The sequence below is a fragment of the Peribacillus sp. NPDC096622 genome, assembly GCF_044762665.1.
Taxonomy (GTDB): Bacteria; Bacillota; Bacilli; order Bacillales; family DSM-1321; genus Peribacillus; species Peribacillus frigoritolerans_B.
This window is the reverse complement of the sequence record NZ_JBIWES010000003.1, coordinates 402,370-460,040: the sequence shown is the minus strand read 5'-3', so window position 1 is coordinate 460,040 and position 57,671 is coordinate 402,370. Positions and strand designations below refer to the sequence as shown.

General features: G+C 41.5%; 49 protein-coding genes, 1 tRNA gene and 1 riboswitch (2 of these 51 only partly in view). Of the genes, 43 read left to right on the top strand and 7 right to left on the bottom strand.

Going from position 1 to position 57,671, the window contains the following annotated elements:
• Positions 1 to 405, top strand: partial view of an anti-sigma factor domain-containing protein gene (locus tag ACIQYG_RS08605; protein ID WP_402837067.1) — the 3' portion only. 318 nt of this gene lie to the left of the window's left edge; 405 of the gene's 723 nt are visible here — the last part of the coding sequence; its start codon lies beyond the left edge, outside the window; the stop codon is at positions 403 to 405.
• Between the two features lie 526 nt (positions 406 to 931).
• Here ACIQYG_RS08605 and ACIQYG_RS08600 read toward each other — a convergent pair.
• Positions 932 to 2,305: a sigma-54 interaction domain-containing protein gene (locus ACIQYG_RS08600; RefSeq protein WP_402837065.1), complete on the bottom strand. Its 1,374-nt coding sequence runs from the start codon at positions 2,303 to 2,305 to the stop codon at positions 932 to 934.
• A gap of 291 nt (positions 2,306 to 2,596) precedes the next feature.
• Here ACIQYG_RS08600 and ACIQYG_RS08595 point away from each other — a divergent pair, with 291 nt between their 5' ends.
• From ACIQYG_RS08595 to ACIQYG_RS08555, 9 genes are all read left to right on the top strand, one after another.
• The gene (locus ACIQYG_RS08595) at positions 2,597 to 3,616 is read left to right on the top strand and encodes an NAD(P)/FAD-dependent oxidoreductase (RefSeq protein WP_402837063.1); all 1,020 of its coding nucleotides are present in this window, start codon (positions 2,597 to 2,599) and stop codon (positions 3,614 to 3,616) included.
• 23 nt (positions 3,617 to 3,639) lie between these two features.
• A complete protein-coding gene (locus ACIQYG_RS08590; RefSeq protein ID WP_402837061.1) occupies positions 3,640 to 3,888 on the top strand; it encodes a ferredoxin in 249 nt (82 codons plus the stop codon).
• A gap of 88 nt (positions 3,889 to 3,976) precedes the next feature.
• Entirely contained in the window at positions 3,977 to 5,059 is a 1,083-nt protein-coding gene (locus ACIQYG_RS08585) for an aromatic ring-hydroxylating oxygenase subunit alpha (protein WP_063235396.1), read from the top strand.
• The gene (locus ACIQYG_RS08580) at positions 5,052 to 6,503 is read left to right on the top strand and encodes an aldehyde dehydrogenase family protein (RefSeq protein ID WP_402837059.1); all 1,452 of its coding nucleotides are present in this window, start codon (positions 5,052 to 5,054) and stop codon (positions 6,501 to 6,503) included. Before ACIQYG_RS08585 ends, ACIQYG_RS08580 begins: the two co-directional genes overlap by 8 nt.
• A 17-nt stretch (positions 6,504 to 6,520) precedes the next feature.
• Positions 6,521 to 7,603 carry a tartrate dehydrogenase gene (locus tag ACIQYG_RS08575; RefSeq protein WP_402837057.1) on the top strand — a complete coding sequence of 361 codons (1,083 nt, stop codon included), beginning with the start codon at positions 6,521 to 6,523 and terminating at the stop codon, positions 7,601 to 7,603.
• Positions 7,604 to 7,825: 222 nt separating this feature from the next.
• Positions 7,826 to 9,574 carry a CocE/NonD family hydrolase gene (locus ACIQYG_RS08570; protein WP_402837055.1) on the top strand — a complete coding sequence of 583 codons (1,749 nt, stop codon included), beginning with the start codon at positions 7,826 to 7,828 and terminating at the stop codon, positions 9,572 to 9,574.
• Positions 9,575 to 10,136: 562 nt separating this feature from the next.
• Entirely contained in the window at positions 10,137 to 10,325 is a 189-nt protein-coding gene (locus ACIQYG_RS08565) for a DUF3311 domain-containing protein (RefSeq protein ID WP_264896419.1), read from the top strand.
• Positions 10,322 to 11,806, top strand: a complete 1,485-nt coding sequence (locus tag ACIQYG_RS08560; RefSeq protein ID WP_402837051.1) for a sodium:solute symporter family protein — start codon at positions 10,322 to 10,324, stop codon at positions 11,804 to 11,806. The genes ACIQYG_RS08565 and ACIQYG_RS08560 overlap by 4 nt, the downstream gene beginning before the upstream one ends.
• Before the next feature lie 215 nt (positions 11,807 to 12,021).
• The gene (locus ACIQYG_RS08555; protein WP_402837049.1) at positions 12,022 to 12,717 is read left to right on the top strand and encodes a YjjG family noncanonical pyrimidine nucleotidase; all 696 of its coding nucleotides are present in this window, start codon (positions 12,022 to 12,024) and stop codon (positions 12,715 to 12,717) included.
• Positions 12,718 to 12,809: 92 nt separating this feature from the next.
• Here ACIQYG_RS08555 and ACIQYG_RS08550 read toward each other — a convergent pair whose 3' ends face one another.
• Complete coding sequence (locus ACIQYG_RS08550; RefSeq protein ID WP_402837047.1) at positions 12,810 to 14,108, bottom strand: MFS transporter; 1,299 nt, start codon at positions 14,106 to 14,108, stop codon at positions 12,810 to 12,812.
• A gap of 456 nt (positions 14,109 to 14,564) precedes the next feature.
• Between ACIQYG_RS08550 and ACIQYG_RS08545 the strand changes: the two genes are divergently transcribed.
• From ACIQYG_RS08545 to ACIQYG_RS08475, 15 genes are all read left to right on the top strand, one after another.
• On the top strand, positions 14,565 to 14,744 hold the full coding sequence (locus ACIQYG_RS08545) for an IDEAL domain-containing protein (protein WP_402837045.1): 180 nt from the start codon (positions 14,565 to 14,567) through the stop codon (positions 14,742 to 14,744).
• Between the two features lie 579 nt (positions 14,745 to 15,323).
• A complete protein-coding gene (locus tag ACIQYG_RS08540; RefSeq protein ID WP_402837043.1) occupies positions 15,324 to 15,644 on the top strand; it encodes an antibiotic biosynthesis monooxygenase in 321 nt (106 codons plus the stop codon).
• 865 nt (positions 15,645 to 16,509) lie between these two features.
• A complete protein-coding gene (locus ACIQYG_RS08535) occupies positions 16,510 to 17,979 on the top strand; it encodes a CoA-acylating methylmalonate-semialdehyde dehydrogenase (RefSeq protein ID WP_402837041.1) in 1,470 nt (489 codons plus the stop codon).
• Positions 17,980 to 18,054: 75 nt separating this feature from the next.
• Positions 18,055 to 18,870: a 5-deoxy-glucuronate isomerase gene (iolB, locus tag ACIQYG_RS08530; RefSeq protein ID WP_402837039.1), complete on the top strand. Its 816-nt coding sequence runs from the start codon at positions 18,055 to 18,057 to the stop codon at positions 18,868 to 18,870.
• A 22-nt stretch (positions 18,871 to 18,892) separates the two neighbouring features.
• Positions 18,893 to 19,870 (top strand): 5-dehydro-2-deoxygluconokinase, encoded by a 978-nt coding sequence (gene iolC / locus ACIQYG_RS08525; RefSeq protein ID WP_402837037.1) that lies wholly within the window; start codon positions 18,893 to 18,895, stop codon positions 19,868 to 19,870.
• Between the two features lie 32 nt (positions 19,871 to 19,902).
• The gene (iolD, locus tag ACIQYG_RS08520; protein ID WP_402837035.1) at positions 19,903 to 21,813 is read left to right on the top strand and encodes a 3D-(3,5/4)-trihydroxycyclohexane-1,2-dione acylhydrolase (decyclizing); all 1,911 of its coding nucleotides are present in this window, start codon (positions 19,903 to 19,905) and stop codon (positions 21,811 to 21,813) included.
• A gap of 17 nt (positions 21,814 to 21,830) precedes the next feature.
• Positions 21,831 to 22,718, top strand: coding sequence for a myo-inosose-2 dehydratase (iolE, locus tag ACIQYG_RS08515; RefSeq protein ID WP_402837033.1), 888 nt, complete (start codon positions 21,831 to 21,833; stop codon positions 22,716 to 22,718).
• 22 nt (positions 22,719 to 22,740) lie between these two features.
• Positions 22,741 to 24,153: a sugar porter family MFS transporter gene (locus ACIQYG_RS08510; RefSeq protein WP_402837031.1), complete on the top strand. Its 1,413-nt coding sequence runs from the start codon at positions 22,741 to 22,743 to the stop codon at positions 24,151 to 24,153.
• A gap of 49 nt (positions 24,154 to 24,202) precedes the next feature.
• On the top strand, positions 24,203 to 25,234 hold the full coding sequence (gene iolG / locus ACIQYG_RS08505) for a bifunctional inositol 2-dehydrogenase/D-chiro-inositol 1-dehydrogenase (protein WP_402837029.1): 1,032 nt from the start codon (positions 24,203 to 24,205) through the stop codon (positions 25,232 to 25,234).
• Between the two features lie 48 nt (positions 25,235 to 25,282).
• Positions 25,283 to 26,161: a sugar phosphate isomerase/epimerase family protein gene (locus ACIQYG_RS08500; RefSeq protein WP_053533868.1), complete on the top strand. Its 879-nt coding sequence runs from the start codon at positions 25,283 to 25,285 to the stop codon at positions 26,159 to 26,161.
• A gap of 4 nt (positions 26,162 to 26,165) precedes the next feature.
• Positions 26,166 to 27,011, top strand: a complete 846-nt coding sequence (gene iolI, locus ACIQYG_RS08495) for a 2-keto-myo-inositol isomerase (RefSeq protein ID WP_402837026.1) — start codon at positions 26,166 to 26,168, stop codon at positions 27,009 to 27,011.
• 39 nt (positions 27,012 to 27,050) lie between these two features.
• Positions 27,051 to 27,905, top strand: coding sequence for a class II fructose-1,6-bisphosphate aldolase (gene fba / locus ACIQYG_RS08490; protein ID WP_402837024.1), 855 nt, complete (start codon positions 27,051 to 27,053; stop codon positions 27,903 to 27,905).
• Positions 27,906 to 28,009: 104 nt separating this feature from the next.
• Entirely contained in the window at positions 28,010 to 29,203 is a 1,194-nt protein-coding gene (locus tag ACIQYG_RS08485) for an MFS transporter (RefSeq protein WP_402837022.1), read from the top strand.
• 42 nt (positions 29,204 to 29,245) lie between these two features.
• A complete protein-coding gene (locus ACIQYG_RS08480) occupies positions 29,246 to 30,199 on the top strand; it encodes a sugar phosphate isomerase/epimerase family protein (RefSeq protein ID WP_402837020.1) in 954 nt (317 codons plus the stop codon).
• Between the two features lie 67 nt (positions 30,200 to 30,266).
• On the top strand, positions 30,267 to 31,280 hold the full coding sequence (locus tag ACIQYG_RS08475; protein ID WP_402837018.1) for a LacI family DNA-binding transcriptional regulator: 1,014 nt from the start codon (positions 30,267 to 30,269) through the stop codon (positions 31,278 to 31,280).
• A gap of 429 nt (positions 31,281 to 31,709) precedes the next feature.
• Here ACIQYG_RS08475 and ACIQYG_RS08470 read toward each other — a convergent pair whose 3' ends face one another.
• Positions 31,710 to 33,113: a sigma-54 interaction domain-containing protein gene (locus ACIQYG_RS08470; RefSeq protein WP_402837016.1), complete on the bottom strand. Its 1,404-nt coding sequence runs from the start codon at positions 33,111 to 33,113 to the stop codon at positions 31,710 to 31,712.
• Between the two features lie 312 nt (positions 33,114 to 33,425).
• Here ACIQYG_RS08470 and speB point away from each other — a divergent pair, with 312 nt between their 5' ends.
• From speB to ACIQYG_RS08430, 8 genes are all read left to right on the top strand, one after another.
• Entirely contained in the window at positions 33,426 to 34,424 is a 999-nt protein-coding gene (speB, locus tag ACIQYG_RS08465; protein WP_402837014.1) for an agmatinase, read from the top strand.
• Positions 34,425 to 34,524: 100 nt separating this feature from the next.
• On the top strand, positions 34,525 to 35,964 hold the full coding sequence (locus ACIQYG_RS08460; protein WP_402837012.1) for a sodium:solute symporter family protein: 1,440 nt from the start codon (positions 34,525 to 34,527) through the stop codon (positions 35,962 to 35,964).
• Between the two features lie 44 nt (positions 35,965 to 36,008).
• Positions 36,009 to 36,770 carry a class II aldolase/adducin family protein gene (locus tag ACIQYG_RS08455; RefSeq protein WP_402837010.1) on the top strand — a complete coding sequence of 254 codons (762 nt, stop codon included), beginning with the start codon at positions 36,009 to 36,011 and terminating at the stop codon, positions 36,768 to 36,770.
• A gap of 89 nt (positions 36,771 to 36,859) precedes the next feature.
• Positions 36,860 to 37,849, top strand: coding sequence for a D-2-hydroxyacid dehydrogenase (locus tag ACIQYG_RS08450; protein ID WP_402837008.1), 990 nt, complete (start codon positions 36,860 to 36,862; stop codon positions 37,847 to 37,849).
• Between the two features lie 171 nt (positions 37,850 to 38,020).
• Positions 38,021 to 38,113 carry a putative holin-like toxin gene (locus tag ACIQYG_RS08445; RefSeq protein ID WP_220126990.1) on the top strand — a complete coding sequence of 31 codons (93 nt, stop codon included), beginning with the start codon at positions 38,021 to 38,023 and terminating at the stop codon, positions 38,111 to 38,113.
• A gap of 436 nt (positions 38,114 to 38,549) precedes the next feature.
• Positions 38,550 to 39,122, top strand: coding sequence for a TetR/AcrR family transcriptional regulator (locus tag ACIQYG_RS08440; RefSeq protein WP_402837006.1), 573 nt, complete (start codon positions 38,550 to 38,552; stop codon positions 39,120 to 39,122).
• A gap of 61 nt (positions 39,123 to 39,183) precedes the next feature.
• Positions 39,184 to 40,611: an MDR family MFS transporter gene (locus ACIQYG_RS08435; RefSeq protein WP_402837004.1), complete on the top strand. Its 1,428-nt coding sequence runs from the start codon at positions 39,184 to 39,186 to the stop codon at positions 40,609 to 40,611.
• A gap of 236 nt (positions 40,612 to 40,847) precedes the next feature.
• On the top strand, positions 40,848 to 41,906 hold the full coding sequence (locus tag ACIQYG_RS08430) for an alkene reductase (RefSeq protein WP_402837002.1): 1,059 nt from the start codon (positions 40,848 to 40,850) through the stop codon (positions 41,904 to 41,906).
• Between the two features lie 394 nt (positions 41,907 to 42,300).
• Here ACIQYG_RS08430 and ACIQYG_RS08425 read toward each other — a convergent pair whose 3' ends face one another.
• The 3 genes from ACIQYG_RS08425 to ACIQYG_RS08415 form a co-directional block, all read right to left on the bottom strand.
• On the bottom strand, positions 42,301 to 42,582 hold the full coding sequence (locus ACIQYG_RS08425) for a hypothetical protein (protein ID WP_402837000.1): 282 nt from the start codon (positions 42,580 to 42,582) through the stop codon (positions 42,301 to 42,303).
• A 371-nt stretch (positions 42,583 to 42,953) separates the two neighbouring features.
• Positions 42,954 to 43,082 carry a hypothetical protein gene (locus ACIQYG_RS08420; RefSeq protein ID WP_258832991.1) on the bottom strand — a complete coding sequence of 43 codons (129 nt, stop codon included), beginning with the start codon at positions 43,080 to 43,082 and terminating at the stop codon, positions 42,954 to 42,956.
• 1,242 nt (positions 43,083 to 44,324) lie between these two features.
• Positions 44,325 to 45,656: an alpha/beta hydrolase family protein gene (locus ACIQYG_RS08415; RefSeq protein WP_402836997.1), complete on the bottom strand. Its 1,332-nt coding sequence runs from the start codon at positions 45,654 to 45,656 to the stop codon at positions 44,325 to 44,327.
• Between the two features lie 350 nt (positions 45,657 to 46,006).
• A riboswitch (M-box (ykoK) riboswitch) is annotated at positions 46,007 to 46,172 on the top strand.
• Between the two features lie 267 nt (positions 46,173 to 46,439).
• On the opposite strand from ACIQYG_RS08415, the gene mgtE reads away from it, so the two are divergent.
• The 5 genes from mgtE (at position 46,440) to ACIQYG_RS08390 (ending at position 52,131) form a co-directional block, all read left to right on the top strand.
• Positions 46,440 to 47,798, top strand: a complete 1,359-nt coding sequence (mgtE, locus tag ACIQYG_RS08410; RefSeq protein ID WP_402836995.1) for a magnesium transporter — start codon at positions 46,440 to 46,442, stop codon at positions 47,796 to 47,798.
• Positions 47,799 to 48,110: 312 nt separating this feature from the next.
• Complete coding sequence (locus ACIQYG_RS08405) at positions 48,111 to 49,139, top strand: NADP-dependent oxidoreductase (RefSeq protein WP_402837188.1); 1,029 nt, start codon at positions 48,111 to 48,113, stop codon at positions 49,137 to 49,139.
• A 224-nt stretch (positions 49,140 to 49,363) separates the two neighbouring features.
• Positions 49,364 to 51,322 (top strand): FUSC family protein, encoded by a 1,959-nt coding sequence (locus ACIQYG_RS08400; protein WP_402836993.1) that lies wholly within the window; start codon positions 49,364 to 49,366, stop codon positions 51,320 to 51,322.
• A gap of 131 nt (positions 51,323 to 51,453) precedes the next feature.
• The gene (locus ACIQYG_RS08395) at positions 51,454 to 51,867 is read left to right on the top strand and encodes a YbjN domain-containing protein (RefSeq protein ID WP_402836991.1); all 414 of its coding nucleotides are present in this window, start codon (positions 51,454 to 51,456) and stop codon (positions 51,865 to 51,867) included.
• 190 nt (positions 51,868 to 52,057) lie between these two features.
• Positions 52,058 to 52,131 (top strand) — tRNA-Gly (locus ACIQYG_RS08390).
• A 609-nt stretch (positions 52,132 to 52,740) separates the two neighbouring features.
• Here ACIQYG_RS08390 and ACIQYG_RS08385 read toward each other — a convergent pair.
• Positions 52,741 to 53,409: a B3/B4 domain-containing protein gene (locus tag ACIQYG_RS08385; protein ID WP_402836989.1), complete on the bottom strand. Its 669-nt coding sequence runs from the start codon at positions 53,407 to 53,409 to the stop codon at positions 52,741 to 52,743.
• A 105-nt stretch (positions 53,410 to 53,514) separates the two neighbouring features.
• Here ACIQYG_RS08385 and queG point away from each other — a divergent pair, with 105 nt between their 5' ends.
• The 5 genes from queG to ACIQYG_RS08360 form a co-directional block, all read left to right on the top strand.
• Complete coding sequence (gene queG / locus ACIQYG_RS08380; protein ID WP_402836987.1) at positions 53,515 to 54,654, top strand: tRNA epoxyqueuosine(34) reductase QueG; 1,140 nt, start codon at positions 53,515 to 53,517, stop codon at positions 54,652 to 54,654.
• Positions 54,655 to 54,851: 197 nt separating this feature from the next.
• Positions 54,852 to 55,709, top strand: a complete 858-nt coding sequence (locus tag ACIQYG_RS08375) for an amidase domain-containing protein (protein ID WP_402836985.1) — start codon at positions 54,852 to 54,854, stop codon at positions 55,707 to 55,709.
• A 67-nt stretch (positions 55,710 to 55,776) separates the two neighbouring features.
• Entirely contained in the window at positions 55,777 to 56,265 is a 489-nt protein-coding gene (gene trmL / locus ACIQYG_RS08370; protein ID WP_283901001.1) for a tRNA (uridine(34)/cytosine(34)/5-carboxymethylaminomethyluridine(34)-2'-O)-methyltransferase TrmL, read from the top strand.
• Between the two features lie 81 nt (positions 56,266 to 56,346).
• Positions 56,347 to 57,096 (top strand): oxygen-insensitive NADPH nitroreductase, encoded by a 750-nt coding sequence (gene nfsA, locus ACIQYG_RS08365; protein ID WP_402836982.1) that lies wholly within the window; start codon positions 56,347 to 56,349, stop codon positions 57,094 to 57,096.
• 280 nt (positions 57,097 to 57,376) lie between these two features.
• Positions 57,377 to 57,671, top strand: the start of a protein-coding gene (locus tag ACIQYG_RS08360) for an ABC transporter ATP-binding protein (RefSeq protein WP_402836980.1). It continues 554 nt past the right edge of the window; the window shows 295 of its 849 coding nt (coding positions 1–295); the start codon lies at positions 57,377 to 57,379; its stop codon lies off the right edge, out of view.

Sequence of the window (57,671 nt, the reverse complement as noted above, 5' to 3'; positions counted from 1 at the left end):
GTATTTGTGCTGTTATATTCCAATATTCAACTAAAAAAAGAACTTGCAGGTTTCAATCTGCCAATGGAGGTTAAAACGTCGCTATCTTTGCAGCCTGCCGATAAGACGGCTGTAAATATGAATACGGACGGTGCTGCATACATTTTGCAGCAAGGTGAAGAAAGACGGTTAATCGTTCAAATTAAGAATTTACCTAGCCTTCAAGAGTCCGAGGTGTATCAGGTGTGGTTGCTGAAAGATGGAAAACGGACAAATGCAGGAACTTTCAAGCCTGATGAAGCAGGTGCAGGATCATTGACATACAAACTGTCCATAGATGATAAATTCAATCAAATTGGCATCACAAGGGAACCGGATTCAAATAGTACAAAGCCGAGAGGTGAAAAAATAGTAGGATCTTCATAAAAATAAGAGACTTGCCCGCGAAGGGGAAGTCTCAGACTGTAGACAAACTCGATGAAAATCGAGTTTGTCTACAGTTTTTTTGGGCTTGTACAAATTTTGACGTTGATTTCCACTTCAGGCACTCGCTTTCCGCGGGCGGTCCGGGAGCCTCCTCGGCGCACTTGCGCCTGTGGGGTCTCCCTTGGACTCGCTATTCCCGCAGGAGTCTCGCACCTTCCGTTTCAATCAACTATGTTTAAAATTTCAGATAGAACTCCTTTTTGCCTACAGTCTTTTTTGTTTTAAAATAGAACTATTAAAACTTGAGGTGATGAGGATGCTTTCGAAACATAATCAGCGAGATCAACTGAAACTTGCCCGCAAAGGGGAAGTCTCTTATTTTTGTTCGTACCTGGACAACGGATAAGGAAGAAGAAGTCGGGATTTACAATGGAAGCCCATATGAAATGGATACTATCATCACTAGCAACAACCAGCATGTTTTGGTTGGATGCAAATGGACAAACATTGTCATTTTCATGGTACTTTATTTATTCATTAAGTCCTCACAGTATTCCCGGATCAATGCCGAGGCTTTCGTTTGGCTGATAGAGAGGTCCTTTGCGACTTTCCTTGATGATTTATATGTTTGGTAAGATTTCCTGATCAATATCCTTTTCGTTTCATCAAGTGCTTTATCGAGAGAAGTGGGGAGATCAATCTGTGTGACCTGTTCAACGTTCTCGGTAATCATTTCAGGCAAGTCGGACATTAGGATTACGGAGTCACTTATTAAGACCAACCTTTCAATCAAGTTTTCGAGCTGGCGTACATTGCCGGGCCATGAATAATGAATTAATAGGTTCAAGCATTCTTCCGAAATGACTTTATTTTCATGATACCTTTCATTGAACTTATTTAAGAAATTGTACGTAAGGGGAATGATGTCTTCTTTACGTTCCCGCAATGGAGGCAATTGAATATCAATCACATTCAAACGGTAAAATAAATCCTCCCGGAATCTTTTATCATTGACCATTTCTATCAAGTTCTGGTTTGTTGCAGCGACGATGCGGATGTCGACCTTTTTCATTTCGCTGCCGCCGACGGGAATGAATTGCTTGTCCTGGATTACTTGGAGAAGCTTTGCCTGCAGAGCGAGCGATATTTCCCCAATTTCATCAAGAAAGACAGTGCCGCCGTCAGCGGATTCAATCAATCCGCGTTTTCCAGTTTTATTTGCACCGGTAAATGCACCTTTTGAATAGCCGAATAGTTCGGATTCGAGCAGTTCTTCGGGAATGGCTGCACAGTTGATCGTCAGGAAAGGTTTGCTTTTCCGCTTACTGATCCGGTGGATGAAATGGGCAAGCACTCCTTTACCCGTTCCAGATTCCCCCTGGATTAAGATCGTGGAATCCGTAGGCGCCACCTTTTCACAAAAAGTGAGGATGCGGTTGATTTTACCGCTGTTAGTAATGAATCTCCCCGTTTCATCTTCATCATGAGTCATTTTTGACTCACTGCTTGCTTCATTCGCCTTTAACATTTTATACGTTTGTGTTTCTGTGGATGTAGTGACGACCAGTTCAATTTCCCCCGCATCATTTAAAATTGGAATCGCCGATGTCATCAATTCAGCCCCAATATATGTTTGTTGTTTCATGTAGCAAGGCTTTTTTCTTTTAAATACTTCAGGCACTATGGAGGGCGTCCAGTATCCTTTTTCAAATAAGTCCACATTATTTTTGCCGATGACATCAGTAGGTTTCAGCCCATAATGGCGCTCACATGCCTTGTTGACGTAAAGAATCCGCTTTTCACCGTCAAGGACGAAAATCTCATCTGAGGAATGATCAAGAATCTTTAATAGAGTTTGGAGTGTCATCTCGACACTTTCAGTTGAATCCGTACTTTTCATAAGGTAATCCTCTCTTTTCAAAAGGGAATGAGTGAATTCTGATTAACGTTTCATCAAATTTGAGTTAATTATAACTCAATATGACAGCGTTTTCAAAATGAATTCTTAATATTTAGTATATTAAAGGCGGTTTCCGTGGTTGGCACGCATATTGCAATATATAAAATTATCAATTGGTGAAATTGATTAGCTAGGTTTGCATGTCAGTAATTATTGCATGAATTTACATGTAAGCAAAGTGATTCTAGTAAATGGAATCTTATTAAGGAAGACATCAAGGGGGGAATGAGTTTGGAAGAAAAGTATGAAGTCTCTGACATCACTATTATCGGGGGAGGACCGGTTGGTTTGTTCACCGCTTTTTATGCGGGGATGCGCCAAGCTTCAGTGAAAATCATTGAAAGCCTCCCTCAATTGGGAGGGCAGCTGTCTGCTTTGTACCCTGAAAAATATATTTATGATATTGCGGGTTTCCCGAAAATTCAGGCTCAAGATCTCATCAATCGATTACTGGAACAAATGGGTCAATTCAAAACGGATATTTGTCTAAATCAATCTGTAGAGACCATTGTCCGTACTTCGGATGAGATATTTGCCATTACGACATCCGAAGAAACACATTATTCGAAAGCGATAATCATCACTGCTGGAAACGGGGCATTTCAGCCTCGGAAATTAAAAATCGAAGGCGAAGAAAGATTTGAAAATGCCAACCTTCATTATTTCGTCCAGAATATGAGTCAATTCGCTGATAAGAAAGTGGTTGTATTCGGTGGCGGTGATTCGGCAGTCGACTGGTCGCTAATGCTTGAACCGATAGCTGAAAAAGTGACACTTATTCACCGAAGGGATAAATTTCGTGCCCATGAACACAGTGTAGAGCGTTTGAAACAATCCAATGTGGAGGTCTTGACTCCTTATCTCCCTGCCGAACTGATTGGAGAAGAAAGTATAGAAAAAGTGATTGTGACGGATGCGAAGAGTGGAAAACCGCTTGAACTGGAAGTCGATGACGTACTTGTGAATTATGGATTCGTATCATCAATAGGGCCAATCAAGGATTGGGGACTTGAAATTGAAAACAATTCCATCGTTGTCAATTCTAAAATGGAAACGAATATCAAAGGCATATACGCCGCAGGGGATATTTGCACGTACGAAGGGAAGGTGAAGCTGATTGCTAGCGGGTTCGGTGAAGCGCCTACAGCAGTGAGTAATGCAAAAGTTCATATCGACCCGAGTGCGAAAGTTCAGCCGCTCCACAGCACGAGCACAATGGGAGGAAAAGAGAAAAGCACATCGTCCGTTTAATTATATGAAAGGAGGGGGACCACATGGCTACATACACAATAGTTGATCAGGAGACATGTATCGCTTGCGGGGCATGTGGAGCGACTGCACCGGAAATTTTCGATTATAACGATGAAGGAATAGCTTTTTCAATCCTGGATGCGAACACAGGAATAACTGAAGTATCCGAAGATCTGGAGGAGGACCTGGAAGATGCTTTTGATGGTTGTCCGACAGATTCAATTAAGTTGGCGGCAGAACCTTTTGCCAATATACCAGTGACAGCCGGTTGAAGCGGAAGGTCGGTTTAATTAAAAGATATCAATCTTTATATCCAGTAGGGCAGGAATGCTTGTAATCATTTTTTAGGGGGAAATAATGATGGCTTATAACAAGGTGGAAAATGTTACGAATCGTACATTTGAAAGAACATTGACATATGACAAATACACGGATCCGAAAGTTCTCGAAAAGGAAATCGATCTAGTATTCTCTAAATCTTGGCAGCTTGTGGGTCATGTCAGCCAATTGGAAAAAGTGGGATCATTCTTTACGACAGAGGTAGCCAATGAGCCGATCATAGTGAACCGCGGCCAGGATGAGGTGATCCGCGCTTTTTATAACGTTTGTCCGCATCGTGCTACTAAGCTTGAAAAAAGTGAATCAGGCAAGAAGAAAATCTTACAATGCAGTTATCATGGTTGGACGTTCAAATTGGATGGGAAATTGAACAAAGCGCCAAATTTCAAAGGAGAAGATGAAGCATGTGTTCAAGATGCCTGTTTACGCTCAGTACGCATGGAAATCTTGGAATCTCTAATTTTTGTAAACTTGGATGATAATGCGAAACCGCTTAGCGAATCTTACGGCGATTTCTTTGACCGTTTAAGTAAATACCCGTTTTTAAGTGAGTTAAAAAGAACAAGTCAAAAAACGAGGGTGATCAAGGCAAACTGGAAAGCGTTCATAGATAACTATTTAGAATGTGATCATTGCCATGTAGCACATCCAAGCTTTGTTGCAGCACTTGATATGGATGATTATCAAATCATTACTTGCGATAACTATTCACTGCAAGGTTCGATCGTTAAACCGGATAAAAATTACGGAACGGTCGATTTAAATCAGGCGGAAATGCAAGGTGGATCCTTTTTCTGGCTGTGGCCTAACTTGATGTTGACCATTTATCCAGGTCCTGGAAATATGGCGACCATTCAAATGGTTCCGATTGATCACGAAACGACTTTGGCTGTTTACACATATTATTTCCGCGATGAGAATTTGACTCAGGAAGAGAAAGATCTTGTTACGTTTGCCGAACAAGTCCGACAGGAAGATGTGGAACTAGTAGAGCTGGAACAAATAGGTTTCCGCTCCCGTGCTTTTAACAAAGGCAGATATTCCTCTTCGGAAAAAGCAATTGTTCAATTTCATGAAATGGTATTGGAGGCCCTAAATGAGTAAATTAGCGAATCAATTAAAATCAATGAAACAATATCTAATGATCAATGGTGAAAAAGTGGAAACGGAAAGTTATGCTCCGCTATATTCCCCTTACTCCGGGGAAGAAATCGCCAAAATTGCCATGGCGGATAAAGAGCTGACGGAAAAGGCGATTGCAGCCGCATACAATGCACGTGAAGTCATGGCAAAAATGCCAGCTTATCAAAGGGCGGAAATATTGGAGAAGGCTGTCGCGCTATTAATGGAGAATGCTGAAGAAGCGGCAGAAATCATATCCCGTGAATCAGCCAAACCGATCATGTTCGCAAAAGCGGAAGTTGGAAGGACCATCGAAACGTATAAGTTCTCGGCTGAAGAAGCTAAACGGATTCATGGTGAAACGATTCCTTTTGATGCAGCCATAGGCGGGGTTGGCCGAATCGGATACACGTTAAGAGAGCCGATCGGGGTCATTGGAGCCATCACCCCGTTTAACTTCCCGATGAACTTAGTGGCGCATAAAGTCGGACCGGCAATAGCTGCGGGGAACACCATTGTGTTGAAGCCAGCTTCGCAAACTCCGCTCTCGGCACTTTTCATCGCAGAAATTTTTGAAAAGGCGGGTCTGCCGGCTGGCGTATTAAATGTAGTGACGGGTCCGGGCAGCACGGTCGGGGAAGCGATTGTAGAAAACGATCGGGTAAGCATGATCACATTCACAGGCAGCCCAAGTGTTGGAATCGGGATCCGCAACAAAGCGGGGCTGAAAAAGACCACACTTGAACTTGGCTCGAACTCGGCTTTAATCATTGATAAAGATATAGATATCGATAAAATTATCGATCGTTGCATCATGGGTGCCTTCTCCAATCAAGGGCAAGTATGTATTTCATTGCAACGTGTATATGCACATGAAGAAGTGTATGAAGAGTTTGTCGAAAAATTCACTTCAGCGGCCAAAAAACTTATAATTGGCAATCCATTAGACCCGAATACGTATATTTCCTCCCTAATCTCCAAAGGGGAAGCGGCCCGTGTATTGGGCTGGATTGAGGAAACTAAAGGCAGTAAGGCAACGATTGCTGCAGGGGGGAAATTGCAGGGTGACATTCTTGAACCTACAATCATTACAGAAGCGGATCATACGCTAAAAGTTTCTTGCCAGGAAGCATTTGCTCCGGTTGTCATTGTCAATAAAGTGGGTTCAGTGAGGGAAGCGATCGATCAAGTGAATGATTCCCGCTTTGGTTTGCAGGCCGGTATATACACGAACAATGTGAAAAACGCATTGTATGCTTCACGGGAATTGCATGTAGGCGGTGTGATCATCAATGATGTGCCTACCTATCGTGTCGATCAAATGCCATATGGCGGAGTAAAAGAAAGCGGGACTGGCCGTGAAGGCATTAAATACGCTGTGGAAGAAATGACCGAAATGAAATTGATCGTTTGGAATCAAGACTGAAATCGAGGAGAGCATTTATGAAACAATTCAAAATTGCGGTCATCGCAGGAGATGGCATTGGCCCTGAAGTGATTAATGAAGGAATAAAGGTATTAAAAAAAGTGGCTGAACTGGATTCAGGTTTTCAATTGGATTTCACATACTTCCCATGGGGCTGCGAATTTTATGCCGAAAATGGTAGAATGATGGATGATGATGGAATCGATAAGCTAAAAGCTTTTGACGCAATTTATTTAGGTGCGGTCGGGTTTCCGGGCGTTCCAGACCATATTTCACTATGGGAGCTATTATTGAAAATCCGTAAAAGCTTTGATCAGTATGTCAATATCCGGCCCGTGACATTGTTAAAAGGGGCTCACTTGCCTCTCGTTGATGTGAAACGTGAAGATATTGATATGCTGTTCATCCGCGAAAACAGTGAAGGTGAATATTCAGGCGCAGGAGACTGGCTGTTTAAAGGGCAGGAACATGAAGTTGTTCTGCAAAACGGTGTGTTTTCCCGTAAAGGGACGGAAAGGATCATCCGTTTTGCTTTTGAAACCGCGAAAAAAGAAGGCAGATCGCTCACGAGCATTTCTAAAGCAAATGCCCTGAATTATTCGATGGTTTTCTGGGATCAAGTATTCGAAGAGGTCAGAAGGGAATATCCTGAAGTCGAAACTGCTTCATATCTAGTCGATGCAGCGGCAATGCTGATGATCAAAGACCCGAAGCGCTTTGAAGTCGTTGTCACTTCGAACCTGTTCGGTGATATTTTAACAGACTTGGGGGCTGCGCTTGCTGGAGGAATCGGCCTGGCTGCCGGTGCCAATATTAATCCTGAAAGGGAATTTCCATCGATGTTCGAACCAATTCACGGCTCAGCTCCTGACATTGCCGGCAAAGGCATTGGAAACCCGCTTGCCTCCATTTGGTCAGCAAGCCAGATGCTCGACTTTTTTGGCTATGAATCACATGGTAAGATTGTTCTTGATGCGATTGAGCAACTGTTGCTGGAAGCCCGGGTGCTCACGCCCGATATGCAGGGCACGGCATCCACTTCCGAAGTGGGGGACAGGGTAACGGAAATCATCGAGTCAATCATTTTATCCAAGGTCTGATTTGAATTGATGGGGATCGTTCAATATTTATTGAATGGTGATCCGAATATAATGATGCTGCCAAGTGTTAAGCCAATCGTTTATACAAAATTAAGAGGCCAAGGCTTGGAAAGAAAAGCCCTTGGTCTCTTAATATTTACGAACAAGGAACACGGAGTGGTAATCATTAATACACAGTCAAAAGTACTCAAATCAATGGTATAGCTAAGAGGAGCGGTCTTGATGAAAAAAGTTGAAATGATTGTCGAAAAAAATGTCCCATGCACCATGAGGGATGGCACCGTACTTTATGCGGATGTATACAGACCTAATTTGACTGGGCAGTTTCCGGTTTTATTGACCAGGCTTCCATACAGTAAGGACTTACCGTATTACTCCCATCGTTATTTGGACACCAATCGTCTTGTTGAAAATGGATTCGTTGTCATCATTCAGGATGTGAGAGGACGCTTTCAGTCCGAAGGGGAATTCAAGCCATTCAGCCAGGAAGCGGATGACGGATACGACACAGTGGAATGGGCGGCTTCACTCTCGTATTCCACAGGGAAAGTGGGCATGTTTGGCCTATCCTATTATGGATACACGCAGCTGCTTGCAGCGGAAAAAAAACCTCCACACTTAATCGCCATTTTTCCGGCAATGACGCTGAATGACCAAAGAAATGGAACGGTTTATCGTAATGGAGCTTTTGCTCTAGGACTTTTTGAAACGTGGACATTGGAATCGATTGTACCCGATTTGCTGAAGCGGAAGTATGAAGAAAATAAGGAAAGAACTTCGGCTTTTCGTAAGCTTGCTGACTCCCTCAACAATATTGAGGAATTATATGCATATGCACCTATTAATGATTGGCCGCCATTAAAGGTTCTGGACGAAGGTAATTTTTTCTTAGAACATTTGAATCACCCAATCGAAGACGAAATTTATTGGCAGAATTCAAGTATTACTGGGAAATTTGATAGGATACAGCTTCCTGCTTTTCATTTGGGCGGTTGGTATGATTGTTTTATCGGCCCTACCCTGGAAAATTACGTGGAAATGAACAAAGTGAATGGCCAACTAAGCAATATTCAAAAACTGATTGTTGGACCATGGAGCCATGGTCTTTTTTCCTCGATCCAGGGTGAACGCTTCTTTGGAGTGCACGCGTCTGGGGATTGGATTAACCTTGATGAAGATATTACCGCCCTTCATATTCGCTGGTTTAATCACTGGCTGAAAGGTATCGATAATGGTATTGAGAAGGAACCGCCGGTGAAAATATTTGTAATGGGGATTAATGTATGGCGTGATGAAAATGAATGGCCGCTTGAACGTACTGAATATACGAGTTATTATTTGCACAGTAAGGGAAAAGCGAATACGAAAACAGGTGATGGGCGCTTAAGCAGAGAGGAGCAGGAGGGAGAAAAGACGGATTCATATATATATGATCCCCTAAACCCTGTACCGACAAAAGGTGGAGCTACACTTTTTTCCGGCCCACTTACAATGGGTCCATATGATCAAAGCGAAATCGAAAAGCGGGACGACGTGCTCGTTTATACTTCAGAGCCATTGAAAGAAGCGCTTGAAGTAACAGGTCCGGTTAAAGTGAAGTTGTTTGCATCAACTGATGCAGCGGACACTGATTTTACTGCAAAGCTTGTGGATGAATCACCCGATGGTAAAGCGATTATTTTAACCGAGGGAATCGTCAATGCAAAATACCGGAATGGCCATCGAGCTGAAAAAGAATTGAATGGGGAAATCGTTGAATACGAAATTAACTTGTGGGCTACAAGCAATGTCTTTCTTCCGGGTCATCGGATCTTGCTTGAAATTTCATCAAGCAGTTTTCCACAGTATGCCCCCAATCCGAATACAGGGAAATCTATGATCGAAAGCAGTGAAACAAAAAGGGCCAGACAAACGATTTATCATAGCAAGGAATTTCCTTCTAGCATTCTATTGCCAATCATCCCCAAGTGAAAAATGCTTATAAAAGCAGGGAGGAGAGACTTCCTTATGTTTGGTTTTCAACATTGTCACCTGTTTTATGAGTTAAAAACAGTTCAGTTGAGGTGATTAAAACTCAAGAAACAGATGCTCAATAATAAAAAAACAAATTGTTAGGTTTAATAAAAGCCTTAGAATTCTAAAATCACTAGTATTAATAGGGTTAAAGGGTGAATCGTTATGAATAAAAGCAATTGGCATAACTCTTGCAAATAATAATATGAAGGGGGGGAAAGTTCATCCATTATAATAGATTCCAGGGTTAAGGGATGACCGAAAATGTTAGGCGGAATTTTGCCTCTTATGTTATTGTAAGCCAAAGAAAAGGTGATTACACTGGAATCTATCTGCAACCTTAATTAGAGAGAAATTGGTAATAGTAGTTTGAAAATTGGCATTATTATTTCTTTTTTGAGGTTAGTAGTGAAGCTACTGCCAGTGTGAAGGTGGTTAAGAACAAGATTTGCATGACCCATTTTTTAAGCGCTTTCACAGGCCGTTTCATTAACAGATTTATTAAGAGGGGGACTTCAATTTGAAGAAAATCATTGTGCTGCTCAGCGTCATACCCGCAATTGGCTCATTATCTGTGGTTAACCGTGTGGAGCCATATATATTCGGGTTGCCTTTCATCATCTTTTGGGCCACAGCATGGCTTATTTTGACATCCATCTGTCTTTATATTAGCAGTGTGATCTGTGATAGACAGGAGGAGAATAAATGAACAGTTCCATATTAATCATCACCATGACTCTTGCTTTGGCTTTTTACTTAGGTATCCGCGCAAAAAAGGGGCGCGAAATGAAGCTTGACCAGTGGGCGGTCGGGGGGAGGAACTTCGGTTCTTTAATCATGTTCGTTCTGATGGCAGGAGAGATGTTTTCGACTTTTGTGTTTCTAGGAGCCAGCGGAGCGGCATACCGTATGGGCGGTCCCACTATCTATATATTTTGCGCTCTTACTTACATCGTTCCTTTCTGGATTTTACCCCCAATTTGGCGCTATGCGAAAAAACATAATGTGCTGACGCAATCTGACTTTTTTACAAAAAAGTATAATAGTAAGTCATTGGGACTTCTGGTTGCTGTTATAGGAGTCCTATCAATGATTCCTTATATCGTATTACAATTAAAAGGCTTTCAGATCATTGTTTCCGAAGCATCATATGGATTGATTCCCCCAACGGTTGCTGTTTGGATCGGAATGCTCTGCGTAACTGTTTTTGTATATGTGTCAGGAATTCACGGTTCGGCGTGGACGGCAGTATTGAAAGATATCCTCATTCTTGTCGTAATCGTGTTTTTGGGCATATATTTGCCCATACATTACTTCGGCGGAGTACAACCGATGTTCGAAACCCTAGAAGCAACAAAACCGGGATTCTTATTGCTTCCTGATGAAGGGCTGAGCATCTCTTGGTATATTTCCCTTTGCCTGACCATCGCATTGGGCCAATATATGTGGCCGCATTGCTTTGGAGCGAGTTTATCTTCCCAAAATGAATCAGCTCTGAGGAAAAACTCTGCCATTTTACCTCTGTATCAAATCATTCTGGTTTTCATTCTTTTTATCGGTTTTACGGCGGTTTTACAGATACCGAATTTACAAGGCGGCGATACGGACCTTGCCTTATTTAAAATCGCGAAAGATGCTTTCCCTCCTTGGATTGTTGGCGTTGTAGGAGCAGCGGGAATGCTTGCAGCCCTCGTACCGTGTTCGATGTTAATTTTGACGGCAGCCACGATTTTATCAAAGAATATTTACAAAGCGGTTAAGCCTGACACATCGAATGAACAGCTTGCCAAACTGACCCGTATATTCGTTCCTATCGTGTCACTAGTCTCCTTGATCTTTACATTCTATGGTGGCAATACGATGATTGCGTTACTGACCATGGCTTACAGTTTTGTCCTGCAACTTTTCCCTCCATTAGTATTCAGCTTGCTTAAGAGAAATCCGGTAAGTAAAGCGGGGGCCTCTGCAGGGATGATTTTAGGGGTGGTGTTGGTAGCTTACTTTACGCTGGCGGAGGCAACAATGGCCACTTTATTACCAAAGGCACCACATTTCATTCAGGATATTGATATAGGAATCGTCGCCATTACCTTTAACCTTATCGTCATGCTGGCTGTCAGTGCTTTCACAAGAAAAGACCAACAAACGATTCAGGAAGAAGAACCGGTTAAGCGAATAATCACTTCTTGATAAAAGGAAGCATTTTATAGTGAAAAAGTCTTATTCGCCTTATCTTCCATGACTATCGATAAAGAACTGGGAGCATTATCTATAAAGAACCAAACAAAAAGGATAGCCTTTGAAGCTATCCTTTTTGTAGTTTTCCAAGCTTGCAGTATTATATTTTCCATACGTAATTAAAGGAAATGTGTTAATGTTGGACTAAAATGATTATGGGGGTAGCGATGAAATACGAGATTATCTTATTTGATGTGGATGATACATTGCTAGACTTTGGAATATCGGAAAAAAAAGCACTGCATGAAGCCTTTTTAGAGTTCGGTTTACCCACAGGGGTGGAGGATTATGCGGGAAGCTACCAAGAAATCAGTAAGGTATTATGGAGGGATTTGGAACTGGGGCTTATAGATTTAACAAATCTGGGTGTGGAAAGGTTCAAGCAGTTGTTCCTGAAGCACGGGCTTGATATCGATGCGGATGCGTTCAGCCGTGCGTACCTAGGACATTTGGGAAAGGAGATACATCTTCTGCCCGGGGCTTTAGAGGTTTGCGAGAAGCTTGGGGGATGCCGGCTTGCTATCATAACAAATGGCTTCTCGGCAGTGCAGAAAGCAAGAATCGGCGGGTCAGCCCTTTGCAATACCTTTGAGACTTTGATAATTTCCCAAGAGGCTGGGTTTCAGAAGCCTGATAGAGGGATTTTTGATTATGCATTTTCCAAGTTGAAGATCACAGATAGATCGAAAGCTTTAATAGTGGGTGACTCCTTGACATCAGATATACAGGGCGGCTTGAATTATGGTATGGATACATGTTGGTACAATCCACATCAAAAGGATAATTATCTTGGAATCAAGCCCACCTATGAAATCCGGTCGCTCACTGATCTTTTGGAGATTGTAGGAAGTAAACAAGTATAGAGAGGTATATGCATTCTAAAAAAACAGAGGCCGCTTGTCCGAGTGATAGGACGTGGCAGCCTCTGTTATTACTCATGCCAGAGATCTTAGACTCAGTTCAAATCTAGCTCATGTGGTTTGAGTGTTTGATCCTTTTCTTTCCTTTTGCTGAAATGCGGTGATAATATACAAAGCGCCAGGGAAATTGCGAGACCTGCCATCATGAATCCGCCAAATACCAAAGGGGATGGGCCATATGATTCAGCCATGGTGGTCCAGATGAGCGGACCGAAACCTGCAATGGCTGCCGCGACCTGATAACCGACAGATAATCCAGTATAACGGACCTTGGCTGGAAAGAGCTCCGAGAATAATGTCCCTTGTGTAGAAAAAATGGCTCCCCAGATGACACCGAGTACAACAGCCTGCATAATGTAGAACCAGCCGACCCCACGCCCAATCATTGTGAAATATGGGATGGCCAAGACGAAAAGGAGAGTCAGGCCCCCAAAATAGATGATTTTTCGGTCGATAAAATCTGAAATGTAACCAATTACAGGAATGGTAATCAGCATCGTAGCGCAGCCAATCGTTAAACCGGTAAGGGCTGAATCTTGGGAATAACCAAAATACAGTGTAGTAAAGACGAGAACATAGGACATGATGAATACATTGAAGAACCCGTCCCCAATTTTTAGTCCGATCACTTGCAGCACACTTCTCCAATCGTGTTTCAACGTTTCAATAATGGGAACTTTCGCAAGATCGCCGCTATCCTTCTGCTGCTGGAATTCCGGTGTTTCTTCAATGCCGCTCCTTACCCAGATTGCCAATCCGATCAGTACACCGCTTAAAAGGAATGGGATCCGCCAACCCCAAGATAAAAATTGGGCATCGGTTGTCAAGGAACTGATGAGGGTTAGGCTGAACGAACCGGCAACCAAGCCGATGGGGACCCCTAGTTGGGGAATGGATCCATATAACCCACGGACACCTTTAGGAGCAGATTCCGTTGCCAATAGGATGGCTCCTCCCCATTCACCTCCCAAGGAAATTCCTTGAATCAACCTCAGCACCACCAAGATGGCGGGGGCGGCCAACCCAACCTGGGCATAAGTGGGCAGAACGCCGATTAGCATTGAACTCCCTCCCATACCAATAAGGGTGAACATAAGCGCTGCCTTCCGTCCGATGCGATCACCCATATGACCGAACAGGATGCTTCCGATTGGACGGGCTGCGTAACCAGCCCCGAATGTGACAAAGGCGAGAAGAAGTGAAATCGCAGGATCATGATTGGGAAAGAATAGAGTTGTAAAAACCAGGCCCGTTGCTGTCCCGTATAAATAGAAATCGTACCACTCAATAACGGAACCAGCTAAACTAGCGAAAAGAACTCGACTTTTTTTCATGGTAAATGCTCCTTTAATGCTAAGTTTTTCATCAAAACTGTCTTCAACAATAAATAAAGCCGAAATGAACAAAAATGATGGTTAAGGAATATAAGTGAAAAACTGGATTATTTAGACTATTTTAGAGGGCTTATCCATACTGGTCAATATAATTCTGACTTTTCTGAAAAAATGAAGCGAATAACTTAGCTCTCATCACCTGTAATGGAATATAATTAATTCTAAAGTAATGGAAATGAACGATCCGATCTTCCCGGATAAAATGACTAAAGTGAAATAAAATGAATGAGGAGAAATTAAATCGGAATATTTAGAATTTTCATGTATAGAAGAGTGGCAAAGTGGAAATCATGTGGTTAAGGAAATGAAAAAGAGGAAAGGATAAGATTTTAATAAATAATAATAATCTCCAAGTTATTTAGTATAATAGAAAAAAGGTTAAGGAGTTGGTTTCGTATGGAGAAGCAATTGCCAGGAACATCGCTTGAACCTGAAGAGATGGCTGAAATGGTTTTAAAAAAGGCCCTTGCTGATTACCGGAAAGCACAAATCGAAAAAGAAATCGATGACTCATTAAGAAATCGTGATAAGGAAGAGTTCCTACGGTTAACTGAGATATTGAAGGGCATTTCCTGAAATTTCATTCTCTGTGAACAAGACAAGTAGTTATGATATGGAACGTACACTGAAAAGCCAGCACAGCTTGCTAACCATAAATATGAAGAGAAAACTTCATTTATCTGAAACATACTCAGTAAATAGCAATCTATAGTATTATAATAATTTACATTGTAAGCGCTTTCTTGTATAATCAAATAAAGAAAACGATGGAGAGAAGTATGTAAGTGCGCTAATGGCGGGATTCAAAGGTATTAGTGGCAGAAAAGTTTTGCACCGGGACAAAAACTAAAAGGGGGAAAAGATATGAAAAAGAATGGAGTGTCTTTAGTTGAATTTGTTCAGGAGGATCGATTCGAACTCAGCTCCTACATTACTTCTTTATTTAACAAACTGAATGACTATGTTCCCAAAAGTCTTAAAGATAAAAGGTGAGTGACATTAAAAAATGGATCTGGAAGATATGCAAAACTTCCTGATCCATTTTTTATTTTGTTTTTAAGTAGTGCACTTAAGTAGAAGTCTCATTAATTGACAATGAGAATCGTTATCGAATGAAATGATTCATTATAAGTATATCGATTGGAGTTGTTCGTATTGTTCGTTCAGATGAGAAAAATGGTGGTAAAAGAAGGTAATGCAGAACAAGTAGTAAAACGGTTCAATGGGGAAGGAATCATAGAAAAGCAGGAAGGGTTCATCGATTTAAGTGTAATGGTGAAAAAAGTGCGACGCGGGGATGAAGAGGTCATCATTATGATCAATTGGGAGTCGGAGGAGCATTGGAAGCAGTGGGAAAAGAGTGAAGCCCATATCGCAGGCCATAAAGCAAACCTAGGGAAACCAAAGCCTGAATATATCGTCAGTTCGGAAGGATCATTATATGAAGTGAAGGCAATCAAAAAGGCAGTGAAATAACTGGACTTAAGCTAGCCTGTTTTAAATTCCGTATAAATAAGTAAATGGGTGGAATATCCCATTTCTCCATCATCTTGTTAGCATAAGGATACGGAATGGTTAACATTCACATATAATAGCTTACCTTCACTAAAATTCAGGCTCCCATTATGGGTGCCTCTTTTTGTTGATGAAATTATCTCGGGAAAGGTTATGTAATCCCAAGTCTGTTGATATAGTAAAATATCTTTTATTTTCATTAAAAAGGAGACATTCATGGTAATGTAAAGAAAAGGGGAGCAGAAGGTAGTCTTTAAAATTTACATATATGAAATGAATAGGGATGTTATTCTTAGGTTAGCTGGAATTCCTATGATAAAGTCAATTGAGTTTAGAAATATTAATATACCAAAAATACCACTACCGATATCGATAAAGTATTGGTAAGATTTTCAAGAACCGCTGAAGATGTTTTTCATTAAATATTCAAGCACATTTCCATATTTATCAATGTTTTGAAACGTGAAGAAGAGTGAATATTATAAAAAATGCAAAAAAAGTGTTTACAGGGAAAATTTTTCATTGTAGTATTTCCTTATAAAGTAAATGAAATCGATTTCATCCCGAATCAAGGTTATGTACAAGCTATAACTGAAGGGGGAGTGGATTGGTCCTTATTTTTCTTAAGGTGGACCTCTTAAAGAAATGAAATCGATTTCATTAGTAAATTATAAGTTTTGGATTGAGCTAGAAAATTGATTGGTTGATTCTAAAAAGAAACATGGATGGATTTCTTCCATAGTCAAATGAAATCGATTTCATTGATGGCGATGGTTATACTGGCTCGATGATCTAACAAAATACTTTATTTTAAGGAGGAAAAAACATGTCTTCAGTAACACATGAGGTGAAAAAATTAAAAAATTATATAAATGGTGAGTGGATTGAATCCGCTTCCAAGGAAACGGAAATCGTGTTCAACCCTGCAACTGGTGAGGCAATTGCCGAGGTGCCACTTTCCTCTAGGGAAGATGTGGATAATGCGGTCCAAGTGGCGGATGAGGCATTTAAAAAATGGTCCCAGGTTGCTGTCCCGAAACGGGCTCGCATATTGTTCAAGTATCAGCAGCTGCTTGTGGAAAATTGGGAAGAACTTGCTAAACTGGTCACTATCGAAAATGGTAAAAGCTTATCGGAATCGATGGGTGAAGTACAGCGTGGCATTGAGTGCGTCGAGTTTGCGGCGGGTGCACCTACGCTGATGATGGGAAAACAGCTTCCGGATATCGCGACAAACATTGAATCGGGTATGTACCGTTACCCAATTGGTGTAATCGGCGGTATTACCCCTTTTAACTTTCCAATGATGGTTCCTTGCTGGATGTTCCCGCTTGCGATCGCATGTGGCAATACATTCGTGTTAAAGCCATCTGAACGTACACCTTTGCTTGCAGCACGCATTGTGGAACTGTTTGAGGAAGCAGGTCTTCCTAAAGGAGTACTGAACATTGTCAATGGAGCACATGACGTGGTTAATGGGCTTCTGGAGCATGAAGATGTGAAAGCTATCTCCTTCGTCGGTTCACAGCCAGTGGCAGAATATGTGTATAAAACAGGCACGGCTAACTTGAAGCGCGTCCAGGCTCTTGCGGGAGCGAAGAATCACTCGATTGTCTTGAAAGATGCCAATCTCGATATGACGGCCAAGGAAATTACAAGTGCGGCTTTTGGGTCGGCCGGTGAGCGTTGTATGGCCGCTGCGGTTGTTGTCGTAGAAGAAAGCGTAGCGGACGAGCTAGTTGAAAAATTGAAACGGGCAGCTGATGCCATTACGATCGGGAATGGTCTGGATGACGGCGTTTTTCTAGGACCTGTAATCCGGGAAGGAGCTAAAAGGAGGACTATTGATTACATCGAATCAGGTATAGCTCAAGGTGCGACCCTTGTACGCGATGGACGTAAAGACGAGGCAGCAAGCGGCAATGGATATTACCTCGGAGCTACGATTTTTGATCATGTGACACAGGAAATGAAAATCTGGCAAGATGAAATTTTTGCACCAGTGCTCTCCGTTGTCCGTGCTAAAGATTTAACGGAAGCCATTGAGATTGCCAATGCTTCAGCACTGGCAAACGGGGCTTGCTTATATACGGACAGTGCAGCTGATGTACGCCAATTCCGTGAAACGATCCATGCCGGGATGCTGGGCATAAACGTGGGTGTTCCTGCACCGATGGCATTCTTCCCATTCTCTGGATATAAAGATTCATTTTATGGTGATCTTCATGCAAATGGAACCGACGGTGTTGAGTTCTATACACGTAAAAAAATGGTGACTGCACGCTACGTGAAATAAGTGAACGAAAAAGACATTGCAAGATGGCCCGTTTGGATACGGGCCGGATTTTTTTGAAAAACCAAGGAGGTACATATGAGTAAACTGCTTCAAAAGCCGGAAAAACAAGAGGTCGCTGAAGGTGTTACAATCGTTCAATCAGTTACGAAAGGAAATTCTCCTTTAGAATATGTAGAATTCAAAATAGTGGAGTTGGCTCAGGGTACTGAATATTCGGAATTATTAATCAAAAAAGAATGCTGCATTGTCGCTCTTACTGGAAAAATCAATGTGACTGTAGGCGAAAATGTATACCATGATTTGGGCACAAGAGATAGTGTATTTGATAAAGTGCCGACTGATAGCATTTACGTGTCAAATAATAGGGGTTTTGGATTGGAAGCGATAACCGAGGCCAGAGTGGCGCTGTGTTATTCGCCTTCCGATAAGCAACTTCCGACTAAATGGATTAAAGCGGAAGATGTTGAGGTTGAACATAGGGGCATTTTGAGCAATAAGCGGATGGTCCATAATATATTACCGGATTCAGCTCCGTATGCGAATAGCCTTCTCGTTGTTGAAGTATATACAGAAAGCGGAAACTGGTCGAGCTATCCTCCGCATAAACATGATCAGGATAATTTACCAAATGAGTCATTATTGGAAGAGTCCTATTATCATGAAATGAATCCGTCTCAGGGCTTCGTCTTTCAGCGAGTATATACAGATGACCGTTCAATCGATGAGACCATGTCAGTCGAAAATGGAGATGTCGTACTTGTACCGGCCGGTTATCATCCGGTAGGGGTGCCAGACGGTTATGAATCCTATTACTTGAATGTCATGGCCGGTCCGGCAAGGACATGGAAATTCTACAATGATCCCGATCATGAGTGGATCCTGAGTCGTTAAAGGAAAAGGAGCTGTTAACCTGATGAACTATACTTTTAATATCGATAAGGAATTTGACTTGATTGCCATTGGCCGGGCCTGCATCGACTTGAATGCCAATGAATATAACCGTCCGATGGAAGAGACCATGACATTCACAAAATATGTGGGCGGTTCACCTGCCAATGTTGCAATCGGAAGTGCAAAATTAGGCTTGAAAGTCGGATTTATCGGTAAGCTTGCCGATGACCAGCACGGCCGTTTCATCGAATCTTATATGCGTGAGGCGGGTGTTGATACTTCGAATATGATAATCGATCAAGAAGGACATAAAACGGGTCTTGCCTTCACGGAAATTAAAAGCCCTGAAGAATGCAGTATCCTGATGTATCGGGATAATGTAGCCGACCTTCATTTAGCACCTTCGGAACTGGATGAAGAATATATCAAAAAATCAAAGATCCTATTGGTTTCAGGGACGGCTTTAGCAAAAAGCCCATCACGTGAGGCAGTTTTAAAAGCTGTCAGCCTTGCGAAGAGAAATGATGTAAAAGTGGTATTTGAATTGGATTACCGTCCTTATACATGGAATTCCATTGAAGAAACGTCCGTTTACTATTCGTTAGTCGCAGAGCAATCAGACATTTTGATTGGTACGCGTGATGAATATGATGTTATGGAAAATACCGGAAAAGGTACAAATGAAGAAACCATTCGTTACTTGTTTAAACATTCCGCAGACCTGGTGGTAATCAAACACGGTGTTGAGGGTTCATGTGCCTATGCAAAATCAGGGGCAGTTTTTACAGCGAAGTCCTATAAAACGAAAGTATTGAAAACATTCGGCGCAGGAGATTCATATGCTTCCGCTTTCTTATATGCGTTAGTGAGCGGCAAAGGGATTGAAAGCGCTTTGAAGTTTGGCAGTGCTTCCGCTTCCATAGTAGTAAGCAAGCACAGCTCATCAGAGGCAATGCCCCTAGCAGAAGAAATCGAGGGGTTGATTGCCGAACGCGTGTAAGGAATTTATCTACATAGAGGGGGGAAAAGAAGATGGGAACAGTTAGGTTGACGACAGCCCAGGCTTTAATCAAGTTTTTAAATCAGCAGTACATTCATGTTGATGGTGAGGAGTCTCCTTTTGTAGAAGGAGTATTTAATGTATTCGGCCATGGGAATGTCGTTGGTATCGGTCAGGCACTCGAACAGGACGCTGGGCACTTGAAAGTGATTCAAGGAAAGAATGAGCAAGGGATGGCTCACGCAGCAATTGCCTACAGCCGGGAAATGCTCCGAAGGAAAATTTATGCAGTCACTACATCTGCCGGGCCAGGCTCGGCAAACTTGATAGCTGCGGCGGGGACTGCACTTGCCAACAATATTCCTGTCCTCCTACTTCCTGCTGATACATTTGCGACACGTCAGCCGGATCCGGTTCTTCAGCAACTTGAGCATGAGCATAGTACGGCCATTACCACAAATGACGCTTTTCTTGCAGTATCAAGATATTGGGATCGCGTCACTCGCCCTGAGCAGCTCATGTCCAGCCTGATCCGGGCCTTCGAGGTGATGACCGATCCCGGGAAAGCCGGCCCAGCGACGATATGCATCTCACAGGATGTAGAAGGGGAAGCATTCGATTTCGATGAACATTTTTTTGAAAAGCGCGTCCATTATTTAGATCGGAAAGCTCCGGTTGAACGGGAACTGCAAGGAGCAGCCGAGAGAATTAGAGCAAGTAAGAAGCCGATCATCATCGTCGGTGGCGGAGCAAGATATTCCGGAGCTCGGGATATTTTGATGAAGCTGGCGGAAAAGCATAACATTCCACTTGTGGAAACACAGGCAGGTAAATCGACGGTGGAATCCGCTTTTCCTAAGAATTTGGGCGGTGTCGGCATTCTCGGTACGATGGCTGCTAATAAGGCTGCCCGCCAAGCAGATCTCGTTATTGGTGTAGGGACCCGCTATACGGACTTTACGACTTCTTCCAAAACTGCATTTGATTTTGAAAGGACAAAGTTTTTGAACATTAACGTCAGCCGCCTTCAAACCTATAAATTAGATGGATTTCAGGTCGTCGCCGATGCAAAAGTGGCGCTTGAAAACCTTGAAGCGTTACTAGTGGGCTATGAAACTGAATATGGGGAAATGCTTGGAGATTGGAAGGCGGAGTGGCTTTCCGAACGGACCCGCTTAAGTACAGTCACTTTCAGCCGTGAAAATTTCAAGCCTGAAATCAAAGACCAGTTTTCACAGGAAGTCTTGAATGAATACTCGGATGCATTGAAAACTGAATTGGCCCAATCAACTGCGATGATCGCAATAAACGATACGGTCGATCCGGAAAGTGTGGTGGTCGGTTCAGCCGGATCACTTCCGGGTGACTTGCAGCGCCTCTGGCATTCAAGCGTGCCAAACACGTACCATCTTGAATATGGTTTCTCCTGCATGGGCTACGAAATTGCAGGAACTTTAGGAGCCAAGCTTGCTCATCCAGACCGGGAAGTCTATGCAATGGTAGGGGACGGCAGTTTTCTGATGCTTCATTCGGAATTGATCACAGCCATTCAATATAATCATAAAATCAACATTCTCTTGTTTGATAATTCTGGATTTGGCTGCATCAATAATCTGCAAATGGAGAATGGCAGCGGAACATATTTCTGTGAGTTCAGAACACATGATAACCAAATCATGAATATTGATTACGCAAAAGTGGCGGAAGGGTATGGAGCCAAAACTTATCGGGCCAATACTGTCGATGAGCTGAAGGCTGCATTGGAGGATGCAAAGAAACAAACGGCATCTACATTAATAGAAATGAAGGTTCTGCCGAAAACGATGACGGATGGTTATGACTCCTGGTGGAATGTTGGCGTGGCAGAGGTCTCGGAACGGAAAAGTATACAAAGGGCATATGAAGCGAGACAGGAGAAATTAAAAAAGGCCAAACAATATTAAAAGGGGGAAGTTGGAAAATGGAGGAGATTTCTTGGGGGATTGCCCCAATTGGCTGGCGTAATGATGACATTCCGGAAATCGGAGCTGAAAACACCTTATCCCACCTTTTAAGCGATATTGTCGTGGCAGGATTCCAGGGGACCGAAGTAGGAGGATTCTTCCCTGAACCGGCGGTCCTGAATAAAGAGCTGAAGCTTCGGAACTTAAAAATAGCCGGTCAGTGGTTCAGCAGTTTCATCATCCGTGATGGCATCGACAAAGCAGAACGGGATTTCCATGAACACTGCAAATATTTAAAGGCTGTCAATGGAGATGTAGCGGTAGTATCCGAACAGACTTACAGTATTCAAGGCGAAAGGTACGATGTATTTAAGGAAAAGCCCCACTTTACTGATGAAGAATGGGGAATATTGTGTACGGGCCTGAATCGGCTCGGGGATATTGCAGGACTGTACAACTTAAAACTGGTGTATCACCACCACATGGGGACAGGCGTCCAGACACTGAGTGAAATTGACCGCCTTATGGAAAATACCGAAAAGAAAGTGCAACTGTTATATGATACTGGACATATTTATGTATCGGATGGCGATTGCATGTCCCTTCTGCAAAAGCATATCGACCGCATTGGGCACGTTCATTTCAAGGATGTGAGGCATAGCGTGCTGGAGCAGTGCCGAAAAGCTGGAAAATCATTTCAAGAAGCTTTTTTAGCCGGCATGTTCACCGTGCCTGGTGACGGCTGCATTGACTTTGTAGAAGCTTACCATACATTACTGGAAATTCATTATAAAGGCTGGATTGTTGTAGAGGCGGAACAAGATCCTTCCGTTGCCCATCCATTGGAATACGCATTAATCGCTCGAAAGTATATAAATGACAGGCTGCTCCTAGTTCAAGATTAAAAACGGGAAAGAAGTGATTAATTTGAATAATGATGGAAATCAAATGGCATTCTTACGCAAGATTATTATTATCTCGACGTTAGGCGGTCTCTTGTTCGGATATGATACAGGTGTCATTAATGGTGCCTTGCCGTTCATGTCCGAAGCGGATCAACTTAACCTCAATTCACTTACGCAAGGACTTGTTGCCAGTTCACTTCTTTTTGGCGCGGCACTTGGAGCGTTTCTGGGAGGCAGGCTTTCGGATTATGCGGGCCGCCGAAAAAACATTCTTTTTCTTTCGGTACTTTTTTTCTTTTCCACTGTTGGATGCACGCTTGCACCAAATGTTACGGTCATGATTGCCTGCCGTTTTCTACTCGGCCTTGCGGTAGGTGGGGCGTCAGTAACCGTTCCTACTTATTTGGCGGAAATGTCTCCTGCTGAACGACGCGGCCGGATCGTCACCCAAAATGAATTGATGATTGTTAGCGGACAGCTGCTCGCATTCATCTTCAATGCCATTCTTGGGACAACGCTGGGTGATAGTTCACATGTTTGGCGTTACATGCTGGCCATAGCATCTCTTCCCGCCATACTTCTTTTCTTTGGCATGATCAGGTTGCCTGAAAGTCCAAGGTGGCTTGTGTCGAAGAACAAAAATGAAGAGGCCCTGAAGGTTTTGAAAAGAATACGTAAAATGGATGAGGCAGAATCAGAATTTCAGGGAATCAAAGCGACATTCGAAAAAGAGAACCATGTTAAAAAAGCTACATTTATAGATTTGACCGTCCCATGGATACGGAGAATCGTCTTTCTTGGAATCGGTATTGCCATCGTTCAGCAAATAACGGGCGTTAATTCTATCATGTATTATGGTACCCAAATTTTAAAAGATGCAGGGTTTGCGACAAAAGCAGCTTTGATCGGGAATATTGCAAACGGTATCATTTCTGTTTTGGCAACATTTTTAGGTATTTGGCTGCTAGGTAAAATCGGGCGCCGTCCAATGCTCTTAACTGGTTTGATCGGAACTACGACCACATTGCTATTGATTGGGTTCTTATCCTCCTTTCTTGAAGGGACGGCTGCCCTTCCCTATATCATTTTGTCCTTGACTGTCACTTTCCTTGCCTTTCAGCAGGGGGCCATTTCTCCTGTTACCTGGTTGATGCTTTCAGAGATCTTCCCGCTACAAGTACGTGGGCTCGGTATGGGTGTCACCGTATTTTTCCTTTGGGTCGTAAACTTTCTAATCGGCTTAACATTCCCGGTTTTACTAGATAAGGTCGGATTGTCTTCCACATTTTATATCTTTTTCGCTCTAGGCATCTTGGCTATCATCTTTGTGAAAAAATATTTACCGGAAACGAGAGGACTTACACTTGAACAGCTTGAACAGAACTTCCGCAATCATGGAAAAGAATCTGCTAAGGAAATGACAAAAATAATTTAGAGTTATAGAAAAATTAAAAACCAGATACGTATAAAGGAGGAATATGATCATGACATTAAATTTTGGTGTAATAGGAACGGGTGCAATCGGCCGGGAGCATATTAAAAGAATTACAGACAAATTATCCGGAGGGAAGATTGTAGCTGTAACCGATGTGAATGAAGAGGCGGCAAGGCAGGTCGTGAAACAATATGGACTTGAGGCACTTGTATATCAGGATGACAAATCACTGGTAAACTCGGAAAATGTCGATGCAGTGGTTGTTACGAGTTGGGGGCCTGCACATGAGCAAAATGTATTGAATGCGATTGAGGCTGGTAAATATGTGTTCTGTGAAAAGCCACTGGCGACAACGGCGGAAGGCTGCAGGAGAATTGCAGAAGCGGAAATGAAACACGGGAAACGTTTGGTGCAAGTCGGTTTCATGCGACGTTATGATAGCGGTTACGTAAAACTGAAAGAAGCCATTGATAAAAATGAAATTGGCGAGCCGCTTATGGTCCGATGTGTACACCGCAATCCAGAAGTGGATGAAAAATATACCACGCAAATGGCGGTCGTTGATACATTGATTCATGAGATTGATGTATTGCATTGGTTAATCAGCGATGATTACAAATCAGTTCAAGTGATTTACCCGAAGAAAGCGAGCCGCGCGTATGCTAACTTAAAAGATCCCCAACTTATCATAATGGAAACGAAGAGTGGGATTGTCATCCAAGCTGAAGTATTCGTGAATTGTAAATATGGCTATGATATCCAATGTGAAGTCATTGGTGAGGACGGTGTTGCATATCTCCCTGAACCAGCGAGCATCGTAACAAGGAAAGGCGCTAAACGGAGCACGGATATCTTGGTAGATTGGAAGGACCGTTTTATGAATGCATATGACATAGAATTACAGGATTTCATAGATTCCATTATAAAGACAGGTCAGCCGAATGGTCCGACTTCATGGGATGGATACATTGCTGCGGTAACAGCTGATGCTTGTGTAAAAGCACAAGAGTCCGGAAAGAAAGAATCCGTTGACCTTGAAGAGAAGCCCGTTTTTTATACGGGAAAAATCACTGTACAGTGAACGTAATTATGCATTGAAACGAAAAATAAATTATAGGGGGAAAGAACAATGAAACTAGCATTGGATCCTACGATGTATGCCAATTTATCATTAAAAGAAATGGTCGATAAAACAGCGGAACTAGGTTATGAATATATCGAACTGTCACCGAGGGAAGATTTTTGTCCATTCTATAAATATCCTAAAGTGGATAAGGAACAGATTAAAAATTTGAAACGCTGGTGCAGCGACGCAGGTGTGAAGATATCATCCTTGCTTCCGCTTTACTACTGGGCCGGTCCTGATGAGGAACGGCGCCAGGCCGCAGTCCGTAATTGGAAACGCGCCATTGAAGTGGCAGTGGAATTGGATGTTGACTTGATGAATAGTGAATTTAACGGATCTAAATTCAATGAAGTTATCTGTGAAGAGAAATTCATTAAATCAATGGATGAGCTCCTCCCGGTATTTGAAAGGGAAGGCGTTAAACTTAATTTGCAGGCACACCCATTCGATTTCATCGAAACGCATGAGGGAGCTATGGATATGATCCGTGCCCTTGATCGTCCGTGGATCAACCTTGTATATTCAACAGCACATACATTTTTCTATGATGATGGCAAAGGCGATATTGCCCCTATGTTCGATTCTGCCGGGGATCGCCTGCAACATGTCTTGTTCGCTGATACATTCAATCATAAAGCGTCCAACGGACTCCGTTATATCGTTAATCCTCCAGGTGTCGAGGCAACCGTCCACCAGCATTTGAACATCGGCGAAGCGGAAGTTGACTTTGATACGATCTTCAAAAAATTGAAAGAAATGAATTTTGACGGCATCGCGACAAATGCAGTATTTGCTTGGATCGACAAAGCAGACTGGTCAAGTAAGCTTATGCTTCAAAAAATGAGAGACGGATTGGGTTTAGCAGAAAGAATTGGAGGCTGACAGAATGAAAATTTGTTTCAACCAAGCGACTACACTTGAAAATTCCAATTTGGTCAAAGATCTCAAACACTGTGAAAAACACGGTTACGATTATATCGAAATCCGTACCATGGATAAATTGCCTGAGTATTTGGAAGAGCACACAATTGAAGAACTGGCCGAATTTTTTATTGCAAATCATATTAAGCCACTTGCCTTCAATGCGCTCGTATTCTTTAATAACCGCGATGAAGACGGTCATAAGGCGATAATAGCCGAATTTAAGAATATGATGATCATGGCGGAGAAATTGGGTGTGAAATATGTGGTGGCGGTTCCGCTTGTAACGGAAGCGAAAATATTGAAGGAAGATATTAAAAACAGCTGTGTGGAAGTATTGGCTGAACTTTCCGAGATCGCTGAACCGTTTGGCGTTAAAATTGCAGTAGAATTTGTTGGGCATCCGCAATGTACTGTGAATACATTCGGTCAGGCATACGATATCGTTGAAGCAGTCAACCGTGATAATGTTGGTCTGGTGCTGGACTGTTTTCACTTCCATGCTATGGGTTCCAATTTGGAAGACTTGAAGAAAGCGGATGGGGAGAAAATCTTCATTTTACACATTGATGATACAGAGGATTTTCCGGTTGGTTTTTTGACGGATGAAGACCGGGTATGGCCTGGACATGGTGCCATAGATTTAGACAGCATATTATCCATCTTGAAGGGAATTGGTTATTCTGACGTCGCCTCTGTGGAATTGTTCCGTCCAGAATATTATGAACTCGATGCTGAAGAAGCCATTAAGACCGCAAAAGAAACGACAATTCAAGTTATTTCGAAATACTTCGCACTACAGAATGTATGAGTGTCTTGATAATCTCGGGAATAAGGGGGTGATGGAATAATGCCTTTAGTATCAATAAGTGAGATGCTTTTAAAAGCAAAAGCAGAAAGGTATGCTGTGGGTCAATATAATATTAATGGGCTGGAATTCGCCCAGTCGTTTTTACAGGCTGCCAATGAGGAACGAGCGCCGATCATACTTGCGGCATCGGACAGGCTTGTTGATTATCTTGGAGGATTTAAAACGATTGCTGCTATGGTAAAAAGCCTTATGGAAGAAATGGACATTACTGTTCCTGTTGCCCTTCATCTTGATCATGGAATGAATGTGGAACGCTGCAAGAAAGCGATAGATGCGGGTTTTACATCAGTCATGATCGATGGCTCCCATCATCCAATAGATGTAAATATTGAAATCACCAAAATGGTTGTCGACTATGCCCAAAAGATTGGCGTTTCCGTTGAGGCGGAAGTGGGGACAGTCGGTGGGACGGAAGATGGCCTCGTGGGCGGTGTTCAATATGCAGATCCCCATGATTGCACGAGGATTGTAAAAGAAGCGGGAATTGATGCACTAGCGGCTGCTTTGGGTTCTGTTCATGGCCCATATCAAGGAGAACCTAAACTCGGTTTTGAGGAAATGGAATTAATTTCGAACATGACGAATGTGCCTCTCGTCTTACATGGAGGCTCAGGTATACCGCTGCACCAAATCAAAAAAGCAATTGAACTTGGACACGCTAAAATAAATGTCAATACCGAAAGCATACAAGTGTGGGCAAAAACCATTCGGGAAGTATTGGCCATGGATGGAACAGTATATGAGCCTCGCGCCATCATCACACCAGCGAGAGAAGCTATCATCACCGTCGTGAAGAGAAAAATGGCAGAGTTCAATACAAGTGGAAAGGCTTAAGTATGAAAGGTGTTCCCAACTATGTTGCGGGCACCTTTTTGTACATTCACTTTTTACCTAAGGTGCCGTGAAAAAATAGCTCGCTGGTCAGAGGAAGTGTTGAAATGACTTTGTTACATACCGCACGTAATAGATTTTTGTTTTTAGTGCTCTCCTTTATTTTTTGGTTTTCAAATTTCATTTATATTCCCATTTTGTCTCCTTACCTTGAGATGATTGGAGGGGATTATACATTTATCGGCATGGTGTTAGGCAGTTATGGGCTGATGCAATTTCTCTTCAGGCTTCCGTTCGGAATCCTATCAGACCTCATAAAAGCAAGAAAGCCTTTTATTATCTTTGGGATGGCCGTGAGTACGTTGAGCTGCGTGACATTTGCATGGGCAGATAGTTTAGGCTGGATCCTTTTGGCTCGCTCTTTAGCTGGCGTTGCCGCCGCTACATGGGTAGCGTTCACCATTTTATTTTCCAGCTACTTTTCAGAATATGATCTTCACCGAGCGATGGGCAGTATCTCGTTAGCTGTGGTTCTGGCACAGCTGCTTGGAATGGTAGTCAGCGGATACATTGTCGATCTATGGGGATGGCACGCACCATTTTATGTAGGCGGAATCATCGGTTTCGTTGGTATCGTCCTTTCGCTTTTTATTTACGAATCAAAAGAGGATTTTCAGAAAGAGCCCATTCAATTGAAAGAACTGTTATCAGTCATGCTTGAGCCGGCGCTTTTAAAAGTATCATTTCTATCCATTCTCGCACATGGCATCATCTTCTCGACAATGTTCGGCTTCACCCCGGCATTTGCTTTAAAGCTTGGGCTCCATACTGATGAGATCAGCATGGTCATCTTTTCATTCATGATTCCTCATGCCATTGCCACCATGCTTAGCGGGAAAATATTCGTACCATTATTCGGACAATGGAAGTTACTGAAACTAGCTTTTGCTCTAACGGCCATTTTTACAGTTTGTACGCCATTAATAGAAACAAAAGGGCTGCTTTTTCTGATTCAAGGATTGAATGGATTCTCATTGGGTATTCTTTTTCCATTGTTTTTAGGAATGGCGGTAGAGACGATTTCCCTTGGAAAAAGGGCAACGGCCATGGGGGCATATCAAGCAATCTACGCGATTGGTATGTTTGCTGGACCTTTCATTGCAGGAATATTGATTTCCCATTTAGGTATTTCTGCAGGATTTTATTTCGCGGGGTCATTAGGTTTAACCGCTGTATTCTTTATGATTGTATGGAGTCGCCTTGAAAGGAAAGCAACAAAACATAATTTGAAATTGAACTAAGCGATGTCAAAGGGCTGCTAGTTTAATAGAGGAGGAGCACTTATGAAGGTTGGTTTAGTTACTGATATTTTAGGTTACATGCCATTTGAAGAGATGCTGGATACGTGTGTGAATCAGGGAATAGAGACACTGGAGCTAGGATGCGGCAATTGGTCGAAGGCTCCACATCTTGATCTCGATGGACTTCTTGGCAATGCGGCAAAACGAAAGCAATTATTAAATGAATTAAATGTAAGGGGGATCAGCATTGCAGCATTGAATTGTTCTGGCAATCAGCTTGATCCATCAGATGAAGGAGCCATGCATAAAGCCGTTGTTAATAAGACCTTTCAGCTAGCTGGGCTTTTAGGTGTTGAAACAGTTGTCATGATGTCGGGGTGTCCTGGCGGCGGACCAAGTGACAGGACGCCAAATTGGCTGACACATCCCATTTTGCCCTCACACTTTGAGCTGCTTGATTGGCAGTGGAATGAAGTGGCATTCCCTTATTGGGAAAAAGCTGTGACAACGGCAAAACAAAACGGGGTTAGAAAGGTTGCCATCGAAAATCTAGGCTGCAATTTAGTTTACAATCCTGAAACACTCTTTAAATTGAGGCATGAAGTCGGTGATACGATCGGCATGAATTTTGATCCGAGTCATTTATTTTGGATGGGCGGCGACCCCATTGCGGCTTTAAGGTCTTTAGGAAGCGCAGTTTATCATATTCATGCAAAAGATGTCCGCTTGGAAAGAGGGATATATGACGTCCAGGGATTGATTGATGTGAAACCAATGAACCAATATGCAGGTAGATCATGGAATTATGTTGCACTCGGGTATGGGCACGACAGTGGCTGGTGGAAGGAGTTTTTTACGATTGTTAAAATGATTGGTTATGAAGGGCCCATCGTTCTCGAAATGGAAGATTTGACAATGGAACCACTAACGGGCGTGAAAAAATCCATGAATGTTTTGAAAGAAACATTGCCTAGAGAATTCGATGTTTTAACATGAAGTCTAAATTACTTTATAATGGACTTAATGAAAATGACAAAAGAAATAGGCAGGTGGAGATAATAGTATGAAAATGAGCGATGTGGCGAAATTGGCCAACGTATCTCCTGCAACCGTTTCAAGAGTGCTCAGACAGCCGGATTTAGTCAGCGAGGAAACTAAACAAAAGGTGCTGCAGGTGATTGAAGAGATGAATTACAAGCCCCACATGATTGCCAGTCAGTTCAGGACGAAAGAGACAAAGATCATTCTGGTCGTCGTTCCGGATATAACAAGGCCCTTTTTTTCCGAAGTGCTTCGGGGCATTGAGCATACAGCTGTAGAAAATGGCTATCAGGTTATATTGGGAGATACGGAGAACGATATTGAACGGGAAAAGGAATATATCGATTTGCTATACAAAAAACAGGCAGATGGAGCGTTACTCCTTACTGCTAGAATGAACAGGGAAAGCCTGGAAAAACTATCAAATCAATTTCCGATTGTACTGGCATGTGAATACGTGGACGGACTGGACATTCCAACCGTTTCGATCGACAATGTAAGCAGTGCCAGAAAAGTAACGGAACATTTAATCAAGCTTGGTCATAGACGGATTGCCCATATAACAGGGCCTATGAACATCATTCTTAGCCGGGATCGCCTAGGGGGCTTCCAGCAGGCAATGAAGAAGCATCACTTGAAAGTCAACCCGGAATACATCCAGGAAGGGGATTATGGCATTGACTCAGGTTATGACCAGATGGTGAAATTATTATCGCTTGAAAACAAGCCTGAAGCAGTGTTTGTTTTTAATGATGAAATGGCGCTGGGAGCTGTAAAGGCAATCCAGGATCATGGGTTGAGCGTTCCCGAGGATATTGCTGTCGTAGGTTTTGATAATTTGAAAATAGCATCGATTTTTAATCCGCATATTACGACCATTGACCAGCCTAAATACGAAATAGGGAAAAAGGCAACGAACTTATTGCTGACCTTAATGAAAGGCGGAACCATTGAAAAGAAAAAATTCGTTCTGGAAGATGAGTTGATCATCCGCGAATCTTGCGGTTCCAAATTGGAAAAAAGCTTGAATGCCTAAAAATGTTTGGCAAGATTGTCGGGTTAGTAAATGAATGGCTTCCTTTATGGGAGCCTTTTTACATTTCGGCCAAAGATGGAAAAAAAACACATTAGGGGATTACCAAACATACCAATATGGTTTTTCAATGATGTAATTGTACATTTATCAGCGGGGGATATAATGCAGGAGAATCACTGACGATCAACCGTTTGAATTAAAGTAAGCTGTAACATTAAAATATGGAAACGTGAAATAGTGAATCCCATTTAACTTGAATTTGGATTTTTTTTAATGGCCTTTTTATTGGAATTATGGTCGATAATCTTCATGGGATTCACTTCGAATTGCCGGCATAAGGTTTCAAAAAGTGCCCTTAGCTTGAATAGCATTTATGACTAAAGGCTAAGGACCTTTCATTGTTTGCAGGGGAATCCAGTCCAGATGAATTTACAAATACTTTTTGTATTTCTTTAATTTATAGATGACTGTTGGCTGGCTGATGCCCAAATGTTCTGCCATTTCGTATGTGGTTTTACATTTTTTCCATGCTTTTGCAATCAGTTGCCTTTCAACCTTTTCCATTGTCTTCTTTAAATCGAAATTCTCTTCAAATTCCTGTTCGATTGCTAGGAGGGTGGAATCTTCAGGGTGTTCCACTTGCCCTGTGATGGATTGCGGAAGGTGTTCGGGAAATATAATTGGCTCTTCGATGGTCAGGATTAACCGTTCAATTAAGTTTTCTAATTCCCGTATATTTCCTGGCCAATGATAATGGGTCAAAACTTCATAAGTCGATGGATGGATTTTTTTGTATTTCTGGTATTTATCATTGGTTTTTTGTAAGTAATGCTGAATTAAGAGAGGGATATCTTCTTTACGTTCATGTAATGCCGGAATTTGGATTGGAATCACATTCAAACGATAAAATAAGTCCAATCTAAACTTACCTTGACTTACCATCTCCTTCAAATCTTGATTCGTTGCTGCAACAAGGCGGAAATTAATATGGTTTTCTTTTTTCCCACCGATACGCTTTATCTTTTTTTCCTGTAATACTTTCAGTAATTTAGCTTGCATGGCAAGTGGGAGTTCCCCAATTTCATCTAAGAAAAGAGTTCCGCTGTCAGCCTGCTCAATCAGGCCTTGCCTCCCTTGCTTATTTGCCCCTGTAAATGATCCCGGCTCATAGCCGAATATTTCTGATTCAAACAAACTTTCAGGTATCGTGCTGCAATTCACTTCGATAAAAGGTTCTTTCTTTCGGTTGCTTTGGTCATGGACAGCACGGGCAAAAGTGCTTTTCCCAACCCCGGAAGGTCCTAATAAGAGAATCGTGGCATCGGTTTTTGAAACATTATGGATCGTTTTTAAAATATGCTTCGTTTCATTACTTCTGGCAATCAGATAATGGTAATCCAGTTCCTTTTCTCTTAAATCCTCGACTTCCGTTTGATAGCCTTTAACTTTTCGTTGTAATTGCTCAAATTGATCCTGCAATTGCAGGATCTCGGTTTGATCCTGACCATAGCTGATTACCCTAACGAGGTGTCCTTCCTTATTAAAAATGGGATAGCCAGTCGACATGACAACATGACCCGTTTTTGTTTCTTGCATTATGCGTTTCGCTTTCTTTTCTTTTAAAACAATCGCATTGATGGAAGGTGCGAGAAGGCCCTCGCTTTCTAATTGATATACGGAGGTACCGATATAAGAGTCACTTTTCATACCATAAATCTCCCAAAGCTTTGGGTTGGAATATAAAATGATTCCATCTTGATCGGTAATGAGAATGTTATTATTAGATGTTTCAATAATCTTATTTAGTTCTTCCTCCATCATCTCATCGTACATACGTTTCGCTCCTTTGGGTTTTGGGATGCTGTTTAATTAAAATATAAATCAAAAAGTCTAAAAAATCAAAAATTAAATTAAATAACAAGAAAATGATTAAGTTTTTAATCATTTGATGAAAAAAAATAACGAAAATCCTTATATACCGCAGCGAAATAGTTGGCCTGAATCTTGCTTATGTAAAAGGTAAGAAGAGAATTTCCAAACAAGGGTGTTATGAATATCCATTCTATTAGATAAGATGGAAGTTTGTATGACATTGCAATGGAGTGAAAAAATTAATAGTGGAATTGAAATTTAGGAGGATGTTACATGATGAAGTATCAACCGAAAGACTCATTCAAATCACCCCGTTTTTGTGGAGTGCGTACGTTTATGCGGCTCCCATTTGTTGAACAGATAGATGAAAATATGGATTTTGTCATTACGGGAATTCCGTTTGATTCCGGGCAATCATTTAGGACGGGTGCGAGATTCGGACCAGAAGCCATTCGCGATTTTTCAATCCTTTTACGTCCTTATAATCCAGAACAAGATATTAATATTTTTGACTATATTTCAGGAATTGATTATGGGGACGTCCCGATCATCCCGGGGTATATTTCTGAAACATATAAAAAAATCGAAGAGGAGCTTACCCCTGTCATTGAAAAAGGGATCATTCCCATTTCATTGGGAGGCGATCATTCCATTACACTAGGGGAGTTACGTGCGATCGTAAAAAAACATGGACCAGTTGCCTTGCTACAGTTCGATGCCCACTCCGACACTTGGGATAGTTATTTTGATCAAAAGTATAATCACGGAACCGTTTTTCGTCGCGCAATAGAAGAGGGGCTCATCGATGTTTCGCGATCTCTTCAAATTGGTATGAGGGGCGGTCTGTACGGACCGGAAGACCTTCAGGATGCCCGGGATTTAGGTTTGGGAGTTTACACGACAAACGATTATAAACGGATCGGGGTCGAAAAGATGCTAAGTGTCATTCATGAGCGTGTTGCGAATGGCCCGGTGTTTTTATCTTTCGACATTGATTTTTTAGATCCGGTCTATGCTCCGGGAACGGGGACTCCAGAAGTTTCCGGTGCCAGCATTGATGATGCTTTAGCCTTGGTGAGAGGCTTGACGAATATAGATTTTGTTGGATTCGATCTTGTTGAGGTTTTACCATCATACGATCACGGACAAATCACGGCTGCCGCAGCCGCTAATATTGTCTATGAATTCATTACACTCATCGCTCTAGCAAAAAAAGCGAAACTGGAGAAAAAAGAGAGAGTCGGAGATTTGGAAACGCAGCTTAACAATTAGTTTCCTCATTTAACTGTAAAGAAGGAAGGAAACGGTGAAAGCCTTTCTTTCCTCTTTACAAAGCGATAAGAACAATAAAAGCCCAAAAGGAGATGTGTAAATGCATATTTTGGATATATCGATCATGATTCTATATTTTTCTGTTTTAATCATTGTGGGAGTAATTGGGTCCAGACGGGCAAAAACAGCAGATGATTTCATTGTGGCAGGACGTAATCTTGGTCATTTTATGTATTTATCCTGTTTAGCCGCTGTGATATTAGGGGGTGCTTCTACTCTAGGAACAGCAAAGCTAGGTTATCAGTTTGGGATATCCGGTATTTGGCTAGTGGTGATGATCGGGCTCGGCATTATCGCTATCGGTTTGTTTTTAACAAATAAGATATTTAATTTAAAAGTATTGACGATCAGTGAAATGCTCGAGAAGCGCTACAACTCTCAGACAAGATTGATCAGTGCCCTTGTCTCTGTTATCTATACATTCATGCTGACTGTAACGCAAGTGATTGGGATGGGGACAATTTTACATGTTTTGGCTGGCTGGAATTTAACGATTTCCATGATAGTCGGGGGTGGGATCGTTTTATTTTATACAATACTAGGAGGTATGTGGTCAGTCACCATGACTGATGTCGTGCAATTCGTCATCATGACGATCGGTATTTTCTTTATCATGCTTCCTATGAGCATCTCTAAGGCAGGAGGGTGGGGCTCGCTTAAAGAAAATCTCCCTGCATCACATTTCGAGTTAGGCAACATTGGCGGAGAGACAATTTTTCAATATTTCCTATTATTTACACTAGGGGTAGTTGTTGGCCAAGATATTTGGCAGCGTCTATTCACCGCACGAACGAAAGCTGTTTCTCGTGGCGGAACGGTTGGAGCGGGGGTATATAGTGTTTTTTATGCGATTGCAATCAGTATCATTGGAATGTGCGCTTTTATTATCCTTCCTGATTTAGGCGATCCACAAAATGCATTTACCAGTATAGCGATGGTAACTTTACCTGCTGGTCTATTGGGGGTTGTCATTGCGAGTGTGGTATCGGCCCTTATGTCCACAGCTTCAGGAACTTTGCTTGCTTCGTCCACTTTAGTTGTCAATGACATCATTAAAAAATATATCGGGCCGGGAATGAATGAGCGTCAATTTTTAAAAACATCCCGAATTACTACTTTAACGATTGGTGTATTGACCATAATCGTTTCGATATGGATTCAAGATATTTTAGTTGCATTGGATGTGGCTTACGCAATTTTATCAGGTGCTGTGTTCTTTCCGATCATCCTTGGTTTCTTTTGGAAAAGGGTCACGGCTACAGCAGCATTTTACTCGATTCTGGCCAGCATGATCGCTATCATTGTCGGATTGGTGATTAATGGACCTTCCTCAACTCAACCAATTCTGTACGGGCTCGCTACTAGTTTTGTCGTCATTACTACAATCACTCTCCTAAGTTCCAATAATGATCACAAGAACGAAAGTGAAGTAAAACAAGATATAAAGGGTAAAGCCGATATGGACACCATGGCTAATTGATGTTTTAGCGAAAAAACGGAAAAAGATTCGAGGAGGAACGGAATATGACAAAGACAATTTCCCTGCAACCGGCAACATTCAATACAATGGAAGAAGAACGCAATCACCGGAAGGAACGTTTGGCGGCTTCATTCCGCCTTTTTTCAAAATTTGGTTTCGATGAAGGGATAGCCGGCCATATTACGGTCCGTGATCCTAAATATACAGACCATTTCTGGGTCAATCCGTTTGGGATGCATTTTAGTCAAATTTCCGTTTCGGATCTTATATTGGTTAATCATAAAGGTGATATCGTAGAGGGGGAACATTCTGTTAATGGTGCTGCCTTTGCCATTCATTCTGAAATCCATAAAGCGCGACCGGATGCGATTGCAGCGGCACATGCTCATTCGGTCTATGGAAAGACATGGTCTTCTTTAGGGAGACTGTTAGATCCGATTACGCAAGATGCCTGCCAGTTTTACAATGACCATGCATTATTTGATGATTTTACTGGTGTGGTTTATGCATCCGAAGAAGGTAGACGCATTGCTAAGGCTTTAGGTCAATACAAAGCTGTCATCCTCCGCAATCATGGATTGTTAACGGTCGGACAGTCTGTAGATTCAGCTGCGTGGTGGTTCATAACGATGGAACGTTCATGTCAAGCACAGATAATGGCTGAATCTGTTGGAAAGCCGATTTTTATAGAAGAAGAGTATGCAAAGTTAACGGCAGAACAAACGGGAACGGAATATGAGGGATGGCTGAGTTTTCAGCCTCTGTGGGACAGAATCAGAAAAGAGCAACCAGATTTCTTGAAGTGACCATGAAGCATGGCATGGTATAATCGCAACGGATTGCCTTCCCATAAAAGAGGGAAAAAGGAATCGTAGGTTCTTGAGGAGGTTTTATAATGTCCGCTTCTAAGAAAACAGCACCTTCACTTTATATCAGGGTCGATATACCGGAAAAATACATCAATGAGTTTAAGGAGATTTGTTCGGAAGTTGTTGTCGAGCCATGGGAATTCGGCGAGCCCGAACCACAGCCAACAGTTGATTTATCAAAGTTTGATGTAATTTATACGCTTGGGCTTCATGATAATCTTAACATTATAAAAAAAGCTCCAGAGATTAAATGGGTCCATTCAGACAGTGCTGGAGTTGAGGCCATGCTGAATGAAGATATACAAAACAGCGATGTCATCATCACCAATGTCAAAGGCTGCACGTCTGTCCCGATTGCTGAGCATACAATTGCGATGTTATCTTCTTTAGCGAGAGGCGTACCGACAATGATCAGAAATCAAATAAACAAAACTTGGGTTGAAATTCCAGTGAAAGATCTTGAAAATGCGATAGTGGGGATAATTGGGTATGGTGATATTGGCTATGAGATAGCAAAGAGATGTAAAGCACTGGGCATGACCATTATTGGGTGCCGCCGGAATCCCTCCAAGAGGAACGAAGAATATGAACCTGCTGATTTGATAATGGGTATGGATCAAGTGGATGATGTCCTTTCCAGGTCCGATTTTGTCGTCTTGGCACTCCCGTTTACAAAGGATACCTCAGCCTTTTTTAATAAAGAACGCTTAAATAAAATGAAAAAAGGCAGCTATCTAATTAATGTCGGCCGTGGTAATACGATTGTAGATGAAGATTTAATCAAATCCTTGAGCAATGGGCACATTGCAGGAGCGGCTCTAGATGTATTTGAAGTAGAACCTTTACCTAAGGACCACCCTTTCTGGCAGTTGGAAAATGTCATGGTTTCCCCACATAATGCTTACAACTCATCCAAACACCTAGATCGTGTGATGGAATTATTCCTGAGAAACTTAAAGCTTTTTTCTGAAGGTAAACCCCTAATGAATGTTGTAGAAAAAAAACTTGGTTATTAACAGCAAACGGTCTTTTGAAAAGAAAGTTTCAACGATCGATCATAAGAATGAAGTACAAGGGCAGACCCGGATTGGGTTTGCTTTTTTTGTTTAAAAGCCGCTGCTTCATCTTTTTCTTGTATAGGACAATCTCTGATCAGGAAATGCTGGATATAAGGAGGCGATGTATGAATGGGTACTTTCGAAGTTATTTCCCTAATGCTAAGCTTTGGCATGTTTGTAATTGCTATTCTTGATTTCAAAAATCATGACAAGAATCCTTGAAGATAATGAAGGCCGGCTGATTATTTTGATTAATAATGGAAGCGTTTAAAAAAGTAGCGGGTTGTTTATAGAAGGTATTGATTTTCTCGATTTATTAAACTTGCAGAGAACACCATTAGGAGGTGTTCTTCAGACTGTAGACAAACTCGATGAAAACTCAGTTTGCCTGCAGTTTTTTATTTGAAAGGTTCAGTTGATTTCAGAAATCCGCTCCCTTTCCGCCGACTGCCTGTCAAGCCTCCTCGGCGCAAGCGCCTGTGGGGTCTCGGCTAGCCAGTTATTCGGCAGGAGTGTCGCAAATTTCTTCAATCCAATGAGGATTGCAAAAAAAACATAAAGACCGAGCACTATTTAGGTATCATCTTTGACAAAACAATGATATACAAGTATAGTCTCTAATAGACCGGTTGATATAATTTCAAGGAGTGATCCAGCTATGGCAGAAAAACGAAACTCGAAAGACATTCTTATTGAAGCTGCTTCCCGGCTTTTTCGTATACGAGGATATTACGGTGTAGGGCTTAAGGACATTATTGAGGAAAGTGGTATCCCAAAAGGTTCGCTGTATCATTATTTTCCGAAAGGCAAAGAAGAATTGGCGATCGAGGCGATTATTCATACAAAAGAATTCGTGATAGATGAAATTAAACGGGGATTTGATGAAATCGAAGACCCTATCAAAGCCATTCAGTCTCATATTTTTCATTTATCCGAGGTTTTTGGTGATAGTGAAAATCTATTAGGTCTGCCCATCGGGACGATTGCAGCGGAAACATATACGACGAGTGAGCAGATAAGAACGGCTTGTCAAGAAGCGATAGAAGAATGGCAATCCATATATGTGAAGAAGTTACTCGAGGCGGAATTCAGTGAAAAACGGGCAAAAGAATTGAGTATCGTAATTAATGCTTTAATTGAAGGTGGTATCCTTTTATCCTTAACGGCGAAAAACGGAGAACCTCTCCAAGCCATTGCGGAACAGATACCATTATTGCTGATAAAGAAATAAGTCATGCGAAAAAATTATCTTAAGCTTAGGTCGAACAGTTAGTAATTGGAGGAATCATTTTATGTCAGCAGATGCAACACAGCAACAAAATCCAGTCGTTAGAACGACCCCCATTTTAATTGCATTTTTAATTGCAGGGTTCATTGGGTTATTCAGCGAGACGGCATTAAACATGGCGCTGGGGGATTTAATACAAGAATTCAATGTCAGTCCTTCAACCGTGCAATGGCTTACAACGGGTTACCTATTGACATTGGGGATATTGGTTCCCGTTTCGGGACTCTTGATTCAGTGGTTCAATACTCGTCAATTATTCATTGCCTCAATGGTGTTCTCCATCATTGGGACGCTCATTGCTGCAATTGCACCTGGGTTTGGCATCTTGATGCTAGCCCGTGTCATCCAGGCAATCGGAACGGGTCTTTTATTACCTCTCATGTTCAATACCATTTTATTGATTTTCCCTATTCATAAAAGGGGAGCGACAATGGGATTGATGGGGCTGGTGATCATGTTTGCCCCAGCCATCGGACCGACAGTTTCAGGCTTGATTATTGAAAATCTAAAATGGAATTACATTTTCTGGGTGTCTTTGCCGTTCTTTGTGATCGCTTTACTATTCGGTCTCAAGTATATGCAAAACGTTTCAATAATCACTAAACCTAAAATCGATGTCCCATCCATTATTTTATCGACCATTGGTTTTGGGGGAATTGTTTATGGCTTTAGTATTGTTGGAGAGCAAGAATGGAGCAATGCGATAGTTCTATCCTCGATCATTGTTGGACTTATAGCGCTATTCCTGTTTGCTGTGAGACAATTCAACATGGATAAACCAATGATTGACTTGCGCGTTTTTAAATACCCGATGTTCACGTTAGGATTAATAACTGTCTTCATCACCTTCATGGTCATCATGTCATCCATGATTCTCTTACCGTTATACCTGCAAACCGGGCTTGCATTAGCTGCGTTTTCTGCTGGGCTGGTACTATTACCGGGTGGAGTTCTTAATGGTATCATGTCTCCGGTTACGGGGCGCATTTTTGATAAGTTCGGGCCAAGAGGGTTAGTTATCCCAGGTTTCATTATCATGATTGTCATGTTATGGACTTTGACGAACGTAACCACTGGAACTTCGATCATCATGGTAGTCGTCATGCATTCCCTCCTTATGATTGGCGTTTCGATGGTCATGATGCCTGCCCAGACAAATGGGCTGAATCAACTGCCGAAAAATCTTTATCCGGATGGAACGGCACTCATGAATACATTGCAACAAGTATCGGGGGCCATCGGTACAACCGTTGCCATTACAATCATGTCAGCATCCCAAAAAAATTATATGGCAAATGCAGAAGATCCTTTCGATCCATCTGCCATCAGCGGTTCTTTGACTGCAGGCGTCCAAGATGCCTTTATTTTCGGTCTTGTCCTTGCAATCATTGGTTTGATCGTGTCGTTTTTTATCAGGACAGCACGAGACTAATAAGATATTAATGAAAAAAGATAGCCAGCAGGGAAAGATTTTCTCTGTCTGGCTTTTTTTGTTTGAAAAAAAGCATGATGAATAAAACGTTTTTCATTGGTCTTTTTTACCATATTCCATCGATTGCTATAAAAACAGAGTGAATTATTTGAAAATTAACCACTTATCGGATAATCTTACACAGTAATAGTTACGAAAATTTAGCCTAGGTAAAGCGGTTAACAGGAGGAATTCAAATGAATACAATAAAAACCAAAATGTTTGAACCTGTAACAATAGGTGCATGGAACTTAAAAACAAGAACGGCAATGGCTCCTATGACACGGGCGTTTGCCGAAAACGAAACGGGTGTTGTGAATGACCTGACCGTAGAATATTACCGAAAAAGGGCACAAGATGGAATCGGGCTTATCATCACTGAAGGTGTAGTGATTTCACCAAGAGCAAAGGGCAATCCTGGGGTTCCCGGAATATATACTCAAGAGCAAATCGACGGGTGGAAAAAAGTAACGGAAGCAGTACACGCAGAAGGCGGAACGATTATTGCGCAAATCTGGCATGTGGGCCGTGCAAGCCATCATGAAATTGCAGGAGGACTTCCTCCGCAGGCTCCGTCACCTATTGCTGCGGAAGGAAAGGTTTCACGGTTTGGCAAACCTTTTGACATTCCTGAAGAAATGACAGAGACGGATATTGCAGAAGTTGTGAACCAATATAAACAAGCTGCAAAGAATGCAATGGATGCTGGCTTTGACGGCGTAGAAATTCATGGTGCACACGGCTACTTAATAGACCAGTTCAATTCTGACACTTCGAATAAAAGGAGCGATCGGTACTGTGGTGATTTAAAACAGCGTCTGACATTCATGAAGGAGGTGCTAAAAGCAGTTATTGAGACGGTAGGAGTGGAACGCACCCTTATTCGTTTCTCGGCTTTGAAAATTGACCAGCCGTCTTATATGTGGGAAGATCCTGAAAAAGCGATCCAAACATTTATTGAAGCGTTCAATGAAACAGGAGTCAAAATGATCCACCCATCCACGATGGAATTTACCAAACCGATTGCAAGAGGATTGACCATGCATGAATTGGTACGCTGCCACTGGGATGGAATTATAGTTGGTGTGGGGGGGCTTGATCCCGAAACAGCAGAAGCCGCCCTGGAAAAAGGCATCATTGATATTGCGGCGATTGGACGTCCGCTTATCGCCAACCCGGATTATTTGGCACGAATTAAGCGGGATGAAGAACTTGTTGATTACGACGCGAAGAAACATTTAGGGCAACTGATTTAATAGCGATAAGATAAAAGGCAGGCTTGTTCATGACAGGACAATGCAGTACCCATACTTCCGTTTCTATGACTGATGCGATTCTTCTTCAAGAAGGGTCGCCTTTTTTAATAAAACGCTGGTTGTTTAATCTAGGTAAAACAATTAGGCCAGTTATTTCGGGAACATCATTTACTGAAAGATAAGTTTCCCGAGACCCTTTAATGGCTTGTACAGTTTGGACGTTGATTTCCGCTCACCGCGGTCGGTCAGGGAGCCTCCTCGGCATGCGCCTGCGGGGACTCTCCTAGATGCGCTTTCCCCGTAGGAGTCTTGTGCCTTCCTCTCCAATCAACTTATACAACAGTTAGATAGAAACCATGCCTGAGGAGTAGAAGGTGTTGGTTTGGGAACATAATTATCGTTCTTTTAGTTCCGTTTTTGCCTTTTCAATTAACTCAGGATTCTGAAGTACTTCTACTGCAGTGGCCGCAATAACCTTGCCGGCATGAAGCATTCCTTTATGGGCAATGGATGTTGATCCAAAGTGTAACCCCCGCCAGCTTTGCAAAGGGGACCCCAGAACAAAACAAGCTGTTATGTATTGGGCAGTAGGAACAATCCAACTAACATCTCCCACATCCGAGGAACCTGTTAATAATGGTTGGAAGCCCTCAATTGGTTCTAGCCAATTTGCCAATGCATCACCTCGATTATCTTCAAAAGGATTGATTGTAGAGCAGAAGATCCTAAGGCAAAAGAATCGAATAAGCTAACTCAACATGATTTTTATATTCACTTCCGATATAACGGCCCTCTAATTAAAACTTTCTGGGGGGCTGTTTTTCGGCACTCCAGTTACAGTTCGGAACATTTTTAATGAATTTGGCTTTTTGGAATCAAAGTTGGTCCAGTGGACACAGGATAATTCAGATTCGCCCTTTTTGGATTTAAGGGGGAAAATGACCTATGAAAAGTGTTCTATTTGATCGCTTTCTGTCCAATAACAAAAAAAGGTTGCCTGCAAATGAAACAAACCGGTCTGAATATGGCCGGTTTGTTTCAATTTAGTTACTCTGATTTAGAGCTCTGATCTTTATTTCTTTTATTTCCTTTGCTGTTGTCCCCACTAACAGGGGTTTGTCCGTGTAATTGCGGTGAATTTTGGTTACGGCTGCCTTTATTGAATTTTTTTGTCATGTCTCACATCTCCTTTCTTTTTTCAAATACAGTTTGTCCCTTTTTGGTGAACTTATGTTTCTCACTTGAAAGGAACATCTTTATCCAAATGATATTTTCATTCACGGCTATTAAGGAAGCTCAGTAAGGAGAATAGGTAGAATAATCATTACCTGTTGAAAAAAGGGCACAGCTGTATATCGAGTCAGGTTGGTTTTACAGGGGACTGAGTTAAAGTCTTAAAACGTATGTCGGGCCTTACAGTTTATCATCTGGAACAAGTAAGGGAAATTGTCATTTCGCCTGAGGGATCTTACCTAGACAAAGCGTACAAAATGGCTGTTATGATTGTTGAAAGTGCTAATTATGAAGATAAAATAATCGTAAGGGAATGTTCGGAAACTAGAGGATCTTTTAACTTAGTACATTCATGAGGTTTAAATTACATAATTCTTACTTTATTTTAAAAAAGCTTGCAGTAGTAGTTTGTAGCTCTGAAAAAAAGAAAAGCATATACAGATAAATGGTTTCAAGGATACATGTGGCATTCTTTTTTAAAGCATGCATGCGTGATCTTTCCTTTCTTATTGTAATTTCATCAATTATACTAATGAATTTATACAAAATCTTCCTCTTTGTTAGATTACCTGCCATTGTTTTTCTGGATGTACGATTTTGTTGAAAAAGGATCGTTCACCATTGCCAACTGATGCCATGTTTATGAAGCAAGGCTATTTTAAGTGGACAGTATTTTCAATAATTGTCTCGATAGAATATATTTCGCTTGCTATTTTGGGATTTTGGTATGTACTTTATGAAGGGTCAGTAGAATATTTACTTCACAGTTACTTTCACTTGTACCATTAATTCATATGAGGGAGCTTTTCTGGTTGCTGTTATTTCTTACTTAATAAGCGCTTTTTTTCATGCACTTTCAAAAAAGAATATTAGCTTATAGTTCAAAAGTGGGGCAGAATATCTCGAAGAAAATATAAAAAAAGACAGAATTATTCCTATTCTGCCTTTTTTATCTAACTTTTACTTAGTTATATAAAGTACTTTTCACTCATTCATTAAACTATTCAATTCTATAATATCGATATTATCAGGGAATTCTAAATGATTTTCATTTCTATTATTAATACAAACACTTATGGGATACCCAGGGCTAAGATGATACAACTTAAAAAGATTATTCATCCAAATATTGTAGGCACGAGAATCATTTGGGTGATCTTTGTAAACCCTGGGGAGGCACCATTCTCAATTGGTATTTTTACTGGTGATGTCATTTTTGTCTAAAAATTCAATGATTCCACTCATCAATCCAGGGGATAATGGTAGTTCAGGATTTGTATAGGTTGCTAGATTTCCCGCTCGATCTGCAGGTGCTTCTTTCAATACATGATTCATCTTTTCGAGTATTAGTAATTCAGAATCGCCTTTTTCCTTATGTAACGCTTTTGCGTTAGTTGCCGGCACCTGAATGTCTCTATTGCCGTTTACGATCAGAACAGGGGTATTCAGTTCCTTTACTGTTTCTAACGGGTTATATTGAATCCAAGAAATCATGTAAGGTTGAACGGACGGACGGAATACACTCTGCAAATCAGCACTGACCGTCTCGACTTGTTTTCCTTGTTTTAGCTTTGCGAGTATATCTTTGGTTTCCGTTAATAACGACGGTGTAAGCTGCTCTTCAAGCTGTTTGATGAGTACTTGGTCAATAGGTTCGCCTGCACCCGCTAATGAAATGAATATGTCTGTTTCTGTTTTCTTCGCGGCTGCCATTCCAATTAAAGAGCCTTCGCTATGGCCGATGATGCCAACTTTGGAAAAACGGCCATCCTTTTTGGCAAACTTGACCCAAGCAGCTGCATCATCAATATACTGTTCAAATCTCAGATCCTCTTCTTTTCCAGCCAATTGCATATTTTCACCAATTCCTCGCTTATCATACCTGATGCTTGCAATCCCTTTTTCTGCAAGACTCTCGGCTAACATTTTCAAACTATTATTTTTTCCGGGATTTCCAATGGTGTTACCATCTTTATCGGTCGGACCGGAACCCGCTATTATTATCATCACAGGAAAAGGCCCTCCATGTTTTGGTGTTTCTAAAAGGCCTTTAATGGTTCCGTTCTTTAAGTCGGCCTGCACGATTTCACCTGATTCTTTTTCTTCAACTGCCTGATTGGATTTTTTGAGCAATTCAAAGGGGAAGGCATGCCCTTTTTGAACAAATGTTCCTGAAATTTTTTCCTGATTTACTTTCCCATCAAACGTAATTTGCTGATTTTGGATTTTCATATCAAAAAACAAGTCTGATTCACTTAACCTTACATTTGTTAAGGGGAATTCGTTCAACCCTTGTACAGGAATGCTTATCGTTCCATCTTTCTTCGTAAAATGAACAATGATCGGAAGCGGTTGATTTGGGATCTTAATATTTCCTTCCCATCTGCCTTCAATAGCTTTCAATGAGCTCACTTCCTTCGATTTCTCTTCAACCTGTACCTCGTCCTTGGCCCTGCAACCTACCATTAATACAGCAGCACTTACGATAATGCATATAATCGGCAAAAATCTTTTCATTTGAGCAATTTCCTTTCTTAAAATAATTAGAGATAAGAGGATATTTTTTATTAGGACATGTAACGTGTTTTGTTGTTTCAGTCATTCATATCTGTCTTCATTATAAGTAAGTTCCAATATAAAATTCCAATATTTTCCCTTGTGGTCGCATTTGTTTTTCTACTTTTATCTTTTGTGAAAAGGGAGGTTTTTCAAAAAAATATCGAAGGGACATTCAATCAAACCATTTTAATCGGGGCTCAAAAGTCGGTGTTGTTTTCAATAAAGGTCGGGAAATCAGGCCGAAATTAAATTATTTGAATCAAACATTGACATCTAAAAGAAACTCTTTTAGAGTGGATGTGTAAATTAAATATCCTCGTTAGGTGAGGCTCCTGTGTAGGAGATACGCTACTGCCCAAAAATGTCGAAAGACGCCAATGGGTCAACAGAAACCATCGACATAAGGTGGTTTTTAATGTAGCTGGCTTTGTCCTATGCCACACAGTGCTAAAGCTCTACGAATGGAGGAACTGGATTTATGCTTGTATTTGTCATTCAGTCATATACGACTGTTTGTATTTGTCATCCAGACAATGAACGCATATATACCGTATTTAGCACCTTCATTTGTAATGGAGGTGTTTTTATTTTTTTCCTGGAGGTGGGGAATTTGGATAACTATTCACGACGACTTACTCGTGAATGGAAACAAGATTTTGGAAGGGGAATAATAATATTTTTTTACTCTTAATATTTAAGGGAAATATTTTTTGGCTCCCCTAAAAAGGAGTGAGTGACAAGATGATTAAAGTCCTGACGGAAGATCAAATGACTTTACAGATCATAAAGGTTTTAAAAGAAGGTAAAAAGAAAGAATTTCAAGCAATATTGGAAGAACTTCAACCGTATGACATTGCGCGAATTTTTGAGGGGCTCCCAGAAAAACACCATACACGTTTCTTGTTATTACTTGATTCAGAACAAATCGCTGAACTGATTCAAGAAGTTGAGAAAGTCCATCAATTAAAAATTCTTGGTAAATTGGGAATAGAGAAATCCGGCCATGTAATGGATTTAATGGATAATGATGATCTAGCTTCATTGTTAGAGGACCTGTCCCCTGGAAAAATCGAAGAACTTCTTTCAGGCATGAAACAGGAAGAATCAAAAATCGTTCAAAATATCATGAATTTTCCCCCTGAAACGGCAGGGCGAATAATGACAAACCGTTTCGTATGGATCCCCCAACATTATTCGGTGCGTGAATCAGTTGAAAAACTGAAAATCTTTGCGGAGTTTTCGGAAACGATCAACTATCTTTATGTAATAGATAATGATAAAAAATTAGTAGGTGTTGTCTCATATCGGGATTTAATAATACATGATGAATCTGAAAAAATTCAAGATATTATGTATAGCCGGGTTATCTCCGTATCTGCATATGAAGACCAAGAAGAGGTAGCTCGTGTCATTGAGCGATATGATTTTTTGGCAATTCCTGTAGTTGAAAAAAATAATGAGTTATTAGGAATTGTAACCGTCGATGATATTATTGATATTGTCATTAAGGAAGCGAATGAAGATATTGAAAAATTATCGGCATCCGGTAAAGCTATAGACTTTGACACGAAGGCGCACGTGGCCGCATATCGTCGGTTGCCCTGGCTTATTTTACTTTTATTTATCGGTTTAGTGTCTGGAACCATTATAAGCGGTTTTGAAGAAACATTGTCCAAAGTTGTTGCACTTGCCTTCTTTATGCCGATGATCGCAGGGATGACTGGAAATACAGGTACTCAATCTTTAGCTGTTGTTGTAAGAGGCCTAATCACTAGTGATACGGATAAAGGAGTCGTGACCAGACTTATTATAAGGGAACTGAAAGTTGGTTTGATAATAGGCATCACCTGTGGAATATTAATTTCCATCATAGCTTATGTTTGGCAGGGAAATCCTGTTCTGGGATTAGTGGTTGGAAGTTCGTTGGTGATGACCCTGATTATCGGGACTTTAGCTGGGACCATTATTCCTTTGATATTATATAAATTCAACATCGATCCCGCAGTTGCTTCTGGTCCGCTAATTACAACACTGAATGATATACTCTCGTTACTTATTTACTTTGGAATTGCGACGATGTTCATTGCAAAATTGATGTAGACTATCCACGAATTAGTTCATTAGAAGAAGAGGCAGTAGCCCTGCCAAGCAGACAATAAAAATAGAGTATTTCAAGCTTCGGCCTTTTCCTGGTATCCAATCGGGGAAAGGCCGTTATATTTTTTTAGGGGAGCGAACCGTATATTGAAATGAAAAACATGGGACATAATAGGCTATAGCAAGTTTGGGGTTTTCAGGAAAGGCTAAAGATTGTTATGGAAGCAATAGCCAATCATATTCTTTGACCTATGAACTTCATCAGTGATACGCTTCTTTTCGAAATTACGTATTCAAAACCAAGGAGGAACAATGATGACACAAACCAAACAACAAATAATCACCCTGGCAAACCGTCCGAAAGGTATGCCTTCGAAAGGGGATTTTAACTTTGTTGAGAGTGAAGTTCCCACACCGAAGGATAATGAGATTTTAGTACGTACACTATATTTATCTGTCGATCCATATATGCGTGGCAGAATGCAAGAAACGAAATCATATATTGCTCCATTTGAATTGAATAAGGTCATCACGGGAGGCGTTGTTGCTGAAGTTGTTGAGTCCAAATCGAATTCCTTCAAACAAGGGGATGTCGTTGTTGGGAATATCGACTGGGCAGAATACACAGTTGTCACCGAAAAGGAAATCCGCGTGATCGATCCCAAGGTGGCTCCGGTCACAACTCATTTAGGGATTCTTGGAATGACCGGTTTAACTGCTTACTTTGGTTTGCTTGATATTGGTAAACCTCAAGAAGGTGAAACGGTAGTCGTTTCAGGAGCGGCTGGAGCAGTTGGTTCAGTAGTCGGACAAATTGCTAAGATTAAAGGTGCGAAGGTTGTTGGCATCGCTGGTTCGGATGAAAAACTTGAGTACTTAACGAAAGAGCTCGGGTTTGATGGAGCCGTAAATTATAAAAGTGATAGTTTTGCGACAGATTTAGCCAATGCTGTTCCTGATGGAGTCGATGTTTATTTCGATAATGTGGGCGGCGAGGTGTCCGATGCTGTTTTTACACTTTTGAATGCGAATGCCCGAATTCCATTATGCGGAGCGATTTCCTCGTATAACGCGGAAGGAAAAGATCTAGGACCGCGTCTGCAGTCGGCGATGATCAAAACCAGTGCACTAATGAAAGGTTTCACAGTTGGAAATTATGCCGCTAGATTCCAGGAGGGTGCTACGGAATTAGGTAAGTGGCTTCAAGAAGGAAAGCTGAAGTATGAAGAAACGATTATTGAAGGGTTCGAAAACACACCGGATGCATTTTTAGGTTTGTTTAAGGGAACGAACCTCGGTAAACAGCTTGTAAAAGTTGCGGAACCCGAATTCGCTCAACTATAAGTTTTATGGAGCTGAGGAAGGTCATTTGTAGTGATTTTTAAGCAGCTTATAACAAAAGCGGCCTTTTCTCGATATTCAATCGGGAAAAGGCCGTTTCCTTTTAAGTAATATATATTAGTGGTATCTCTTAAACCATATGAAGGATATTAATTATTGAAGTCACTTCAACTGACATAGCCTTCACGAAAGTGTTATTGGAATCTTCAATGAAAGGATAACTGAAAATGAGTGAAAATAAGGACCCTTCCGAATCTAAGAAATTGGATACAATACATACTACATTTAAACAGGCTTTTGAAATAAAAAAGAATCCATTTCCTTGGATAAAAGCACTAAGTGCAGGCATAGCTGCTGCACTACCTGTTTTCATTGGCTTATTATTCGGAAATTTAGCGTACGGTTTACTTGCAGGGATAGGAGGCTTCACTTATTTATACGTTTTTAACCAACCGTATCACCAAAGAGCTAAAAAGATTTTCTTTGTGATGGTGGGTCTTGCTTTATCTGTTGTTTTCGGGACGCTATTGGCTCCATACCAATTGGGAACAGCCATAATGATGGGAATCATCGGGGCCAGTGTTTTTTTTATATTTGGTGCTTTAAGGATTACCGGTCCTTCGGCGGTATTCTTCGTTTTGAGCTTTGCGCTTGCGACAGGCATGCCCATTGACCAAAGTCTGGCCCCATTGCGTGGTGGGCTTGTTTTAATGGGTGGGGCACTATCTTGGATAATTTGTATGTTAGGCTGGTTTTTCAACCCTCATGGACCAGAATCGCTTGCGGTTGAAAAGGTGTACAGGGAATTGGGGGCATTCCTTGATTCCATGGGCACCGAGACATTCAGAAGAGCAAGACAGAGAACGGTATTGGCGATGAAACACGCTGAAGATACACTGTTAGCCGGGTTTTCAAACAGGCGAAATCCAAATGAGTTGAAGCGATTATACCTATTGAATGAACATGCCAATGCCATATTCCTGGATGCTATGGAAATTTCCTTGAACAAAAAAATCGTGATGCCGCCAGAATTAGGTCAATCCGTTCGTGCCTTGGCTGGTGCCATTGCATCTAAAACAAAGAATAAAAAAAAGATCCTTCAACCTGACCAAATGACGGATGAGGTGGAAGGGTTATTCATGAAGCTTTATAATGCAGATGCCATCATGAATGAACCTGTCCAGAAAATCGATCAAGCAGCAACCATCTCCAAACCTTCTTTAAAAACCATTTTTCTTGGGGCTTTCGATAAGAATTCAATTGTTTTCCTCTCTTCCGTTCGATATGGAACAATCCTTACCATTGCGGCCATCATCGCCTATTCCGCCAATTTTAACCGTTCGTACTGGATACCCTTATCCTGTGCGGCCGTTATGTCGGGTCCGACCATCATTGCCACATTCCATCGGGCGGTCCAAAGGACTTTCGGGACGGTCATCGGACTCCTGATAGCAAGTTTAATTCTAGCAGCCGTTCATAACGAGTACATCATCGTTCTGATCATTTTATCTTTGACATTCATTACAGAGCTTTTCATCGTTCGAAATTATGGATTGGCGGCAATGTTTTTTACCCCTTCAGCATTGATCATGGCGGAATATTCATCTCAAAGCTATGATTTTGGTTTTTTTGCGACTGTAAGGATAACCGATATCATCGTTGGAAGCTTGATAGGTCTTATTGGGTCGGTGATACTTGGAAGTCGTTCGGCATCCAGTCTTCTCAATCATTTGATAGCCAAAACGATTCGCAGCCAGGGGCAGTTACTATTGATGGCGTTCTCTGAAAAAGATAATGACCTTGCAATTGATGAAAGCAGCGAAAGGAATAAAATGCAAACGAATATCGTGAATTTATTAATGGTCTACAATGCATCACTTGGTGAGATATTCAAAAACAAAGCTAGATTGGAATCTCTTTGGCCCGTTATATTTTCGATAGAACAGTTGGGCTATTATCTAAATGCCAGTTTGAAATTATCTGAACGGCCAGTCCTTTCACAGCGGGAGCTTGCTCAGGTGCTGTATGTTTTCGAAACCATGGCGATAGCGGCAGATAAAAGTCGACCACTTACGAATAAAGAAGTGCCTGAAATTGAAGGATACTCCAAAATCCGCCAAGAAATTTTGGACCTGCAAGAAGCGCTTCAGTTTTGCGGAGAAGCAACTGGCCAATCAATCTATTAAGGGAGTTCATTTTGACTCCCTTCCTTTTAATGTCGCCCCTATTAGGATGAAATTGGCAGGATAATAGAAAAGTCTGTAAAAATGCAGGTTTTCATTATAAAATGTACTTACAAACAGAAAGGTGATGAACCATGTCAAACGTTGCTAAATTTCGCGATTTTTTAACTAGTGAGAAAATCTATATGAATGAGTTGAATGAAGATGGCACCACCTTTTTTAGAGCTGAGCAAAAGTTAAAGGACGGGTGGAAGGTCCTTTTAGTATTTGCTTTCAATCAAGATGAAAATGTGGCGGACTTATTTTGCTTTAATGTCGCCGAGTTGAAGAATCCTGAAAAGAAACAGGAAGTACATACACTGTTGAATGAATATAATGCCAATTTTAGATATTCCAAGCTGTATGAAGAAAATGGGACCATATCCATTCGTTATTCATACTCCATTGAGGGGGATATCGAACCTGATCTGGCGTTCAGGAAGTTAATCATGCTGCTTGAAACGGCACAGCAGGTTTATCCGCGTTTAATGGAAGTCATTTGGTCTTAAATCATCAGATAGGTTGAAAAAGTTCTCTGAATCAGGGGACTTTTTAACATTTTTACTAGAGTGAATGAATATATTAACGTTACAATACGCTAATTATTAATTTTTTTTAAAAGAACTATTGCATTTTTTCACATTAAACTATATAATTAATTTTGTTGATTGGTAATTCGACAAACTTCTACAAGGATATGCGGGTGTAGTTTAGTGGTAAAACCTCAGCCTTCCAAGCTGATGATGAGGGTTCGATTCCCTTCACCCGCTCCAATACATACTCATAACGTAGGGTTTCGTTACCTGGAGAACGAAGCTTTGCGTTTAAATATTATTACAAGAATTCTACTGTTTACAGTGGGATTTTTTTATTGTCCAAATTGCCTGCATTTTATCGAAGCGGTAATACAGTATGTTATACCCGAAAAATGGAGTTTTTAATTTTTGATTATCCTCCATCCGGGAGTGTGTGGGGGTTCGATACAGTACAAACTTAGTCAATGTGATTAACTACGTTAGTAGAATCAGATTGACTAAGTTTGTGCTTTTTTGTTAATGGGGAAGCGAAAGGCATGCCCGGCTATGTAGCCATCGATGATTATCTATTCGAAAGGCAGAAAGTAACCATGTAAACTGGATAGCAAAAGACCCGGGAGGCGTTTAAGGCGAGGGGGCTTGGCAGACAGTCGGCGGAAAGGGAGCGGGTTTGTGGAATCAACTGGAATGTAATTTAAGAAAAAACCGTAGGCTAGACTCATCCCGAACCAAGTTTAAGACTAGGTGATCCTTGATGCTGATACTAGCGGACTGGTTTTATTAATTGGAACAATAATGAAAAGACCCCTTCCGATTGTGGAAAGGGTTTATATCCGTTCGATTTAATTATCCTTCTATAATTGAGTAAGTCCCTTCACCACCGTGAATTTCAAGGAACATTTCCATCAAGGATTTCGTTAACTGATTTGCTTCCGTGGTTGAAGTATTGGGTTGTAAATAAATGATTTGGATGGCTTTTTTCGTTTCTTCGGTGACTTTCGTGCGTTCTGAATCAACGTAAGGACTACCGAATGGGCCTTCATGGTCGGCTGAAGTAATCATATTTTCCATGGAATTCAAGCGGCCGTTCAAACCATCATAACCATCTGACACCTCGCCAATCTTAATCGAGATGTCTCCTGATAATTTTTCAGCATCATAAATGCCGATCGGAACTTCATATAACAGGGAGAAGAAATTATTCAAATCGATGGCCGAATGGATGGGTGTCAAGTAATTCTGTTTTTTTATGCGGCGGTAAAGGGCTTCCACGGAGGGACGATACCGTGACGGGTTTGTTCCTGTAGCCTTGAAAATTTCCCGCCACACTTTAATGCCGGAAAAGTCGGTCAATTCCTTTTCTTCAAGGTCGAAGAAAAGAGCTTCCTGAAATAATTGAAGTCTTCCTTTCACCATTTGCGGGGAGGGACCTACTTCGATGTTTTCATATGTAATGATCCCGACTTTGAATTCAGGGATTTTACTGCTAAGATTAGCTGATACGGTAATTTCCAACCGTTTCACCTCCAAAAATGATTGCAATTAGTTTATCATAGATAGCAATGGTTTGAAATGGATTCAAGCTTCAATGTGAATACTGAATGAACGTAGGTGATTAATATGGATATGAACTCATTCAAGCAAGAAGTGATTTTATATAGTAAGGAAATCGGCATCGATAAAATCGGCTTTACATCGGCCACGGCTTTCACTGAACTGAAAGGTCGGCTGATACGTCAACAGGAACTTGATTATCAGTCAGGGTTTGAAGAAGCCGATATAGAAAAAAGGGTAAGGCCAGAATTGATATTCGATAAACCGCAATCCATCATTTCGATTGCGCTTGCATATCCTTCGAAATTGAAGGATGCTCCGCAAAGTACAAAAAGTGATCGCCGCGGGATCTTTTGCCGGGCTTCTTGGGGAACGGATTATCATACCGTCCTTCGTAATAAATTGCAGTTACTTGAGGATTTCATTAAAGATAAGGTGCCAGGGGCAATGACAAAGTCCATGGTTGATACGGGCGAATTATCAGATAGGGCAGTTGCTGAGCGTGCAGGAATTGGCTGGAGTGCAAAAAACAGTATGATCATCACACCTGAATTCGGTTCTTATGTATACTTGGGAGACATGATTACCAACCTGCCATTTGAACCGGATCAACCGATGGAAGATCAATGCGGAACATGCAATAAATGTGTCGATGTTTGTCCGACTGGTGCGCTTGTTCAGGGAGGGCAGCTAAATTCCAAGCGTTGCATTGCGTTCTTAACGCAGACAAAAGGTTTCCTTCCGGATGAATTCAGGACGAAAATAGGCAATCGTTTGTATGGGTGTGATACTTGTCAGACCGTTTGTCCGAAAAACAAAGGAATGGATTTTCATTTTCATGAAGAAATGGAACCCGACCCCGAGTTGGCGAAACCGCTGTTGAAACCCCTGCTTACGATTTCAAATCGGGACTTCAAAGAGACATATGGCCATGTATCCGGCTCTTGGCGCGGTAAAAAACCAATCCAACGAAATGCCATTTTAGCATTGGCCCACTTCAAGGACGAAACGGCATTGCCTCAATTGATACGGGTCATGAAGGATGATCCGCGGCCGGTCATCCGGGGGACGGCGGCCTGGGCAGTTGGGAAAATTGGCCGGGAGCAGGCCGTTTCCATTCTGGAGGAAGCACGAATGAAGGAAATGGATGAAGAGGTACTGGCGGAAATTGAGAAAGGACTGCAGTTTACCTTGGAAACAAAATGATATCTAAAATGAAGCCGCCCTGTAAATATAACGGGGCGGCTTTTTTGCTTGAAATATTCCGGTGCCTTCAAGGAAAATCTATATAAAAAGGTTCATTATGGTTATAGGATTGAAACTCCGACATTTATGAAGTTGTGTTTTTGTCCATGCCCTCGTACATACACATTAGCATAGATGGTAAGAAGGAGGGCATGAACTTGAGGGAACAATTGCAACGCCTTTTACAAGAGAGGGTGGAGTTTTATACTTCCGATGATCTGGAACGGGGTGAAAGGAAGTTACATTTGAAGAAGGAAATGATGAGGAACCGCGCTGCCGAAATTGTTCGGGTGAATGCGGCAGGCAAGGTACATTCGAAGAAAAAGGAAGACAGTGATACAGTCCTGACATATCATGTGCATCTGCAATATTTATTGAAACAGGAAGATTCATTTTATATAGAAGAAGAAATGGAAGAAAGGGAGGCACGGTTTCGAAATGGGTATATAGTGGATGAACGTGAGCTGATTCCCAGCTTTGAATCCGAAGAGGCACCGCCAAAATGTGATCCAGGCGCAGATCGTCTCGCATATAAGTATGATCGAATGAAGGCAGTCCAATATGCCGAGCGTTGGTGGAACGAATTCAATCCCGCTTATTATAAATTCACTGATGATTGTACGAATTACATTTCACAATGTTTACATGCAGGGGGAATACCTATGTGGGGGGCGCCAAATAAAAATAAGGGCTGGTGGATAAGAGGGAAAAGCTGGAGCTACACATGGACGACGGCCCATTCTTTATATCATCTGCTTAAAGCCGGGAATGCCATCAGGACAAAGCAGGTGGGGTCGGCAAAGGAATTGAATTTGGGTGATATCCTCTGCATAGACTTCGAAGGGGACGGACGGTTTGATCATAACTTGATCGTAACGGCTAAGGATCAGGACGGGATGCCGCTTGTGAATGCACATACGATGAACAGCCGTCACCGGTATTGGACATATGAGGATTCAACCAGATATACACCGAACATCGTTTATAAATTCTTTGTGATTTTGGATGGAGGGTGATTGGTTTTTAGTCTTTTTTGTTTAATGCTATAATTAAGGTGAAGTTCAAACTAGAGGTGAAAATGAAGTGTCAATACATGTAGTTTTATATCAACCACAGATTCCAGCAAATACAGGAAATATCGCAAGAACATGTGCAGGGACGGATACGTCTTTACATCTCATTCGCCCGCTCGGTTTCTCGACGGATGACAAACAGCTCAAACGGGCCGGGCTCGATTATTGGGAGAATGTAAAGATTCATTATTATGATTCGTTAGAGGAATTTTTTGAAAGGAATGCCGGCGGTGAATTTTATTATTTGACGAAATTCGGGGAGCAGCCGCATTCCAGCTTCGACTACAGTGACCAAGACAGTGAGATATACTTCATTTTTGGCCGTGAAACGACGGGTCTCCCGAAAGAGTTGATCCAAGAAAATATGGATCGGTGCCTGCGGATTCCAATGACGGATAAAGTACGTTCCCTTAATCTGTCGAACACGGCTGCCATCTTGGTTTATGAAGCACTGAGACAGCAAAATTACCGTGAATTGGATTTGAAAACAAAAGGTTGAGGTTCATCAATTCTATCATCGGGGGCATTTCAGCCCCGATGATGGATACTTTACTTTACATATTCTATAGGGGTGGGAGCATTGAATAACATTATTGAGAAGATTTTAGATCACCGTTCCATTCGTTCTTTTGAGGACAAGATACTGTCTGAGGAGCAAATCAATACGATTGTGGAATGTGCCCAAGCAGCATCGACTTCAAGTTATATTCAAGCGTATTCAATCATAGGGGTAACCGATCCGGAAAAGAAAGCCAAGCTTGCTGAAATTGCCGGACCACAGTCATATGTAGAGAAGAATGGACATCTATTCGTCTTTTGCGCCGATTTATATCGTCAGGATATGGTTTCCGAAATGGAAAACACGGATCTGTCCGAATCGATTGAAAGTACCGAGAAATTCATGGTTGCCTGTATTGATGCGGCCCTTGCGGCCCAAAATGCAGCATTGGCGGCAGAATCGATGGATCTTGGCATTTGCTATATAGGCGGGATCCGCAATAATCTCCCGGAAGTGTCAGCGATTTTGAATATACCGCATCGCGTTATACCATTATTCGCTCTAGTGGTCGGATATCCGAAAAACCGTTCGGATAAAAAGCCGCGTTTGCCGCTGTCCAATATCTATCATGAAAATGGATATCAGGAGGATAAGCAAGAGTTCATCGGACAACTTGAGGGGTATAATGAAACGATTTCCAGTTATTACAAGCTTCGGACTAAAGGTAAACGAAAAGACACCTGGACCGGGCAAATGGCTGGAATGCTTGGAAAGAAAAGCAGGCTGTACATGAAAGATTATGTTGAGAAGCAAGGATTAAAGAAACATTGATTAATGAAATGGCCTATTAGGAGTATTCTTGCCAAAGTCCTGAGTATGAGCCAAACAGTAAAGATCCCGGAAGTGCCCCCGGGGTCTTTTATTGTGTTCATTTGTCAGTCGGTAATACGGATTTGCCCCAAAAATCCTGTCAGGTTTTCTTCTTATATACCCATGAAATTACCATTGACAATATATTTAGATAGAATTATAGTAATTAAGTAGTGGATAATGATAATCATTTTCATTTGAGTTTTTACTTACCTATTTTTCAGTAAATGGAGGTTAAAAAATGGTTCGCCTATATACAGAGAATTTGAATATTGGTTATGGTGAACGTTTAATTGTAAAAGATCTCAGTGTGGAAATTCCAGATAAAAAAATTACAACGATCATCGGTTCAAATGGGTGTGGGAAATCGACACTTTTGAAAGCGATCACCAGAATCATTCCTAATCAATCAGGTACGGTTGTTTTAGATGGGGTGAATATCTCAAAAGAAAGCACTAAGATCCTTGCAAGAAAAATGGCCATACTTCCGCAGACACCCGAGAGTGCAAGCGGATTGACGGTTGGGGAGCTCGTAT

What these genes read in the sequence shown, in the direction of transcription:
- ACIQYG_RS08600 (WP_402837065.1), bottom strand. Translation starts at nt 2,305, where the DNA reads ATGAAAAGTACGGATTCAACTGAAAGTGTCGAGATGACACTCCAAACT.
- ACIQYG_RS08590 (WP_402837061.1), top strand. Translation starts at nt 3,640, where the DNA reads ATGGCTACATACACAATAGTTGATCAGGAGACATGTATCGCTTGCGGG.
- ACIQYG_RS08585 (WP_063235396.1), top strand. Translation starts at nt 3,977, where the DNA reads ATGGCTTATAACAAGGTGGAAAATGTTACGAATCGTACATTTGAAAGA.
- ACIQYG_RS08580 (WP_402837059.1), top strand. Translation starts at nt 5,052, where the DNA reads ATGAGTAAATTAGCGAATCAATTAAAATCAATGAAACAATATCTAATG.
- ACIQYG_RS08575 (WP_402837057.1), top strand. Translation starts at nt 6,521, where the DNA reads ATGAAACAATTCAAAATTGCGGTCATCGCAGGAGATGGCATTGGCCCT.
- ACIQYG_RS08570 (WP_402837055.1), top strand. Translation starts at nt 7,826, where the DNA reads ATGAAAAAAGTTGAAATGATTGTCGAAAAAAATGTCCCATGCACCATG.
- ACIQYG_RS08560 (WP_402837051.1), top strand. Translation starts at nt 10,322, where the DNA reads ATGAACAGTTCCATATTAATCATCACCATGACTCTTGCTTTGGCTTTT.
- ACIQYG_RS08555 (WP_402837049.1), top strand. Translation starts at nt 12,022, where the DNA reads ATGAAATACGAGATTATCTTATTTGATGTGGATGATACATTGCTAGAC.
- ACIQYG_RS08550 (WP_402837047.1), bottom strand. Translation starts at nt 14,108, where the DNA reads ATGAAAAAAAGTCGAGTTCTTTTCGCTAGTTTAGCTGGTTCCGTTATT.
- ACIQYG_RS08545 (WP_402837045.1), top strand. Translation starts at nt 14,565, where the DNA reads ATGGAGAAGCAATTGCCAGGAACATCGCTTGAACCTGAAGAGATGGCT.
- ACIQYG_RS08535 (WP_402837041.1), top strand. Translation starts at nt 16,510, where the DNA reads ATGTCTTCAGTAACACATGAGGTGAAAAAATTAAAAAATTATATAAAT.
- iolB (WP_402837039.1), top strand. Translation starts at nt 18,055, where the DNA reads ATGAGTAAACTGCTTCAAAAGCCGGAAAAACAAGAGGTCGCTGAAGGT.
- iolC (WP_402837037.1), top strand. Translation starts at nt 18,893, where the DNA reads ATGAACTATACTTTTAATATCGATAAGGAATTTGACTTGATTGCCATT.
- iolD (WP_402837035.1), top strand. Translation starts at nt 19,903, where the DNA reads ATGGGAACAGTTAGGTTGACGACAGCCCAGGCTTTAATCAAGTTTTTA.
- iolE (WP_402837033.1), top strand. Translation starts at nt 21,831, where the DNA reads ATGGAGGAGATTTCTTGGGGGATTGCCCCAATTGGCTGGCGTAATGAT.
- iolG (WP_402837029.1), top strand. Translation starts at nt 24,203, where the DNA reads ATGACATTAAATTTTGGTGTAATAGGAACGGGTGCAATCGGCCGGGAG.
- ACIQYG_RS08500 (WP_053533868.1), top strand. Translation starts at nt 25,283, where the DNA reads ATGAAACTAGCATTGGATCCTACGATGTATGCCAATTTATCATTAAAA.
- iolI (WP_402837026.1), top strand. Translation starts at nt 26,166, where the DNA reads ATGAAAATTTGTTTCAACCAAGCGACTACACTTGAAAATTCCAATTTG.
- fba (WP_402837024.1), top strand. Translation starts at nt 27,051, where the DNA reads ATGCCTTTAGTATCAATAAGTGAGATGCTTTTAAAAGCAAAAGCAGAA.
- ACIQYG_RS08485 (WP_402837022.1), top strand. Translation starts at nt 28,010, where the DNA reads ATGACTTTGTTACATACCGCACGTAATAGATTTTTGTTTTTAGTGCTC.
- ACIQYG_RS08480 (WP_402837020.1), top strand. Translation starts at nt 29,246, where the DNA reads ATGAAGGTTGGTTTAGTTACTGATATTTTAGGTTACATGCCATTTGAA.
- ACIQYG_RS08475 (WP_402837018.1), top strand. Translation starts at nt 30,267, where the DNA reads ATGAAAATGAGCGATGTGGCGAAATTGGCCAACGTATCTCCTGCAACC.
- ACIQYG_RS08470 (WP_402837016.1), bottom strand. Translation starts at nt 33,113, where the DNA reads ATGTACGATGAGATGATGGAGGAAGAACTAAATAAGATTATTGAAACA.
- speB (WP_402837014.1), top strand. Translation starts at nt 33,426, where the DNA reads ATGATGAAGTATCAACCGAAAGACTCATTCAAATCACCCCGTTTTTGT.
- ACIQYG_RS08460 (WP_402837012.1), top strand. Translation starts at nt 34,525, where the DNA reads ATGCATATTTTGGATATATCGATCATGATTCTATATTTTTCTGTTTTA.
- ACIQYG_RS08455 (WP_402837010.1), top strand. Translation starts at nt 36,009, where the DNA reads ATGACAAAGACAATTTCCCTGCAACCGGCAACATTCAATACAATGGAA.
- ACIQYG_RS08450 (WP_402837008.1), top strand. Translation starts at nt 36,860, where the DNA reads ATGTCCGCTTCTAAGAAAACAGCACCTTCACTTTATATCAGGGTCGAT.
- ACIQYG_RS08445 (WP_220126990.1), top strand. Translation starts at nt 38,021, where the DNA reads ATGGGTACTTTCGAAGTTATTTCCCTAATGCTAAGCTTTGGCATGTTT.
- ACIQYG_RS08440 (WP_402837006.1), top strand. Translation starts at nt 38,550, where the DNA reads ATGGCAGAAAAACGAAACTCGAAAGACATTCTTATTGAAGCTGCTTCC.
- ACIQYG_RS08435 (WP_402837004.1), top strand. Translation starts at nt 39,184, where the DNA reads ATGTCAGCAGATGCAACACAGCAACAAAATCCAGTCGTTAGAACGACC.
- ACIQYG_RS08430 (WP_402837002.1), top strand. Translation starts at nt 40,848, where the DNA reads ATGAATACAATAAAAACCAAAATGTTTGAACCTGTAACAATAGGTGCA.
- ACIQYG_RS08420 (WP_258832991.1), bottom strand. Translation starts at nt 43,082, where the DNA reads ATGACAAAAAAATTCAATAAAGGCAGCCGTAACCAAAATTCACCGCAA.
- ACIQYG_RS08415 (WP_402836997.1), bottom strand. Translation starts at nt 45,656, where the DNA reads ATGAAAAGATTTTTGCCGATTATATGCATTATCGTAAGTGCTGCTGTA.
- mgtE (WP_402836995.1), top strand. Translation starts at nt 46,440, where the DNA reads ATGATTAAAGTCCTGACGGAAGATCAAATGACTTTACAGATCATAAAG.
- ACIQYG_RS08405 (WP_402837188.1), top strand. Translation starts at nt 48,111, where the DNA reads ATGACACAAACCAAACAACAAATAATCACCCTGGCAAACCGTCCGAAA.
- ACIQYG_RS08400 (WP_402836993.1), top strand. Translation starts at nt 49,364, where the DNA reads ATGAGTGAAAATAAGGACCCTTCCGAATCTAAGAAATTGGATACAATA.
- ACIQYG_RS08395 (WP_402836991.1), top strand. Translation starts at nt 51,454, where the DNA reads ATGTCAAACGTTGCTAAATTTCGCGATTTTTTAACTAGTGAGAAAATC.
- queG (WP_402836987.1), top strand. Translation starts at nt 53,515, where the DNA reads ATGGATATGAACTCATTCAAGCAAGAAGTGATTTTATATAGTAAGGAA.